The sequence below is a fragment of the Pseudomonas sp. ITEM 17296 genome (assembly GCF_028895205.1).
Lineage (GTDB): Bacteria > Pseudomonadota > Gammaproteobacteria > Pseudomonadales > Pseudomonadaceae > Aquipseudomonas > Aquipseudomonas kermanshahensis.
This window is the reverse complement of the sequence record NZ_WJRS01000017.1, coordinates 1-56,107: the sequence shown is the minus strand read 5'-3', so window position 1 is coordinate 56,107 and position 56,107 is coordinate 1. Positions and strand designations below refer to the sequence as shown.

Here is a 56,107-nt window from a genome sequence, read left to right as displayed (position 1 = left end):
CCGAGCGCAGGCCACCGGCTTCGGTGATGCCCAGGTGCAGGGGCTGGATGATCTGCTTGGCCAACAGGCGGTAGGCTTCGACGGCCATGAACACGTCGGAGGCCTTGACGCTGACTTTGAAGTCCTGGAAGTCCAGGCGGTCCAGGTGCTCGACATGGCGCAGCGCCGACTCGACCAGCGCGGCTGGGGTCGGTTCGCCGTACTTCTTCTGCAGGTCCTTTTCCAGGGAGCCTGCGTTGACGCCGATACGGATCGGGATACCGCGGTCGCGGGCCGCATCGACCACGGCACGCACACGGTCTTCACGGCCGATGTTGCCCGGGTTGATGCGCAGGCAGTCGACGCCCAGTTCGGCCACACGCAAGGCGATCTTGTAGTCGAAGTGAATGTCGGCAACCAGCGGCACGCTGACCCGTTGCTTGATGCGGCCGAAGGCCTCGGCGGCGTCCATGTCTGGCACCGAGACACGCACGATGTCGACACCGGCATCCACCAGGCGCTGGATCTGCCCGACGGTGGCATCGACATCGTTGGTGTCGGTGTTGGTCATGCTTTGTACCGCGATGGGCGCATCACCACCCACCGGCACATTGCCGACCCAGATTTTGCGGGATTCGCGACGTTTGATCGGAGATTCGCCGTGCATGACTTACTGTCCCAACTTCAGGCGAGCAGTCTCGCCACTTGTAAACGGAGCAACATCGACGGCCTGGCCGTTGTAGCTGACCTGCGCGCCACGGGCAAAGCCCAGGCGTACCGCGAACGGCGGCTTGCCGGTCAGCTCGAGGTTGTCGCCCTTGCGCTTGACGCCGCTGAACAGCACCTTGCCATTGCCGTCGTTGACTTGGGTCCAGCAATTGGCGCTGAACTGAATCGAGACACTGGCGCTACCGGCCGGCACTGCGACGGGCGCGGCGGGCACAGTGGCAGCGGGCGCGGTTGCAGCTGGCGCTGCCGGAGCAGGCGCAGGCGTTGGCGCAGTGGCTGCGGTGGCCGCTTGGGGCTGCTGAGCGGGGGCTGGTGTTACGGTTGCTGCAGGGGGCTGCGCAGCGCTGGCGGGTGCTTGCTCGGCAGCGGCGGCCGACTGTTCACCTGCGGGCTGCTCCAGCGGCAACGGGGCGCTCTCGGGTTGCTGGCCGGCGCTCACGGCCTGGTCTTCAGGCTCGTCCAGCGGGTGAATCTGCGTGGTGCCGTCGGCGCTCTCGACTTCGACGTGCTCCAGGGCGATCTTGGCCAGGTCCTTGCCACGCAGGCTGCCTTGGTCCTGCCACCAGACGAAGCCGCCACCGACTACCGCCACCAGCAGCAACAGGCTGACGCCGCGCAGGATGTTATGCGAGAGGCGTACAGGCTCTTCGATGCGGCCCAGCGAATGCACTTCGCTGCCTTTGGCGTGGGTGCCAGTGTAACGGTCGAAGGCCTCGACCAGCGTGGCTTGGTCCAGGTCCATCAGTTTGGCGTAGGCGCGGATATAACCACGGGCGAACGTGTGCCCGGGCAACTTGTCGAAGGCGCCGGTTTCAACGTGGTTCAACGAACTGACAGTGAGGTTGAGCTTGCGGGCCACCTCGGCTTGTGACCAGTCCCGCTTCTCACGGGCCTGACGCAAAAGCTCACCGGGGTTCTGGCCAGGCGCTACGGCTACTTCGGGATGCGCGGCGTTCATCGTTGCTCCGACAGGTATTGCTGATATTCCGGCGTACCGGGATAAAGTCGTTGTAATTGCTGGCCCAAATTGGCCAATGTGCCCTGCTCGTCGAACACCCGGGCAAGGCGGCTGCCCAGCAGGAGGCTACGGGCGTCGTGGTCGCTCAACTGGCTGAAACGATCGTAGTAGTCCAGGGACGGCACATAATGCCTGTTTTCGTAGGACAACTCAGCCATTTCCAGCAACGCCTTGGGTTGACGTGGGTTGAGTTGCAACGCTTTGAGCAGATAGGCGTGCGCCTGGTCTCGACGCTCGAGCTTCAGGGCGGTCAAGCCAAGGTTCTCGTACACGCGTGAGCGTTCAGGATACAGGGTATCGGCACTGGCCAGGCGAAACATCTGCTTGGCCTCGGCAAATCGCCCCTGAGCATAAAGGAAACTGCCGTAGTTGTTGCGAATTCGCGTATCGCCAGGGCGTGCCTGCAGGGCTTTTTGAAAGTGCTGCTCGGCCAGGGCCGGCTCACCTTCAGCCTGAAACACCAGCGCCAGCGCCGCATGCGCGCCGGCATCGCTGGCGTCCAGGGCAAGCGCCTTGCCCAGCGGGGCCTTGGCCTGTTCGGTCAAGCCTTGTTGCAAATAACCAAGCCCCAACTGCACATACGCCCTGCCCGCCTCTTGCCGCCCTTGGCGGCTGGCCAGCGGGTCACCCGCGCCGCCCGACACGCAGCCGGCCAGCAGCAAAAGCGCAAGGATCGACAGCGCGGCGCGCAGGGTCATGGCGAGTTCTCGGTCAGTGGCGCGCGGCGCTGTCTTGCAGCTCGGCGTCGGCAGAGAGCTGGCGCACGGCGATGTAGCGCTCACTGCGGCGGGTACGGTCGTTGACCTGGCCGACCAGCTGACCACAGGCGGCGTCGATGTCTTCACCACGGGTGGTACGGGTGGTGACGTTGAAACCACCGTGGTGGAGCAGGTCCTGGAAGCGGCGGATGGCGTTGTTGCTCGGCCGCTCGTAACCGGAATGCGGGAACGGGTTGAACGGGATCAGGTTGATCTTGCACGGCACGTCGCGCAGCAGTTCGATCATCTGCGCGGCATGTTCAGGCTGGTCGTTGACGTCCTTGAGCAGGGTGTACTCGACCGTCAACACGCGCTTGCCACCCAGGGTGGCCATGTAGCCCATGCACGACTCCAGCAGCACCTTCAGCGGGTACTTCTTGTTGATCGGCACCAGCTGGTTACGCAGCTCGTCGTTCGGCGCGTGCAGCGACAGGGCCAGCGACACGTCGATGTGCTTGGCCAGTTCGTCGATCATCGGCACCACGCCCGAGGTGGACAAGGTGACGCGACGTTTGGAAATGCCATAGCCCAGATCATCCATCATGATCTTCATGGCGGCGATGACATTGTCGAAGTTCAGCAAAGGCTCGCCCATGCCCATCATGACCACGTTGGTAATCGCGCGGTCGACTTTGGCCGGGACGGTCCCGAAAGATTTGTTGGCAAGCCACACCTGGCCAATCACTTCGGCGGCGGTGAGGTTGCTGTTGAAGCCTTGCTTGCCGGTGGAGCAGAAACTGCAGTCCAGGGCGCAGCCGGCTTGCGACGATACGCACAGTGTGCCGCGGTCGTCGGTAGGAATGTAGACGGTCTCGACGCAGCTGCCAGAGGCAACGCGGATCACCCATTTACGGGTGCCGTCGGCGGAAATGTCTTCACTGACCACTTCCGGTGGGCGAATTTCGGCAACAGCCTCGAGCTTTTCGCGCAAGGCCTTGCCGACGTTCGTCATGGCGGCGAAATCATCGACGCCAAAATGGTGAATCCATTTCATCACCTGGCCGGCACGGAAGCGCTTCTCCCCTATAGAGTCGAAGAATTGTTCCATTTCCGGCTGGGTCAGGCCCAACAGGTTGATTTTGCCAGTAGATGTCGTCATGGATTCACCCTCACCCGTAAGCTTTCGCTTAGCGAGTGGTTACCTCGGTAGCAGCGAAGAAGTAAGCGATTTCGCGAGCAGCAGCAGCTTCGGAGTCCGAACCGTGAACGGCGTTGGCGTCGATCGACTCGGCGAAGTCAGCACGGATGGTGCCGGCAGCAGCTTCTTTAGGGTTGGTAGCGCCCATCAGCTCACGGTTCAGAGCGATGGCGTTTTCGCCTTCCAGAACCTGAACAACAACCGGGCCGGAAGTCATGAAGGCAACCAGGTCGCCGAAGAAGCCGCGCTCGCTGTGCTCAGCGTAGAAGCCTTCGGCTTCGGCTTTGGACAGTTGCTTGATTTTCGAGGCAACGATTTTCAGGCCAGCTTCTTCGAAGCGAGTGGTGATCTTGCCGATGACGTTTTTGGCAACTGCGTCAGGCTTGATGATCGAGAAAGTACGTTGAACAGCCATGGAAAACTCCAGAAATATGAGTGTTGCGAAAAATTAAACCCGCGAATTATACGCGGGTTTCAGGGGATTGCCTAACCTGCAGCGACGCGCTTAGTCGGCTTCATCAATCCAGGCCGCCTGGATGGCCTCGAGCACTTTCTCACCGCCGCGTGACGGATCGTCGCTGAACTCTGGCAATGCCAGCACCCAGCGGTGCAGATCGACGAAATTCACATAACGAGGATCGACGTCCGGCTTGCTTTCTGCAAGCTGGATGGCGATCTCAAGTACATCAACCCATTTCAGACTCATGCAAAAATCCTCAGTGGGGCGCTTCGGCAGCGTGGTTGAGCGAATACTTGGGGATCTCGATGGTCAGGTCCTGGTCGGCGACGACCACCTGGCAGCCGAGGCGCGACTGGGCTTCCAGGCCCCAGGCCTTGTCCAGCATGTCCTCTTCCAGCTCGTCCGCTTCTTCCAGCGAGTCGAAACCTTTGCGAACAATACAGTGACAGGTGGTGCAGGCCTTGACCCCACCGCAAGCGCTTTCCATTTCGATGTGATGCTCGTGGGCCAGCTCCAGGATGTTGGTCCCAGGCTCGACCTCCACGGTCAGCCCTTCCGGGCAAAACTTCTCGTGCGGCAGGAATGTCACCAGCGGCATCGGTTACTCCTCGATCTCATTCAGGTTGCGCCCGGCCAGTGCGGCTTTGACCGTCGAATCAAGGCGACGGGCGGCAAATGCATCGGTCACCTGCGACAGACGCTTGGTCTGTTGCTCGATGGCGGGGCCATCGGTGCCGGTCAGCAAATCACGTAGTTCTTGCATCTGGAATTCGATGGCTTCGCGCTCTTCGCTGCTGAGCAGGCGCTCGCCATCGGCGTCCAGGGCGCCCTGTACCGCTTCGAGCAGGCGCTCACCGTCAACCTGGTGTTCACGCAGCTGACGGGCCTGCTTGTCGCTGCCTGCGTGCTCGAACGAATCCTTGAGCATGCGCGCGATCTCGCCGTCGGTCAGGCCGTAGGACGGCTTGACCTGAATGCTGGCTTCGACGCCCGAGCCCAGTTCGCGAGCAGCGACGCTGAGCAGGCCATCGGCATCGACCTGGAAGGTCACGCGGATTTTCGCCGCACCGGCGACCATCGCCGGGATGCCGCGCAGCTCGAAGCGCGCCAGCGAGCGGCAGTCGCTGATCAGCTCGCGCTCGCCTTGCAGGACGTGAATCATCATGGCCGACTGGCCATCTTTATAGGTGGTGAACTCTTGCGCACGCGCCACCGGAATGGTGGTGTTGCGCGGGATCACCTTCTCCATCAACCCGCCCATGGTCTCAAGGCCCAGGGACAGCGGGATGACGTCGAGTAGCAGCAACTCGCCACCTTCGCGGCGGTTGCCAGCCAGGGTGTCGGCCTGAATGGCAGCACCGATGGCCACCACCTGGTCAGGGTCGATCGAGGTCAACGGGGTACGGCCGAACAGTGTGCCAACAGCGTCACGCACACGTGGAACGCGGGTCGAACCACCGACCATGACCACTGCACCCACTTCTTCCAGCTCGACACCGCTGTCGCGCACGGCGCGGCGACAGGCTTTTAGGCTGCGAGCGATCAGCGGCTCGATCATGGTATCGAAGGCGGCCCGGCTGAGCTCACCCTGCCAGGCACCGTGGCTGACGCTGACCACGTCGGCGTCGGTCAGGGCTTCCTTGGCGGCGCAGGCGGCCTGCAGCAGCTGGCGCTGGGTACCCGGGTCGAGGTCGGAAGACAGCCCAGCCTGTTCAATGATCCAACCGGCAATCGCGTGGTCGAAATCATCGCCGCCCAGGGCGGTGTCGCCACCGGTGGCCAGGACTTCGAAGACGCCGGCCGTCAGGCGCAGGATGGAGATATCGAACGTGCCGCCACCCAGGTCATAGATGGCCACCACGCCTTCGGCGTTTTGGTCCAGGCCATAGGCCACGGCCGCTGCGGTCGGCTCGTTGAGCAGGCGCAACACATTGAGGCCGGCCAGGCGCGCGGCATCCTTGGTCGCTTGGCGCTGGGCGTCGTCGAAATAGGCTGGCACGGTAATCACCGCCCCCACCAAGTCGCCACCGAGGGTTTGCTCGGCGCGTTCGCGCAGCACCTTGAGGATGTCGGCCGACACTTCCACCGGGCTTTTCGGCCCTTGGACGGTATCGATGAACGGCATGTGCGACTCGCCGCCAATGAAGCGGTACGGCAGCTGCTCGCCCAACTGCTTGACGTCGGCCAGGCCGCGCCCCATCAGGCGCTTTACCGACAGCACGGTGTTCAAAGGGTCGCTGGAAGCGGCATCGCGCGCAGCCTGCCCGACTTCGCTGCGCCCTTCGAGGTAGCGCACCGCAGACGGCAAAATGACATTACCCTGCACATCAGGCAGGGGCTCGCTGCGACCGCTGCGAACGGCAGCGACCAGAGAATTGGTGGTACCCAGGTCGATACCCACCGCCAGGCGGCGCTGGTGCGGCTGAGGGCTTTGACCGGGTTCGGCGATCTGCAGTAGGGCCATGCTTATCTGAATACCTTAGGCGTCATCACGGGCAACGCCGGGTTAATCGTCGAGGCGCTCTTCCAGTTGGCGCACTTCTTGGGCGAGCTTGTCGAGGAACTGCATGCGGCGCATCAGGCGTTCGGCCTTCTCGCGCTCGGCAGGCACATCCCAGCAGGCGGCGAAATCCTCGTTCAGCGTGTCCTGCGCACCCTTGAGGCGCTTCTTGAACACGGCAACACCATCGAGGTCGGCTTCGTCCTGCAGCTCTTCAAGCTCTTCGCGCCACTGCATCTGCTGCAGCAGGAAGTCGGGGTCATGGACCGTGACTTCCTGGGGCACTTCGTGGCCACCGATTGCCAGCAAGTAGCGGGCTCGGCGCGGCGCACTGCGCAGCGTCTGGTAGGCGTCGTTGAGGGCCGCGGACTTCTCCAGGGCTACCCGCTGCTCGCGCTCGGAAGCGTCGGCAAAACGGTCAGGATGGACCTCGCGGGCCAGCTCGCGGTAGCGAGTGGCCAGCTTGTCGAGGTCCAGCCGGAAGCACGGCTGGAGATCAAACAGAGCGTAATGACAAGGAGTACCCACAGCCAGCCTCAGACGTTGAAGCTTTCGCCGCAGCCACACTCACCGCGCACGTTGGGGTTGTTGAACTTGAAGCCTTCGTTCAACCCTTCCTTGACGAAGTCGAGCTCGGTGCCATCGAGGTACACCAGGCTTTTCGGGTCGATGATGACCTTCACGCCGTGGTTCTCGAATACCTGGTCTTCGCCCGCCACTTCGTCGACGAACTCCAGCACATAGGCCAGGCCCGAGCAGCCGGTGGTGCGTACGGCCAGGCGAATGCCTTCACCCTTGCCGCGCCCTTCCAGGGAACGCCGCACGTGGTTGGCGGCGGCTTCTGTCATGCTGATAGCCATCAGAACTCCTTACCTCGCAACAGGCGACTTAGATCAAGCCTTTCTTCTGCTTGTAATCGCGAACGGCTGCCTTGATGGCATCCTCGGCGAGTACCGAGCAGTGGATCTTGACCGGCGGCAACGCCAATTCTTCAGCCAGCTGGGTGTTCTTGATGGTTTCGGCTTCGTCCAGGGTCTTGCCCTTCATCCACTCGGTGGCGAGGGAGCTGGAAGCGATAGCCGAACCGCAGCCGTAGGTCTTGAACTTGGCGTCTTCGATGACGCCCTGCTCGTTGACCTTGATCTGCAGGCGCATCACGTCACCGCAGGCCGGCGCGCCGACCATGCCGGTACCGACGTCCGGGTCTTCGGCATTCATCTTGCCGACGTTGCGCGGGTTTTCGTAGTGGTCGATGACCTTTTCACTGTATGCCATGGTGCAATTCCTTCCTCATCAGGGAGCCGCTCTTGCCGGCGACTGCTTAGTGGGCGGCCCACTCGATCTTGGAGATGTCAACGCCGTCTTTGTACATGTCCCACAGCGGCGACAGCTCACGCAGTTTGTTAACGGCCTCGCAGACTTTCTGCGCGGCGTAGTCGACTTCTTCTTCGGTGGTGAAGCGGCCGAAGGAGAAGCGGATCGAGCTGTGCGCCAGCTCGTCGTTACGGCCCAGAGCGCGCAGTACATACGACGGCTCGAGCGAAGCGGAGGTACAGGCCGAACCGGACGATACGGCGATGTCTTTCAGGGACATCAGCAGCGACTCGCCTTCGACGTAGTTGAAGCTCAGGTTCAGGTTGTGCGGTACGCGGGCAGTCTGGCTGCCGTTGACGTACAGCTCTTCAAGGTCCGAGACCTGCTTGAAGAAGCGGTCGCTCAGGGCCTTGATGCGAGCGTTCTCGCTGGCCATTTCCTGCTTGGCAATGGCGAAGGCTTCGCCCATGCCGACGATCTGGTGAGTCGGCAAGGTGCCCGAACGCATGCCGCGCTCATGGCCACCACCGTGGATGATCGCTTCCAGACGCACACGCGGCTTGCGGCTGACGTACAGCGCGCCGATACCTTTAGGGCCGTAGACCTTGTGCGCCGAGAACGACATCAGGTCGACTTTCAGTTTTTGCAGGTCGATTTCAACCTTGCCGGCCGACTGGGCGGCATCGACGTGGAACAGCACGCCGCGGGCGCGGGTCAGCTCACCGATGGCGGCGATGTCGTTGATCGAGCCAACTTCGTTGTTGACGTGCATCAGCGAGACCAGAATGGTGTCGTCGCGCAGCACGGCTTCGACCATGGCCGGGGTGACGATGCCGTCTTCGCCTGGCTCGAGGTAGGTGACTTCGAAACCTTCACGCTCGAGCTGGCGAGCGGTATCCAGGACCGCCTTGTGCTCGATCTTGGAGGTGATGATGTGCTTGCCCTTGGTCTGATAGAAGTGCGCGACACCTTTGAGTGCGAGGTTGTCGGACTCGGTGGCACCGCTGGTCCAGACGATTTCGCGCGGATCGGCGTTGATCAGCTCGGCGACCTGGCGACGACCGTTCTCGACCGCTTCTTCGGCTTTCCAGCCGAATACGTGGGAGCGCGAAGCCGGGTTACCGAAGTTCCCGTCAACCAGCAGGCAGTCAGCCATCTTCTGGGCGACACGGGGATCGACCGGGGTGGTCGCGGAGTAATCGAGGTAGATCGGCAACTTCATGGATATCTCCTATCAGGCGGTGGCGTCGCTCGTCGCTGTCATAACGGTCAGTCGACGGCGGACGTCTCAATCTTGTCCAACTGGGCGGATCGGCCTGCGACACGACGCAGGTCCTGGCGCTGGGCGACTTCCTGCACCTCACGGCGCTTGACGAGGTCGGCCAAGCTGATGCCGCTGAGGAATTCATGGATCTGCTGGCTGAGATCGCACCACAAGTGGTGGGTCAGGCAGGTGTCACCGGCATGGCAATCCCCAAGGCCTTGGCAACGGGTGGCATCGACCGATTCGTTGACCGCGTCGATGACCTGGGCCACCTGGATGGTTTCCATGCCTCGCGACAGCTGATAGCCACCGCCTGGACCGCGCACACTGGATACCAGGCTGCTGCGGCGCAGCTTGGCGAACAGCTGCTCCAGATAAGAGAGGGAAATGCCCTGGCGCTCGGAAATGTCGGCCAAAGACACCGGCCCATGCTGCGCGTGCAACGCCAGGTCAAGCATGGCTGTCACGGCGTATCGGCCTTTGGTAGTCAGTCGCATGGCTATTGGGTACCACGGGAGTTACAGGATGTGAGCGAGTATGCGATTCCCGAGCATTTAAGTCAACTATAAGACCTACTGCTTTAGTCGGGTTTTGCATCGGGAGGCGGCCGCGATTGTAGCAGACGAGGGGCGTGCGCACACGCCCCGTATGTCACTATGATTTCAGCGCGGCGCGATCAATGCGACTGAGTGTCGCGCTGGGCGACCTGGGCAACTTCGGTGAAGTCATCTTCCGGCAGCGCCGGCAACTCCTTGGCGCAGTAATCGCTACCCATCTTGGTCAGCGCACCGCACATGCCCTCCAGGCGCTCATCGACCGCCTGCAGGTGGTCGAGCATCTGGCCGATGGCACGCGCGACCGGGTCAGGCATGTCGCCACTGACGCCGTAGGCATCGAAGCCGATCTTCTCGGCCATGGCCTTGCGCCGGGCTTCGACTTCGGTCTCTTCGCTCTTGACGATAATACGCCCCGGGATACCGACGGCAGTCGCCCCCGCCGGCACAGCCTTGGTCACCACCGCATTGGAGCCGATCTTGGCCCCGGCGCCGACAGTGAACGGCCCCAGCACCTTGGCCCCCGCGCCTACCACCACGCCGTTTTCCAGGGTTGGGTGGCGCTTGCCTTTGTTCCAGCTGGTGCCGCCCAGGGTGACGCCTTGGTAAAGGGTGACATCGTCGCCAATCTCAGCGGTCTCGCCGATGACGATGCCCATGCCGTGGTCAATGAAGAAGCGGCGGCCGATGGTGGCACCGGGGTGGATCTCGATCCCGGTCATCCAGCGGCCGAAGTTCGACACCAGCCGGGCCAGCCATTTGAAATCACGTTTCCACAAGGCATTACCCAACCGGTGCAGCCAGATGGCGTGCATGCCCGGGTAGCAGGTCAGTACCTCGAAGGCATTGCGCGCGGCGGGGTCACGGTGGAATACGCTTTGAATATCTTCACGCAGACGTTCGAACATCTGTCAGCCCTTCCTTTTATGCGGTTCGCCCCGAGCCACTTTCTGGGTCTCGGTGAGGATGCCGCGCAAAATGCTCATTTCCGGACGCTCGACCGAGCTTCGCCCATACAACCGGCGCAGGCGCGCCATCAGGTGCTTGGGCTTCTCGGGGTCAAGGAAGCCGATGTCCACCAGGGTCTTTTCCAGGTGGTCATAGAACAGCTCCATTTCGTCCATGGTCGCCAGCTCGCTGGCGTCGACCTTCTCGACTTTGGCCGGTGCATCCTCGGCCGCCAGCCAAGCCATGCGCACCTCATAAGAGAGCACCTGGACAGCGGCGGCCAGATTCAGCGAGCTGAAGTCGGGGTTCGAGGGAATGTGCACGTGGAAGTGACATCGCTGCAGTTCTTCGTTGGTCAGGCCGGCGTGTTCACGCCCGAACACCAAGGCGATTTCCTCGCCGCCCAGCGCATGCTCCACGGCCTTGGCCCCGCATTCTCGAGGGCCGATCAACGGCCAAGGGATACTGCGCTCGCGGGCACTGGTGCCCATGACCAGGTTACAGCCGACCAACGCCTGCTCAAGGCTGTCGACGACCTGGGCATTGCTCAGCACATCGTCGGCACCGGAGGCACGTGCACTGGCTTCGGCCGCAGGGAACTCTTTCGGCTGCACCAGCACCAGGCGCGACAAGCCCATGTTTTTCATGGCACGTGCAGCGCCGCCGATGTTGCCGGGGTGGCTGGTATTGACCAGAACAACACGAATATTTTGCAGCACGGTGTTGTGCTCTCAGAGGCTGATATCAGGGCCTTCGATCTTACAGAACCGACGGACGTAACGCCATGAAAGCAAATGTGACACTTCTGCCGTCAAAGATTTCTGCTAGAATGATCGGCTTTCTTCTTTAACATCTCCAGGTGACCCGCCCATGCAGCCTATGCTGAATATCGCCCTGCGCGCCGCTCGCAGCGCCAGTGAACTGATTTTCCGCTCCATCGAACGCCTGGATAGCATCAAGGTCGATGAGAAAGAGGCCAAGGATTACGTTTCCGAAGTCGATCGCGCCGCCGAGCAGAAAATCGTCGACGCCCTGCGCAAAGCCTACCCGAACCACTCCATCCAGGGTGAAGAGACCGGCATGCACGCGGGCACCGGCGAAGAAGGCAAGGACTACCTGTGGATCATCGATCCGCTGGACGGCACCACCAACTTCCTGCGCGGCATCCCTCACTTCGCCGTCAGCATCGCCTGCAAATACCGTGGTCGCCTTGAGCACGCCGTGGTGCTCGACCCGGTTCGCCAGGAAGAATTCACCGCCAGCCGTGGCCGCGGCGCCCAGCTCAATGGCCGTCGCCTGCGCGTCAGCTCGCGCACCAGCCTGGAAGGCGCCCTGCTGGGTACCGGCTTCCCGTTCCGTGACAACCAAATGGCCGACCTGGACAACTACCTGGGCATGTTCCGCGCCCTGACTGGCCAGACCGCCGGCATCCGCCGCGCAGGTTCCGCCAGCCTGGACCTGGCCTACGTCGCCGCCGGCCGCTTCGATGCCTTCTGGGAGTCGGGCCTGGCCGAGTGGGACATGGCTGCAGGCGTACTGCTGATTCAAGAAGCAGGCGGCCTGGTAAGCGACTTCAACGGTGGCCACGACTTCCTCGACAAAGGCCACATCGTCGCCGGCAACATCAAGTGCTTTAAAGCGGTATTGACGGCTATTCAGCCGCACCTGCCAGAGAGCATGAAGCGCTAAGCGCTGGCTGTATTAGAAAAGCACCCCTCGGGGTGCTTTTTTTATGGGCGCTATAAGTGTGCTGTGCATGGCGAGGGACATACAACTTGATGGCAAGTCAGCGTGAATACACCCGGCGTCTATTCAATGGCAGTTGCTATTGATTGCCGCCTCCAAGGCCGCCGTGGTTTTATCATTCAATTCAATGCGCAGTGCCACCGCGCGTTCAACGCCAATTTGCAATGCCGGACCGAAACGACTGATATCCAGGCCCAGGCGAATCAACATCTTCTCCACACCCACCGTGGTCACGGTGACGAACTGTTTCACCTCACAACTGATGGCGTAGTTGACGATGGCGTGAATCGCTTGCGTGGTGCCTTGGGAGAAGCCGAACCGGTTGCCGTCTGGCAGCTCGATGGCGAAGCGGCTCAGCTCCCAGATCGCGTCGGAGCACGGCGCTGGGTGCCCATGCAGCAGCTCTGGGAAGGTGTGCGCCAGCATGTTAGGGCCGGTCGTCGGCAGTATGCGCCAGCAGCCACACACATAACCCGCCTCGTCCTCGCGGTTGATGATCATGTAATAGGGGTCGAGCGCATCATACCCGTCGATTTCCATGTCGTTGATCAGTGGGATGTCCCACATCTTTTTAACCTTGAAAATACGCGCCCGAAGTTTGTGCATCGCATTCAGCGCTTGTGGGTCGATGTTAGTGCGGCGATCAATGGAGATAAGCATAGGGGCAAATACCGGCAGGGGTTGGAGTTGCCGCCCACGGTATATTCACGCTGAATAAATAAAATCCTACCTAATTTGGGAGGTGGCCGAAGTTACTCGGGCTTGTTAATTTTTCGGCTTTTGCAGGATGGATTCCGGATGAAGCTACTCAATACCTCCGCCGTACGCGAGGTCGCCCATCAAGCCATCAGCCTGCGCCTGGGCCTCAAGCAGAGCCAGACCGAGTTCTGGTCGCGCTTTGGCATCAGCCAGGCCTGTGCCAGCCGCATCGAATGCACCAGCCAAGTGCCTGCGCCGGTGTACATTCTGCTGCGCCTGTACCTCAGCGGCCGCCTTGAGGAGAGCGACCTGGCCCAACGCCCACAGTGATACTCAGGGCGTGATCGACTTCTGCTGGATGGCCTTGAGCACCGCCATCTGGCGTGAGCTGACCTGGAACTTGCGGCGGATGTTCTTGAAGTGGAAGTCGATGGCCGAGGTCGTGCACGACAAGATCATCGAGATTTCCCAGGTAGTCTTGCCCGCCGCGCTCCACTGCAGCACCTCTTTCTCCCGGGTGGTCAGGTGCACAGGTTCGGAGCATTCAATGCGTGCCCTGAGCATCCCTTCCATCGCGTAATCGCGCAGCAGGGTTGCCATGGGCAAGGACTGGATCATTGCAGCAGTCGCCTGCTCGCCGCTCTCATCCGGCTTGAGGCACAGCATGCCCGCCTCGCCCCGCGGGCCATGCAGGGGCAGCGCCAGCCCTTGCTGCAACCCGTGCGCTGCGGCTTCTTCGAAGAACTCCGACTCTGAGGGCCCCCGATAGTTGTCGCGGTTCCACAGCAGTGGCCGGTTGGCGTTCAGGCAATGCTGAACGACCGGGTCGACTGCCGCGTAAGACTCGGCGTCGTAACGCGTACGCCAGGCATCGGGGTAATCACTGTAGATCAGCACCTGCTGACAAGCGTCCGTGGGGGCAGGTTTGAGGCCGATCAAAAAGTTCGAGTAACCCAGCTTGCGGGTCAGGATTTTCAGGTGAGCCAGCCAGTCCTCAAAGCGCTCCATTTCGCCGAGTTTCAGCAGCTCATCCATTACCAGTAGGGCCATTCCCTTCCTCGTAGGCACCGTTTGACGGTGGTCTCATGGCGAGACGACACGCGAGGGAATATCGACTCCCTCATTCAGGTGGGTCGATAAGATAGTTACGTGGCACTTTGAAATCAACGTGCGAATTGTGCCTGCCGACGAGTTACCCACCCGACGCAGGCGGTCGAAGACAGTAATAAAACTGCCAGGCGCACCACAACCTCCCTGTTCTGGGAGGTACCAGGCGCCGCGCGCAGCCTATTAACTAGCGTGGCACCAGCCTGCATCCGGCAGGCTGCACCGCTTTGCACATGGACGGCAAGGGAAGACACCTGAAGCTGTAGTTCGGCTGCCCCTCAAGGAGACCCCTGCATGTTCCAGCAACAGTTCTTCAGCATGGTTGCACGCCATCGCGACCACCCGGCGATCGTCGACAGCCATGGCAAGACCCGCAGCTACGGCGAACTGCTGCATGATATCGATCAATTGCGCGCCAGGCTGCACGCCGCAGGCCTGCGCGAAGGCGACGTGGTTGCCACCCAACTGGGCAACAGTAGCGGTTATGTCGCTCTGTTGTTCGCCATGGCCAGCCTGGGGCTGATTCATTGCCCTATAAGCGTGGCCAGCAGCATCCACCAGCGCGCCATGCGCCTGGGCCAGGTCGGTGCCGCCCTGCTGGTGACCGAAGCCGGCATCGTGCCGGCGGGCCTGGGCATCCCTGGCTTTACCCTGCACTCGCCGACACCCGTCAACCTCAAGACACCCGCCTGGCGTGACTGCGCCGGCTTGATGCGTATGCAGGAAACGTCCGGCAGCACCGGGGCTCCCAAACTTGCACTGTGGCGCCAGGACAGGCTGTACCGAGAAATCATGCACTGGGTCGATAGCGCCGGCCTCGATGCCAGCGCGCGTTACCTGAGCATCCACACCCTCGATGGCGGGCATGCGGTGGACCTGCATGTGTTCCCGGCCTTGCTGACCGGCGCCACGCTGTACCTGGGCGATGCCACCCAGGTCGAGAACACCCTGCAAACCCTGCACGAACAACGCATCAGCGTGATGAGCGCGTTGCCGTCACAGTACCTTGCGCTGGCCCAGGCCGCGCAAAGCCGCGGCATTCGCCTGCCAGCACTGAGCAAACCGTTCTGTGGTGGGGCCTACCTGGATGACCATGTGGTGCTGGAGTGCGAACGCCACTTAGGTGTGCACCTGAAGCGGATCTATGGTTCGACGGAATTTGGCATGGTCCTGGCCAACTTCGCGCCTGGGCTGCAAGTGGGTTGCGGCATGCGCCCGGTGGGTGATGTCGAGGTCACATTGAAAGCGTTGGACCCTGCGCAACCGGAGGTCGGCGAAATCATCGCGCGCTCCGCACACCGCGGCTCGGGGTACTTCCCACCTCCCCCCATTCCCTGCGAGGACCAAGCCTACGCAACCGGCGATATCGCCCGGCGCCTGGCCGACGGCAGCCTGATGCCCATGGGGCGTGCGACCGATGCCCTGCTGACGAAACAAGGCACCCAGTTCGCACCGGCCCTCGAAGCGCAGATTGCACAGGCCATGAAATTCGAACGGGTGGTGATACTGGTCGACGAGCACGATCGTCGACGCGCCCAGGTGGTGGTGCAAGCCAACATCGCTGACGCCCAGGAGCGGTTGAATGAGCTGAGCGGGGGGCTGGACCGATTGGGAATCAGTGCCAGCGTCACAGTGCTCGAGCGAACACCCTTAACCCCCACCGGCAAGCCGGACCGCGTCAGGCTTCGCAAGCTGCTAGCCGCTCACCCAGTGATGTAGAAGCAGCCTTGTGCTGCGAAGAAGGGGCCAACTGTAGGAGCAGCCTTGTGCTGCGAAGAGGCCGGTAAAGCACAGTAGATCTAGGTGTTTTCACCGGCCTCTTCGCAGCACAAGGCTGCTCCTACAAGGGACTTCAGATACAAGGGATTTCAGCAGATGGCGATCACTGCCCGGCCTGATTCTCGCTGAGGATCAGCTTGCCATTCTTGTCCACGGGAATGGTCGAACCAGGCTCGTGGTCCATCTTCACCTGCCCCACCTGATCACCAATGGTGTACTTCACGTTATACCCAACGACCTTGTCGCTGATGTCGTGGACTGTGTTGCAGCGGGTTTGCGTCGTGGTGTAGGTATCACGCTCTTGCATGCCTTCCTGCACCTTGTTACCGGCATAACCACCACCGACCGCACCGGCCACGGTGGCGATCTTCTTGCCGGTACCGCCGCCGATCTGGTTACCCAGCAGGCCGCCGGCCAGCGCACCCACCACCGTACCTGCGATCTGGTGCTGGTCCTTGACCGGCGCCTGACGCGTCACGGTGACGTCCTTGCAGACTTCACGCGGCGTCTTCACTTGCTGCTTGATTGGCTGCACGTCGGTGACCTGGGCGTACTCAGGCCCTTTGTTCACCAAGCTGTAGGTCGCCACAGCACCTCCGGCAGTTACACCGACAGCACCCAGCACCGCACCCACCAGCATTGATTTATTCACGTGAACCTCCTGATCATACCCGCGGGACTTGGCCCGCCTTCTCCTTGCCTTGGAGCAAAAAAAAAGGCGCGAGTTCAATACTCGCGCCTCTTGATTCGCCAAACGGCGTAGGAAAAGCCCTTACGGACGCTCGTCCACACCCTCAGCCTTGGCTGGCGGAATCAGGTCTTCGCTGTTCAGGTTCAGCCAGATCAGTACCACGTTGGCGATGTAGATCGACGAGTAGGTACCGGCCATGACGCCGATGAACAGTGCCAGCGAGAAGCCGAACAGGTTGTCACCACCGAAGAACAGCAGCGCAGCGATGGCCAGCAAGGTCGACACCGAGGTGGCGATGGTACGCAGCAGGGTCTGGGTGGTCGAGACGTTGATGTTCTCGATCAGCGACGCCTTGCGCATCACGCGGAAGTTCTCACGCACCCGGTCGAATACGACGATGGTGTCGTTGAGCGAGTAACCGATGATCGCCAGCACCGCCGCCAATACCGTCAGGTCGAAGGTGATCTGGAAGAACGACAGAATACCCAGCGTCACCACCACGTCGTGGATCAGCGAGATGATCGCGCCCACGGCGAACTTCCACTGGAAGCGGAAGGCCAGGTAGATAAGGATGCCGCCCAGGGCCAGGAGCATGCCCATGCCACCCTGGTCACGCAGCTCTTCACCCACCTGCGGGCCAACGAACTCGACGCGCTTGAGCGTAGCCGGGTTGTCGCCGCCGGCCTTCTGCAACGCCTCGGCAACCTTGCTGCCCAATTGCGGGTCATCGCCCGGCATACGCACCAACAGATCGGTGGTAGCGCCGAAGCTCTGCACCACAGCCTCGTGGAAACCGGACTCGACCAGCTCGGCACGTACCGCCTTGAGGTCGGCCGGGCGCTCGTAGGTCAGCTCGATCAGCGTACCGCCGGTGAAGTCCAAGCCGAAGTTCAGGCCCTTCTGCCACCAGCTGAACAACGCCAGGACGGTGAGGAGCACAGTGATGGCGAACGCGACATTGCGCACGCCCATGAAGTTGATGGTTTTCATCGCAGCTCCCTCAAACCCACAGCTTCTTGATGTCACGCCCGCCACAGGTCAGGTTGACCATAGCGCGGGTCACCATGACGGCGGTGAACATCGAGGTGAAAATCCCGAGGGACATGGTGACCGCAAAGCCCTTGACCGGGCCAGTACCCATGGCGAACAGGATGCCGCCGACCAGCAGGCTGGTCAGGTTGGCGTCGATGATCGCGGTATAGGCGCGGTTGAAACCTTCGTGAATGGCGCGCTGCACCGACATGCCAGCTTTGAGCTCCTCGCGGATACGCGAGAAGATCAGCACGTTGGCGTCTACCGCCATACCCATGGTCAACACGATACCGGCAATACCCGGCAGGGTCAGGGTTGCACCCAGCAGCGACATCAGCGCCAGCAGCAGCACCATGTTGCCCGCCAGGGCGACCGTGGCGATCACGCCGAAGCCGCGGTAGATGGCGATGATGAACAGCGAGACGAACAGCATGCCCCACAACGACGCATCGATACCCTTGGTGATGTTGTCCGCACCCAGGCTTGGGCCAATGGTACGTTCTTCAGCGAAGTACATCGGCGCGGCCAGACCACCGGCACGCAGCAGCAGCGCCAGCTCGGACGATTCGCCCTGGCCGTTCAGGCCGGTGATACGGAACTGGCTGCCCAGTGGCGACTGGATGGTCGCCAGGCTGATGATCTTTTTCTCTTCCTGGAAGCTCTGTACCGGCACTTCCTTCTCGACGCCGTCGACCGTCTGCTTGACGTAGCGAGTGACGGGCTTCTGCTCGATGAAGATCACCGCCATGCTGCGGCCGACGTTGCTGCGCGTGGCGCGGCTCATCAGCTCGCCGCCGTGGCCATCCAGGCGGATGTTCACTTGCGGGCGGCCATGCTCGTCGAAGCTGGCCTGGGCGTCGGTGACCTGGTCACCGGTGATGATCAGGCCACGCTCGACCGGGGCGGAACGGCCGCCCTCACGGAACTCGAAGACCTCGGTGGTCGCCTTGGACGCACCCGGCTCGGCACCGAAGCGGAACTCCAGGTTGGCCGTCTTGCCGAGGATACGCTTGGCTTCGGCAGTGTCCTGCACGCCTGGCAGCTCGACCACGATACGGTTGGCGCCTTGGCGCTGAACCAGCGGCTCGGCCACGCCCAGTTCGTTGACACGGTTGCGGACGGTGGTCAGGTTCTGCTTGATCGAGTATTCGCGGATCTCGGCGACTTTCGCCTGAGTCAGCGCCAGACGCAGCACAGCGAGGTCATTACGCTCGGTGGCGGTCAGGTCGAAATCACTGAAATTCTTGCGGATCAGGGCACGTGCCTGCTCGCGGGTTGCATCGTCAGAGAAGCCCAGCATGATGCCGCCATCCTGCTGAGGCAGGCTGCGGTAGCGGATGCGCTCTTTGCGCAGGAGGGTTTTGACCTCGCCTTCATAGACCTTCATGCGGGCGCTCATGGCCTTGTCCATGTCCACTTCCAACAGGAAGTGCACACCACCGGACAGGTCCAGGCCCAGTTTCATCGGGCTTGCACCCAGGTTGCGCAGCCATTGCGGAGTGGTCTGTGCCAGGTTCAGGGCCACGACGTAATCATCGCCCAGTGCCTTGCGCACTACATCCTTGGCTGGAAGCTGGTCTTCCTGGTTGGTCAGGCGAATCAGCGCACTGCCCTTCTCACCCAGGCTGCCGCCCTTGACGGTAATACCGGCATCGGTCAGCGCCTTGGTGACGCGATCGAGGTCGGCCTGGCTTACCTGCAGCGCCGAACTGGCACCACTGACTTGCACCGCCGGGTCATCCGGGTAGAGGTTGGGAGCGGAATAAATAAAACCGATCGCCAGTACCAGCAAGATCAGTGCGTATTTCCACAGAGGGTATTTGTTCAGCATCACGCCGCCCGTTCAAGACGCGGGGCGCGTTGCGCGCCCCGACTGGAAAAATAAAACCGGTAACTCAGATAGCCTTGAGCGTACCTTTTGGCAGGGTCGCGGCGATGGCGCCCTTCTGGAACTTCAGCTCGACGGTGTCGGACACTTCCAGCACCACGAAGTCATCGGTAACTTTGACGATTTTGCCGGCGATGCCGCCATTGGTGACAACTTCGTCACCTTTCTGCAAGTTGCCCAGCAGGTTCTTCTGCTCTTTGGCGCGCTTGGCCTGTGGACGCCAGATCATCAGGTAGAAGATGACCAGGAAGCCGACCAGGAAGATCCATTCAAAACCGGTACCGGCTGGGCCGGCGGCTGGTGCAGCTGCGTCCGCGTAAGCGGCGGGAATCAGAAAGCTCATGAGGCACTCCATTACTGAGTTTTAATATTTTAGTGCTGACAGTCAGCCCAAAGGCGGCACAGGCAGCCCGCGTTTGGCGTAGAAGGCGTCGACAAAGGCGGCCAATTTACCCTGTTGAATAGCCTCGCGTAAACCGGCCATCAAGCGCTGGTAATGGCGCAAGTTGTGGATGGTATTCAGCATGCTGCTCAACATTTCGCCGCATTTGTCCAAGTGGTGGAGATACGCGCGGGAGAAGTTGGTGCAGGTGTAGCAATCACAGGTCGGATCCAGCGGCGATTCATCGTGGCGATGGAACGCGTTGCGGATCTTGATCACCCCTGTATCGACGAACAGATGGCCGTTGCGCGCATTACGCGTCGGCATCACGCAGTCGAACATGTCGACGCCGCGGCGCACACCCTCAACGAGATCTTCCGGTTTGCCTACCCCCATAAGGTAACGAGGTTTGTCAGCGGGCATCTGATCTGGCAGGTAATCCAGCACCTTGATCATTTCGTGCTTGGGCTCACCCACCGACAGGCCGCCGATGGCCAGGCCGTCGAAACCGATGTTTTCCAGGCCTTCCAGCGAGCGCATGCGCAGGTCCTGGTACATGCCGCCCTGGACGATGCCGAACAGCGCCGCGGTGTTGTCGGCGTGGGCGTTTTTCGAACGTTGGGCCCAACGCAGCGACAGCTCCATGGAGGTGCGCGCCACATCGTGCTCGGCCGGGTATGGCGTGCACTCGTCGAAGATCATCACCACGTCCGAGCCCAGGTCACGCTGAACCTGCATGGACTCTTCAGGGCCCATGAACACCTTGGAGCCATCGACAGGCGAGGCGAAGGTCACGCCTTCCTCTTTGATCTTGCGCATCGCGCCCAGGCTGAATACCTGGAAGCCACCGGAGTCAGTGAGGATCGGGCCTTTCCATTGCATGAAGTCGTGCAGGCCGTTGTGCTTCTTGATCACCTCGGTACCCGGGCGCAGCCACAGGTGGAAGGTGTTGCCAAGGATCATCTCGGCGCCGATGGCCTCGATGTCGCGCGGCAGCATGCCTTTGACCGTGCCATAGGTGCCGACCGGCATGAACGCCGGGGTTTCCACGGTGCCACGGGGGAAGGTGATGCGACCACGACGGGCCTTGCCGTCGGTGGCCAGCAGTTCGAAGGACATTCGACAGGTGCGACTCATGCTTGATCCTCGGGCCCGCGTGGCGCCGGATTGCGGGTGATGAACATGGCATCACCGTAACTGAAGAAGCGGTACCCTTCTTGAACCGCCGCCGCATAGGCGGCCATGGTTTCGGGGTAGCCGGCGAAGGCCGAGACCAGCATCAGCAGCGTGGACTCCGGCAGGTGGAAATTGGTGACCAGGGCGTCGACCACATGGAACGGGCGGCCTGGGTAGATGAAAATATCGGTATCGCCGCTGAAGGCCTTGAGCACACCATCGCGCGCAGCGCTTTCCAGCGAGCGCACGCTGGTTGTGCCCACGGCAACCACGCGCCCGCCACGGGCACGGCAGGCTTGGACAGCATCCACCACATCCTGGCTCACTTCGAGCCACTCTTTATGCATGTGGTGGTCTTCGATCTTGTCGACCCGCACCGGCTGGAAGGTGCCCGCGCCGACGTGCAGGGTCACGAAGGCCCGCTCCACGCCCTTGGCGGCGATCTTTTCCAGCAGCGCTTCGTCGAAGTGCAGGCCGGCCGTGGGTGCGGCTACAGCACCGGCACGCTCGGCGTAGACGGTCTGGTAACGCTCACGGTCGGCGCCTTCGTCGGGGCGGTCGATGTAGGGTGGCAGCGGCATGTGCCCAACGCGCTCAAGCAGTGGCAACACCTCTTCGGTGAAGCGCAGCTCGAACAGCGTGTCGTGGCGCGCGACCATTTCGGCCTCGCCACCGCCATCGATGAGAATCTGCGCACCGACCTTGGGTGCCTTGCTGGAGCGTACGTGCGCCAGCACCCGGTGGCTGTCGAGCACACGTTCGACCAGCACTTCCAGCTTGCCGCCGGAGGCTTTCTGCCCGAACAACCGCGCCGGGATCACCCGGGTGTTGTTGAACACCATCAGGTCGCCGGGGCGCAGATAGTCGAGCAGGTCGGTGAATTGCTGATGTTTCAAGGCGCCGCTCGGCCCATCGAGGACCAGCAGACGGCTGCCATGGCGCTCGGCCAAAGGGTGGCGGGCGATCAGGGAATCGGGGAGTTCGAAGGAAAAATCGGCGACGCGCATGATGATGTTCGGTTCGGCAGGGCCGGGAAGTTTAGCCCAATGTGTGAAAATTGACCATGAAACCCGATTGACCGACCAGAAGCACCTCTCTATACTGCGCGCCACTGCCCTGATGGCGGAATTGGTAGACGCGGCGGATTCAAAATCCGTTTTCGAAAGGAGTGGGAGTTCGAGTCTCCCTCGGGGCACCAAAATCCGGAAAAAACCGACCTTATGGTCGGTTTTTTTTCGCCTGCAATTTATCGCCCAAGCATGCCCCGGCGACCAGGCCATCTCACTCGACAGAAAGTTACATAAACTGCAACTTTCTGTGCATTGATGAAAGCATGGTTCTACACTAACTTTCACTAACAGTGACTTTCTGTAGAGCCAACACCATGCACGACCAGCCCTTGCGACGCCTCTATAAAGGCCTGCAGCAGCTAGCTACCTCGCAGCGCTATCTATTTGCCCCAACCGATATGCGGGCCCTGCTTCCGGAGCTTTCCGACAGCGCTTACCGCAGTTTACTGAGCCGTGCAGCCAACGACAGCACCTTGATCCGGCTCTGCCGTGGCCTCTACCTCTACACGCCAGCCAAACCCAACCAAGGACTGGTCCTGTACCACGCCGCCGCACGCCTGCGAGCAAATCACCTCAACTACATCAGCCTGGAATCCGCCCTAAGCGACGCCGGTGTGATCTCCCAGGTCCCCTTGAACTGGCTTACCCTCATGTCGTCTGGACGAACCCAAACCATACGTTGCGGAACATTCGGCACGCTTGAGTTCATCCACACAAAACGCAAGGCAGCAGACCTCCAAGGCCAGATTGACTATGACGAACGCTGCCGCTTGTGGCGTGCCAAACCTGCCCTTGCACTCGAAGACATGAAACGCGCCAAGCGCAACCTGGACCTGATCGATTGGGAAATTGCCAATGACCTTGTTTGACCAGCTAGTCCAGCAAGCCCTTACCAACACACCCGACCTGGCCCCGTTACAAGTGGTGGTTGAAAAAGAACTGCTGCATCACGACATCATGCGGATACTGAGCGAATCACGTCTATTGCAGGACCTCTGCTTTATCGGTGGTACATGCTTACGCACTTGCTACGGTTCCAGGCGGCTGAGCGAGGACCTCGACTTTACGGGTGGTTCAGGTTTCAAACGGGAGGACTTTGCGGCACTAAAAGAGAACCTCATTACAAACCTTAACGACAAGTACGGGCTGCAGGTGGATGTCAGCGAACCCACTCGCGAAGCAGGTAATGTTGAGACATGGAAACTGCGCGTGCAGACCCGCCCCGAGGCTCGGAACCTGCCAGCGCAAAAAATCCATATCGATATCTGCGCCATACCGTCCTACCAACCTAAGCCAATGACTTTGTTGAACCCGTATGGGGTCGACATGGGGACCGAAGGGTTAATCGTCAATGCGCAAAGCCTTGAAGAAATCTTCGTCGACAAGTTGCTGGCGTTTGCACTACGGCGGGGGCGCCTCAAGAATCGAGACCTTTGGGATATCGCCTGGCTTAGGCAAAGGGCTGTGACGCCTGCCTATGAGCTTGCTGAGAGAAAGCTCGGTGATCATGCGACCACTGTCGACGTGTTTCTTCAACAAGGAGAAGAACGTGTGGCCAGCTTGGGGGAGGAGCAGACACAGCGCGATTTTCAGAATGAAATGCGTAGGTTCTTGCCGAGGCAGCTGGTGACGCAGACGGTCGATAATCAGGCGTTTTGGGAGTACGTCGCCATGACCGTCAGGGACCATTTCAGTGCGCTGAAAACGCATTTGGTTGGTCAAGATCGTCGCACAAGTGATTCAACATTCCTGATGTGAATCAACTCAGCGGGCAGCCCAATGAAGGCACTGTGATATCATTCGCTAGCCCTTGGATGGGCGCCGTTCTCCAGATTTCAACAAGGAATTTGCAAGTGAAAGATTTCGTCATCAGCGTCAACAACCTGGTCCTCTACATCTCCCTCGCCGTGATCTGGCTTTTTGCGCTGGTCGCCATGTTCACCAGCGGCTTCCTCGCTGGCCTGGGCATTTTCGTCGTTGGCAGCCTGAGCTGGTGCATCGTATCCGGCTTTTGGTTCGTGCAGTCGGCTACCTATGAAGAACTACGCAAGCTCAACGCCAGCAAGGATTGATTGCCGCGGATGGCGCTATGCCTCGGACTTGAACTCAGAGGCAACACACTCCACAGAAAGTTACTGTTTGTGTAATTTTCTGTGGAGTCAGCTAACTGCCGCCGAAGGACACAAAAGGCAAGGTTTTTGGGCAATACCCACTCAACGTGGCCGCCCCGCCTCGATCCAAGCTTGCACCTGCCTCATGCCCAGCTGGTAACGGGCGCAGTTATGCAACGCCACACTATCCAGTTCATCCAACGAGATCATGGCACTCCGGATGCAGCTCAAAGTAGCTCAATGCAGCTCAATTGAGCTCATCGCAGCTCACCTCAACTGAAAAAAGCACCAAAACCACGGCCTCCAACCCACCCACCAAATTGACGCCGCACGCCTGACTGTCAGCCCTGCAGCCATGCCGGGAATCTATTGGCCATTACCCTCCCTCCTACTTAAGATGTCACTCGTCGGATATATGCACAAAGTATTGCCAGCATGATGGCTCTTAGCCATATTTGCGCCCCCATTTATCCACGACTGTGTGACACATGAAAACAACCGTGCCCTGTCTGGCAGCAATGATGCTGCTGAGTGGGTGCAATGGAGTGCCAACGTCCTACGTCTCCGATCCTGTCTACAGCCAAGCGTTCGTGGTCACCTCAGGTGCGCCGCTGCCGCTGTTGCTGATGGCCAGCGCCATCCAGTGGAACGAAGACTACGCAGTGACCGCCAAACACACCCCCTTCCTGCGTAACGTGGTCCATGAGGGCCTCGGCGATGTGGTGTTCTTCAAGCACAAGGCCAGCAAGGTGCCGCATTGGCGGCAATACGTACCGGGTGAGTCGGTGACGGCGGTCGGCTTCAACAGCCTGATGATTCCTGTACTGGGCAAGGGTCATGCGTTGCCGTCGCTGGTGCGCCTTGAAGGTACGCCGGGCAGTGTCTTCTACTCGCTGCACGACGGCCCGATGGTCAAGGGCATGTCTGGCGGGCCAGTGTTCGCCGATGATGGCCAGGTGGTGGGTATCAACATTGCGTTCATCCCCAAGAACGAGATCGATGCGCGCACTCGCCCGGACCTCGCCGATAAAGAGCGCGTCAGCGTGTTCATGTCGTACAGCGAGATCGACAAGGAATGGCGGCGCTTCCAGTACTTGCTGGCACGCAAGGCCAAGCCTCATGCGCCTGCGGCGATCAAGGGGATTGTGGCGGTGGCGGCCAAGCCGTGAGCAGTCGGCGGTGATCTCCCACTGAGGCAGTGCTAGCCTGTGAGCGGGGCTTGGCCGCAAACGGCCAGCCAACGCACTGCAAAAGGACCTGCCATGCACCTCAGCCACCGCCCTGTTCAACCCAGCGACATCCCCGCCATCTGCTGCTTCCCCCAGGGCCCGGACGAACTGTTCTACATGTTCCCCAAAGCCACCTACCCCCTAACCCCCGTGCAATTGACCGACGCCATCGCCCAGCCCAACGGCTCTACGGTGGTGCAAGGCGGCGGCATGGTGCTGGGCTTTGCCAACTTCTACAAAGCCGAGCACGGCGGCGTGTGCGCCCTGGGCAACGTGGTGGTGGCACCAGCTGCCCGCGGCCATGGGGTGGCGAGCTACCTGGTAACCGCCATGATCGAGCTGGCCCGCGAACAGTTTGCGGCGCGAGAGATTTGGGTGTCGTGCTTCAATCACAACACGGCGGGGTTGCTGCTTTATCCACAGCTCGGTTTTGTACCGTTCGGCATCGAAGAACGCCAGGCGCCGGATGGGAAGCGAGTGGCGTTGGTGCAGATGAGGCAGGTACTGGCCTAGCCTGCGAAATCTAATGCGACGACGTATGGGGCTGAACAAAAAGCTCCACGCCTAGGGCACGTATGACTTTAAGCACTGTATCAAAGCGGGGCTTAGCGCCTGGGCTAAGTGCTTTATAGAGACTTTCTCGACCTAACCCACTCTGTGCAGCGATTTGTGTCATTCCTCGTGCCCGAGCGATATGACCGATGGCCCGGATAATCTCATCTGTATCGCCATCGGATAGCACCTGGCTGAGGTATTCGCTGATTGCTGCATCACTGTCAAGCAAGTCGGCGATATCAAAAGGGATCAATTTTTCGCTCATTTCATCTCCTCCACCAGCTTTCTCGCTTTGAGGATATCGGCGGTCTGGGAAGATTTGTCTCCGCCCACCATATGGAAGCGGTCTACTTTGCCGTTTCACCTTTGCGAAGAGAATTCAGGAGCGTCCGATACCTCAGTCAGTTTTTTCTTTCAAACACATCCAAAAAAATGTCTTGCAACATCAGCTGCCGAACCATACCCATCCCTCGACGTCCGATCCTGCATCCCCCGCGTTTCGAGGTACCCCGTGTGAAAGAGATCATCGCCCGCAAGTACCGCTTGGTGGTGAAGACCATCGGTTACATCGGCTGGTCGCTGTTTTGGCTGCTGATCTGGGATGTGCTGGTCACCATCGATTTCATGCTGTTCTTCAACAGCAAGTTCACCCTGCCGTTGATTCCGTTGACCTTGCTGGGTTCGGCGCTGGTGGTGCTGGTGAGCTTTCGCAACAGCAGCGCCTACAACCGCTGGTGGGAGGCGCGCACGTTGTGGGGTGCGCTGGTCAACAGTTCGCGCAGTTTTGCCCGGCAGACGCTGACGCTGATCGATGACCCGGATGACGGGCTGAACCCGATCAAGGCCACCTTGCTGCGCCGGCATATCGCCTATGTGAACTGCCTGGCTGCGCATCTCAAGGGCGACCGCTGCCCGGATGAACTGATAGCGTTCATCCCGCAGGCGGAGTTCGAGCGGCGCAACCGCTCGAACAACTTCGCCAACGACATCCTCAGTGGCTCGGCAGCCCTGCTGGCGCGGGAATACCAAGCCGGGCGCCTGGACAGCATTCGCCTGGCGCGGCTGGAGTCGACCTTGGTGGACCTGTCCAATGCCCAGGGCGGCATGGAGCGGATCGCCAATACGCCGCTGCCCTACCCTTATGTGTATTTTCCGCGGCTGTTCATCACGCTGTTCTGCCTGATCGTGCCGGTGGGGCTGGTCGAGTCGCTGGAGTGGTTCACACCGCTGGCGTCGACGGTGGTGGGGTTCATGTTGCTGGCCATCGAGCGGATCGGCACCGACCTGCAAAGCCCCTTCCGCTTCAGCGAGCACCAAATCCAGATGGACACCATCTGCGAGACGATCGAGCGCAACCTGGAGTCGATGCAACGGGAAGCGCAGCATGGCGAGCTGACCACTTGATGCTTGCGCGGGCTGCCCTGCAGCCCCAGTCAGGCGCGCACATAGCGCTGGCGCAGCACATCACTCAAGGCATCCACCAGCAACACCAGCACCAGCATGGCGATGATCACCGTGCTGGCTTGCGCCTCCTGGAACAGGCTCAAGGTGGTGTAGAGCATCTGCCCCAACCCACCGGCCCCAACAAACCCCAACACGCTGGCCATGCGGATGTTGTTCTCCCAGCGGTACAGGCTGTAAGCCAGCAACTGCGGCCACAGGTTAGGCAAGGTACCAAAGCAGAATGCCGCCACCTGGCTGCCACCCTGCAAGCGAATGGCTGCTGCAGGCTCTGCCGGGGCGTTTTCCAGTGCCTCGGCAAACAAGCGGCCGAGCACGCCGGCGGTGTGTAACGCCAACGCCAGGGTCCCAGCATTCGGGCCAAGCCCTGCGGCCAGCACGGTGAGCGCCGCCCAGACTAATTCCGGGATGGCCCGCAAGGCATTGAGCAGTACACGCGCCGCAGCCTGTAGCGGCCAGCCGAAGCGGCCCGCCGCCGGTAACGCCAGCAGCATCCCCAGCACCACCGCCAGCAAAGTCCCCAGGCCCGACATCGCCAAGGTCTCCAAGGCGCCATGCCAGACCGCGCGCAAATGCTCGACGGTCACGTCCGGGTGCAGGAATCGCCCCGCGTACTCGCCCATCTGCCCTAGCCCGCCATCACCGACCAGCGCGTGCAGGTCCAGCTCCAGGTAGGCGAACGAGGCCACCACCGCCGCGATGATCACGCCGAGCACCAGCAGGTTGATCGCCCGGTTCATGCCAGCCTTCCTCGCAGAAAGCGGCTGAGCAGGTCAGCCAGCGATACCAGCAACAGAAACGTCAGCAGCATGCTCGCCACCTCCGCGCCGGCAAACATGCGCATCGACAGGTCGATCTGCTGCCCCAACCCGCCAGCGCCGACAAACCCCATCACCACCGAAGCACGCACCGCGCATTCCCAGCGGTACACCGTGTACGACACCACTTCCGACACCGCATTGGGCAGGATGCCGTAGAAAAAGGCCATCAGCCGACCACTGCCGGCCTGCAATAGGGCATGGGCCGGGCGTTGGTCGACCGACTCGAAGATTTCGGCGTAGACCTTGCCAAGCATGCCGCTGTAGGTAATGGCGATGGCCAGCACCCCCGCCGTTGGCCCAAGCCCCACGGCACGCACGAACAGCAAGGCCCAGACGATTTCTGGCACGCTGCGCAGAAAGATCAGCAGCCCGCGTACCGGCAGCCGCAGCACCCGCGACCACCACCCAGCCCGCCCGCCTCGGGAGGCCGCGCGCAACGACAAGGCACGGCTGGCCAGCAGGCTGGCAGGTACCGCCAGCACCAGCGCCAGGGTCATGCCGGCCGTGGCCACGGCGAGGGTCTGCAAGGTGGCTTCGTACAGCAACTGCAAAAAGGCGGCATCGTGCGCCGGCGGCCAGAATGCCTGGGTGAAGCTGGCGATCTGCTGACGGTTCTCGGCCTGCCACAGCACGCCGGGGTTCAGCTCGCTCAACTGCAGGCCCGGCCATAACACCGCCACAGCAAGCAGGGTCAGCAGCAACCGTGGCAGGGCAGCCGGGTCGCGGGCATGGGCCTTCAGCATCGCGGGATCTGTACCGTCAGCACTGCTGCAGGGCCCTGCAAGGGAGGCGAAGCCAAGTGTTCGTTGGCATAGAGTGCATCGAGCATTTGCGGGCTGACCGCCTCGGCCGGGCTGTCGAACACCACCTGCCCTTCACGAATGCCAATCACCCGTGGAAAATGCGCCAGCGCCAGCTCGACCGCATGCAGGCTGGCCACCAACGTTACACCGTTGGCCTGGGCGTGGCGGTTGAGCAATGCCAGGCTGTGGTCGGCCAGCACCGGGTCCATCGCCGAAACGGGCTCATCGGTCAGCAGCAAGTCCGGGCGTTGATACAGCACCCGTGCAATGCCCACCCGTTGCAGTTGGCCGCCAGACAGTTGCCCGCATTGGACGAACAGTTTGTCAGCCAGCCCCAGCTCGGCCAATGCCTGGCGCACGCCTGGCACATCGGTCGGGTACAGCAGGTTGAACAAGCCACGCACGATACCCCACTGCCCCAATCGCCCCGCCAGCACTGCGGTCACAACCCGCTGGCGCGGCGGCAAGGGCGGTGCCTGATGCACCAGGCCAACCCGTGCCCGCAAGCGCTGACGCGCCCTGCCAGACAACTGCCAAGGCTGTTCACCGAACAGCGCCAGGCGCCCGGCACTGGGCTGGATAGCAGTGGCCATCAGGTGCAGCAGGCTGGACTTGCCTGCGCCAGAGGGGCCGATGATCGCGACCCGCTCGCCCTGCTCCACGCGCAGGTTGATCGCGTCGAGCGCGCGGACCTGGCCATGGCGCAGGCTGGCATCGTGCAGATGAATTGCCACCGGAGCGGACGTCACTTGAGCAGGCCGGCCTCACGCGCGGCTTGTTCGGTGCCCTGGTAGTTCTCAGGTTTGGTCTCGATAAAGCGGCTGGCAGCCTGCAGGTCGAGGATCGCCTTGTGCTCGGGGTTGGCCGGGTCCAGGTCGAGGAACGCCTGTTTGATCTTCGCCTTGAGTGCCGGCGCCATGTTGCCGCGCACGGTCCAGTTGTAGTCGTAGTAAGTCGGGGTAGTGGCGAACACCTTCACCTTGCTGGTATCGACCTTGCCGGCGTCCACCAGCTTTTGCCAGACGCTGGCATTGAGCACCCCGCCATCGACCTTGCCGGCCTGCACCCAGGCTGCGGTGGCGTCGTGGGCGCCGGAGTAGGCCACACGGCTGAAGTAGTCCTCAGGCTTGATGTTGTTCTCTTTGAGCATGAAGTAACGCGGCATCAGGCTGCCCGAGGTGGACGAAATGGAGCCGAAGGCGAACGACTTGCCCTTGAGGTCGGCCAGGCTCTTCACATTGGGGTTGGCGGTGATGAACTTGGACGTGAATTGCGCGTCCTGCTCACGCTGCACCAGCGGCGTGGCGTTCGGGTCTTTCAAGTGCACCTGAACAAAGGTGAACCCCCCCAGCCACGCCAGGTCGAGGCGGTCGGAGGCCAGCGACTCGACCACCGCCGGGTAGTCGGCGACCGGCACGAACTTCACCTCCATGCCCAGCTGCTTGGCCAGGTACTCCCCCAACGGCTTGAATTTACGCTGGAGCTCCGTGGGCGCTTCGTCGGGGATGGCACTGACCCGAAGGGTTTCAGCAGCCTGGGCGACAACGGCACAGCAGGACAGCACGAGGCCGGCGGCGAGCGCCAGAGGGCGTTTGAGCATGGGCAATCTCCGGGTCATTGGCAGCTAAAGGGTCGGCAGCCGTGCCGACCGTCAAAAGTATAAGGGCCCATGGCGCAATGGCCAGCTTTGCTACAATCGCGCAACAATTTGATCTGCTGAGGTATGTATGAGCGAGCCAATCCGCCTGACCCAGTACAGCCATGGTGCCGGTTGTGGCTGCAAGATCTCCCCCAAGGTACTGGACGTAATCCTTGCCGAAAGCGGCGTCCAGGCCCTGGACCCGAACCTCTGGGTCGGCAATGCTTCGCGCGACGACGCTGCCGTGTACGCCCTGGACGAAGAGCGCGGCGTGGTCTCGACCACCGACTTCTTCATGCCGATCGTCGATGACCCGTATGACTTCGGCCGCATCGCCGCCACCAACGCCATCAGTGACATCTACGCCATGGGCGGCGACCCGTTGATGGCCATCGCCATCCTCGGCTGGCCGGTCAACGTGCTGCCGCCGGAAGTCGCCCGCGAAGTGATCCGCGGCGGGCGTGCGGTCTGCGCCGAAGCTGGCATCCCGCTGGCCGGCGGCCACTCCATCGACGCCCCGGAGCCGATCTTCGGCCTGGCCGTCACTGGCGTGGTCAGCAAGCGCCATCTCAAGCGCAACGACACCGCCACCGCCGGTTGCCGCTTGTACCTGACCAAACCGCTGGGCATCGGCATCCTCACCACCGCCGAGAAAAAGGCCAAGCTGCGCGCGCAGGACCAAGGCTTGGCGCGCGACTGGATGTGCACCCTCAACACCCCCGGCAGCCGCTTCGGCAAGCTCGAAGGTGTGAGGGCGATGACCGACGTCACCGGCTTCGGCCTGTTGGGCCACCTGGTGGAGCTGGCCGACGGCAGCGGCCTCACCGCGCACCTGGACTACGCCGCAGTACCGCGCCTGCCAAGTGTCGATCACTACCTGGCCGAGGGCTGCATCCCGGGCGGCACCTTGCGCAATTACGAAAGCTACGGCCACAAGATCGGCGCCCTGAGCGATGAGCAGAAGCACCTGCTGTGCGATCCGCAGACCAGCGGTGGCCTGCTGGTGGCGGTCAGCCCTGAGGGTGAAGCGCAGTTTCTGGCCGTGGCGGCCGAACTGGGCCTGCAACTGTCGCCCATCGGCACGCTGGGTGAGCGACAGAGCAACGCGGTCGAGGTGATCTGATGCGTCCCGACTGCACGGATTTTCGCCCGCTATTTTTGAACGACGTGCCGATGATGGACATGCGCGCGCCCATCGAATTCGCCAAAGGCGCCTTCCCGGGCGTCGTCAACCTGCCGCTGATGAACGACCAGGAGCGGCAGAAGGTCGGCACCTGCTACAAACAGCAAGGCCAGGCCGCCGCCATCACGCTTGGCCACCAACTGGTCAGCGGCGCGATCAAGCGCGACCGCCTGCACGCCTGGGCCAGCTTCGCCAAGGCGCATCCCGAGGGCTACCTGTACTGTTTCCGCGGTGGCCTGCGTTCGTTGATCGTTCAACAGTGGCTGCGCGAGGAAGCGGGCATCGACTACCCGCGGGTCAAGGGCGGCTACAAAGCGATGCGCACCTTCCTGCTGGACACCACTGAGCAGGCCGTGGCGCACTGCGATTTCGTTTTGATTGGCGGCCTCACCGGCACCGGCAAGACAGAGGTACTGCACCAGTTGAGCAATGGGCTGGACCTTGAAGGCCATGCCAACCACCGTGGCTCCAGCTTCGGCAAGCGTGCCACCGCGCAGCCCGCGCAAATCGGCTTCGAAAACAAGCTGGCCATCGATGTGCTGAAAAAGCGCGCACGTGGCATCGAGCAGTTCGTGCTCGAAGATGAAGGCCGTATCGTCGGCAGCTGCACCGTGCCGCTGGCCTTGTACCAAGGCATGCAGCAGTACCCGCTGGTATGGCTGGAGGACAGTTTCGAGCAGCGTGTTGAACGTATCCTGCGCGATTACGTGGTCAACCTGAGCGCAGAGTTCGTCGATGTGCATGGCGACGAAGAGGGCCGCCGACTGTTTGCCGAACGCATGCTGTCGAGCATGGCCAATATCCACAAGCGACTGGGTGGTGAACGCTGCCAACGCTTGTCCGCCATCTTGCAACAAGCCCTGGATGAGCAACAGCGCAGCGGCGCGGTGGAGCTGCACCGGGGCTGGATCGAAGGGTTGCTGAAGGAATATTACGACCCGATGTATGCCTATCAGCGCGATGCCAAGGCTGAGCGTATCGAGTTTGCGGGGGATGCCGTGGAGGTGCGCGAATACCTCAAGGCCCGCGCGCGGCGCGAACCGCGCAAATAAAACCAGGGCCGGAACAGGCAACCTCACTGCCCCGGGCTGAGTACTCGCTCAAGCTCGGCCGCCCGGTCCCGGGTCATGTCCATCACGCACACGCCGCCTTCCAGTTGCGCCAGGGTCCCGCCACTGGCCTGTACGTGGAACGTGCAGTTGTCATCACGGTAGGCGATCCACTTGCGCTGTACCTCGCGCAGGCGTTTCTGCTGCCCTGCCTCCAGTTTACCAATCAACTGTTTGTACACCTGGTTCAAGCGCTGGTCCTGCAACTGGGTCTCGGCCTGGATGCAACTGCTCATGGCCACTGTGCTGGACGCCTTGTCCATGCATTGGCCGTAGCTCGGCGAATTTTCTTCGGCCATGGCCAGCGGCAGCACACACGCTAGCGCCAGGCCCGTCAGGTGATACCTGTTCATGACTATTCCCCCTGTGGATATCAAAATGTCTGTGGCTGTTCCGGCGGCATCAGCACCTTGTTCGGCTCGAAACGCAACGACGGCATCTGCGTCGCGGCATACAACGCGACACCCAACGCCGCTATCAAGGCCACATCGAGCCAGCGCCATCCGGGCATGTCATCGGCGCTGCGGGCCTTCCAGCAATGCCAGGCCTGACCCGTGCAAAACACCACCATCGCAATGAGCCATAGATAAAAGCCTGCACCAAAACCGGTGCGGTCATGAAACGCGTAGCTTTGGCTGTCTGGCAGGCGGTCGATTCCGAAACTGCTGGCCGCCAGATACAACGCCGCCACACCGCACGCCAAGGCCAACCGACGGAAACGTCGATGGGCAAGAATCGCCACGGCCAGCAGCGGATTGGCAAACCATTGATACAACCCGAAGGGCATGCCCCATGGCCCGTACAGCAACATCTGCAGGGCGGGCATGTGGCGGTCGCCACTCATCAGCACGCCATCGAAAAACAGCGCGAGCAGGTACAGGAACAGGCTGATGCTCAGGTAGAAAACGGGCAAAGGGGCACACCTGGGGAAAACGGGACAGGCTGCGACCATAACCCAGGCCCTGCCCCGCTTCCAGGCGTTTAGTAAGAGCCGCGCAGGGTCACCACCGGTAGCGTGATGTACAGCAGACGATGAAAGTCGAGGTTCGCCATAACACTATGCAACCGGTGGTTCCAGCAGCAGGCCATAGATGCCCGAGTCGGACAGCTCACCGGCCACGCACCAGCGTGCCCGCAGGGTGCCTTCGAGCACGAAGCCCTGGCGTTCGAGCGTGCGTGCCGAGCCTTGGTTACGTGGGTCGATCTCGCCCTCCAGGCGGCGCATGTGCAGGGTGTGAGCGAGGTAGTCGATGAAGCAGGTCAATGCCTCATCCATGTACCCCCTGCCCTGTACGGCGCTGGCCAGGCAATAGCCGATCTCGCCACGGCGGGATACGTCATCGATGTTGAACAGTTGGACCATGCCGATGAGTTCGCCGTTGTCACGGCGGTACATGCCGAGCTTGAGCTGGTCGCCATTGGCATAGGCTTCACGGTCGGCAGCCAGGGCGCTTTCGGCCTCGGCGAGGTCTTGCCAGGGTGCATGGTGCCAATAACGCATGACCTCGGGGTCGGCCATGATCGCCAGCCATTGCGCGGCATCGCCATGGCGCATCGGGCGCAATTGCAGGCGGGGGCTGTCGAGGCAGAGGTCACTGGGGAAACTGCGGGGTGGGGTCACGCCGGATCTCCTGTCCATTGCTGGGGAGATGACAGTTTAACGTCAAGCGAGGCGGCTGGGGGATGCGTTGGGTTTTATCGTGTGTTTGAGCGTGGCCGGTTGTCTGGCGGGGGTTTCGCGCCGGGGCGGAAATCGAGCGCCGCCCGCGCGGCGCTTCGCAGCACAAGGCTGCTCCTACATTTTTTCAGGCCAGTGAGGCATGTCCCATATGTACAGGACCGCCTTGTTAGTTCGACCCGACATTGAGCGCGCGCAAATGGCTCAGGAATAATTGGCCCGCAACAGGTGTAGGAGCAGCCTTGTGCTGCGAAGCGCCGCCCGCGCGGCGCTCGATCTGCGCGACCACTCAACCGCCCCGGTTCAACCCCATTTCCATGTCGTTGATCAGCGCCTTGGCCATGGCACTGAGAATCCGTGCAGCGCTGCCTGCAACCTTGTTGCCCTCCATCTCGGCCTCTTCGCTGAGGTGGCGTATGCACCCTAGCAACACAGACAATTCGTCGAACGCGTGATCAAGGGGGATGCCCGGTTCGATGCGGAACAATTCGAGAAACGTCTCCACGCCAGCGGTGGTATGGCTTTTCAGGTGATTGCTCATTCCACTGCCTCCTGCGCCTTTATGTGGGCGAACAGCGCATGAAGCAATTCGGTCAGGGCGGACATGTTTTCGAGGAGGGCGCTACGTTGCAGGCTGTCTTCGGCTTTGAGGTAAAGCTCGATGGTTTGGGAAAGGCTGCCCATGAGCTTGGCTGCCTGGGACCTTGCCTCTGCATGGGAGAGGTCGGCGATTATCGAGATATAAGGGATTGGGAAAGTGGGTGGGTCAGGTACAAGTTTTTTCATAGTGAACTCCAATGACATTTCAAGGAGCAACCACCTTGGTCCTTCTCACAGATTTGGGTGGCAGCCGTGCGCGAGGTGAGAAGCCCGTGTTGGAGTCACCACGGTCAGACCGAAGCCTGCACGCGCACAGCTGCCATAAAAAAGGCCGACTACCAACAACGAGTTCTCACACCCGCTCGCCATATGGGCGAACCATGAAGTTATCGCTGAAGTACTTCCCCGCCTATCAGGCGGCATCCGACAGGCATCGTAGGATAATTCGACAAGCCCGCCTTTCTGAAGCATTTGGTTTCAAGTTCAGAATCTTCTTACAGCTGATGGCCCTTTCGCGGGGCAAGCCCGCTCCCACAGGATCGGTGACTTGCTTCGCCCACAGGTCTTGCAACGGTCCTGTGGGAGCGGGCTTGCCCCCGCGAAAGGGCCGGCACAGGCGACCCAAAAAGATCAGGCCACCTCAGCCCCATCATCATCCGGCCAATGCGGCTCGTTGGCCCCAGGCGGAGTCAACGGCGGCAAGCCATAGGCCGCGCGTGCATCGTCACAGCTCGGGTTGTGCACCCCACCCTCCCACGACGCTTCGAACTCTCGGCAAGGGCTCGAGCGGTTGGCGTAGATGGTGCACGCCACCTCTTTACCGATCTCGCCGGCAAGGCTGACGCAGCGGCAAGGCTTGGCATCGGTGCCGATCATCGCGACCCGTGTAGGGTTGATCTGCACCACCAGGTCGTCAGGCACAACGCCCCCGGCAGACTGGCATTCGCCCCAGAAGAAGGACACACGGAAGTACCCGCAGCAGGCGCCGCAGTCAAGGCAAGGGTTATATTCGGACATGAGGCCACGGAGGGAAGGTTGTTGTTATCGGGGCTGGGCCCGCGGCGCCATTTTCATTCCAACCGGGGCCGGCTGGATAGAGGGGGAATGCAAAAAAAATTGCCGCTGATCCGGCTAACCCCACGCCCCCGAATAACGGGCGAACAGCACAGCGGCTGCCCGCCTGCCCGGCCTAACGCAAAGCCTTGTAAGTGTTGGCATCCCAGTGCTGCAGGCCAAGGCCTTCGCGAGGGTCATAACGGTCGCTGCGCACCTGGCTGAAGCGCGTGCGGGTTTCGCCGCAGTGCACCAGCCGGTCGTCTTTTTGGCCTTCTGTGATGACGGTATACGACTGGCTGCGCATGGCCTGGTAGTGCTCATCGGCGGCCGCCATGGCCAAGTGATGCTGCATCAGTTGGTTGTCATCCAGCGCCAGGCACTTGTCCAGTTCGACACCCCAACGGGTCAGGCAGACTTCGGCGAAATGCCGCACGATCAACCCGGGTTCGACCAGCACCTTGCCGTCGCTCGCCCCGTCAGCAGATGCATTACCCACCAAAGTGGCATGCCGGCCCGGCATTGGGTAGACGCACATGCGCGTGTTGCTTTCGACCGCCGGGATCACACAGGCAAAGCCATTGGAGCGTTCATCCCGGGAATAGAAACCCACATACTCATGGACGTTCCTGGCCAGTTTGACCCGCCTGCTCTGCACGTTGCCAGTGCCCGGCACCGGGTCAATGGCAAAAATATTGACCGGGATATCCCGCAGCAGCGGATCCTCAGCCATCGCATTGGCCAGCATATGGCAACTGATACCGCCGCGGCTCCAGCCCACCAGGTTGACCTGGGTGGGCAAGCACGGTTCGCGGAATATCTTGATGATCTGTTCCTGCAGCGCCTGCGGGGTCGGATGGCGATCGCCGTAGTCATAAGTGCGCCAGAACCAGGAAGCCGTGGCGGACGCATCCGGGATCGGCACGCCTGCGTCTTTCAGACTTGTGTACGCTTCCTCAGTGAGCTTGGTGCGCTGCCAACTGCTCTCACCCTTGATCACGTTCAGCACATGGCTCACGTTTTCTTCCCAACCACGGCCAAACAACTGACCACTCCAGTTAAAGTAGCCACCTGGCTCAACGAATAATTCGTCATCCTGAAGGTTGCCGCTACCCGGCCCGTCAACCGCAATCCAGTGGGCGAATTCGCGCCCCTGATCGTTGCTGGCCAATGTCGAGACCAGCTCGCCGTTCCAGAAATTGGGGTTGGCAGCATCGAAGCGATGGGAACCGGTGCCGCAGAAATACGCTGTAAATACACTCATTTGAATACCCGAACAGGAAAATGAGTGCTGAAGGTAGTGGTGTGAATATTCGGCAGGCAGTCGGAAGGCCGCCCTACGGTACAACGGGGGCCGCCACGCGGCCCCTCGCCGTTTACTTGCGGGTCAAACCATCCGCCCTGAACATCTGGCGGATGCCGCGAATCGCCTGGCGAATACGGTCCTGGTTCTCAATCAGGGCAAAGCGCACGTGATCATCACCGTAGTCACCAAAGCCGATGCCCGGCGACACACACACCTTGGCCTCGGCCAACAGCTTCTTGGAAAACTCCAGCGACCCGAGGTGCGCGTACTCTGGCGGAATCTTCGCCCACACGTACATCGAAGCCTTTGGGTTCTCGACCATCCAGCCCAGCTCGTGCAACCCCTTCACCAACAGGTTGCGGCGCTGGCGGTACTGCTCGGCGATATCGCGCACGCACTGTTGGTCGCCTTCCAGCGCGGCAATGGCGGCCACCTGCAAAGGCGTGAAGGTGCCGTAGTCGTGGTAGCTCTTGATGCGCGCCAGGGCGTTGACCAGCTCGGGGTTGCCGACCATGAAGCCGATACGCCAGCCCGCCATGTTGTAGCTCTTGGACAGCGTGAAGAACTCCACCGCGATGTCCTTGGCCCCCGGCACCTGCATGATCGACGGGGCTTTCCAGCCGTCGTAGACGATGTCGGCGTACGCCAGGTCATGCACCACCAGCACGTCATACTGCTTGGCCAGGGCCACCACGCGCTCGAAGAAGTCCAGCTCCACGCACTGCGCGGTCGGGTTGGACGGGAAGCCGAGAATCATCATCTTCGGTTTGGGGATCGATTCGCGTATCGCCCGCTCAAGCTCATTGAAGAAGTCCACACCCGGCACCAGCGGCACCGAACGCACCTGGGCGCCAGCGATCACCGCACCGTAGATATGGATCGGGTAGCTGGGGTTGGGCACCAGCACCGTGTCGCCCTGGTCGAGGGTGGCGAGCATCAGGTGAGCCAGGCCTTCCTTGGAACCGATGGTGACGATGGCTTCGCTTTCCGGGTCGATGTCGACCTCGTAGCGTTCCTTGTACCAGTTGGAAATGGCCCGGCGCAGGCGTGGGATGCCGCGGGAGGTGGAGTAGCCGTGCGTGTCTTCACGCTGGGCGACCTGCACCAGCTTCTCGACGATGTGCGGCGGGGTCGCGCCATCGGGGTTGCCCATGCTCAGGTCGATGATGTCTTCGCCACGACGGCGGGCAGCCATCTTGAGCTCGGCGGTGATGTTGAAGACGTAAGGGGGGAGACGATCGATGCGCGCAAAGCGGCGCGGCGAACCTGGGTTGGCCATGGCTTCCTCTGAGTACGTAAGCGCCCGGAACCGTCCGAGCGACGTTGGCCGATGTGGCGGCCTGGATCAGAAGATAGTGCCGAAACAGGATATCTGTAAAGGACAATTTCCTGTTTTATTAGAATTTTTCAGATGTATTTTTTGAAAATTAGAATTTTATGTTTCCAGGGCCGGCCTCTTCGCGGGTAAACCCGCTCCCACAGGGACCACACAGGATTCGAAGCCTGTGCAATACCCTGTGGGAGCGGGTTTACCCGCGAAAGGGCCGGTACAGGAAAAACACCCATAAAAAACCCCGGCACATGGCCGGGGTTTTCGTGTAACAGGCAGCGGTATCAGCGTGCGTAGGTCATCAGCACGTCCGCAGCGGTCTGGCTGTCCACCGACATCATCACGCTCAGGGCAGTGACAGTGAGGATAGAGAAGCCAAACACCTTGCGGGCCCATTTGCTGTCGTCCTCGGCCTTGTAGCCACCCCAGGCCATGTACAGCCAGTACAGGCCCATGGCAGCTGCCACGGCCAGGTAGCTGAGGCCGGCGTAACCGCCGAGGGTGAGCATCAGGGTGGCGAGCACGAAGGCCAGCACGTACAGCACGATCTGCTTCTTGGCAGCAAGAATACCGCGTGCCACCGGCAGAACCGGAATGTTGGCAGCGCTGTAGTCCTTGAAGCGGAAGATGGCGATCGCGAAGCTGTGCGGCATCTGCCACAGGCTGAACATCACCAGCAGGGTCACTGCAGCCAGGTCGAAGCTGTTGCTGACGGCGCAGTAGCCGATCACCGGAGGCATGGCACCCGAAAGGCTGCCGACCAAGGTGCCGTGCACCGACTTACGCTTCAGCCAGAGGCTGTAGAAACCGACGTAGACGACGAAGCCGATCAGCGCACAGAACGCCGACAGTGGGTTGGCCTGGACATACAGCAGGCTGAAACCCGCCACCCCAAGCAGGGTGGCGTAAATCAGCGCGAGGGGCAGCGACATGCCGCCCTGGACCATGACGCGGTTCTTGGTACGTTCCATCTTGATGTCGATGTCGCGGTCGATGCAGTTGTTGAACACGCAACCGGACGCCACCACCAGGGAAGTACCTACCACCACCGCCAGGAACAGGGCGAAGTCTACATGGCCCTTCGCGGCAAGGAAGAATCCGCCTGCCACGGAAAGCACGTTACCGAAAATGATCCCCGGTTTGGTGATTTGGATAAAGTGCTTAACGGACATGCAGTCTTACCTCACTTGGCCATCATTTCGATGTGGATGTTGAACATGATCCACAGCGACAGGCCGACCAGCAGTGCAATTACCATGGTGGTAAACAGGAACGTCGACACGTTGGAACGCTGCTCTTTCGAGCGGTCCATGTGCAGGAAGTACACGAGGTGCACTACAACCTGAATGACAGCCATGGCGACCACGATCAGAACGGTCAGGTTCTTCGGCAGGCTTGGGTACATCACCAGGCCGAACGGGATAGCGGTCAGGATGATCGACAGTACAAAGCCGATCATGTAGGACTTCACGCTGCCGTGATTACCTTCGTGATGAGTGTCGTGTGCGTTAGCCATTACAGAACCCCCAGCAGGTAGACGACGGTGAATACGCAGATCCAGACCACGTCCAGGAAGTGCCAGAACAGGCTCAGGCAGCTCATGCGGGTCTTGGCAGTCGGGGTAATGCCCTTGGTGCTGATCTGATACATCAGGATTGCCATCCAGATCAGACCTGCAGTCACGTGCAGACCGTGGGTACCGACCAGCGCGAAGAACGCCGACAGGAAGCCACTGCGCTGCGGGCCGAAGCCCTCAGCGATCAGGTGATGGAACTCGTAGATTTCCATCGCGATGAAGCCGGCACCGAACAGGAAGGTCACAGCCAACCAGCCCAGTACACCTGCTTTCTTGCCATCGAACAACTTCAGCATGGCGAAGCCGAAGGTGATCGAGGACAGCAGCAGGAAGGCAGTTTCAACAGCTACGAAGTCGAGCTGGAAAATGTCATGACCCGACGGGCCGCCGGCAAAACTGCCGGACAGCACCGCGTAGGTAGCGAAGAGCGACGCAAACAGGATGCAGTCGGTCATCAGGTACAGCCAGAAACCGAGTACGGTCATCTGGCCCGAGTCGTGGTGGTGATCGTCGTGCCCATGGTCGTGACCATGAGCAGCGCCGTGGATTACTTGACTGGACATTGATTACACCCGCTCAAACGATTCGACACGTGCGCCGGCAGGCAGAGCACCTGCTTTGGCCAGCGCTTTCATACGCTCGCCTTCGATGCGCGCCACTTCTTCGGCCGGAACCATGTAGCCCTGGTCGTCACGCGCAGCGTGGCGAACGAAGACAGCGATGGTTGCAACCAGGCTCGCGCCTACCAGCCACCAGATGTGCCAGATGAAGGCAAAGCCGAAGACGGTCAGGAACAGGCCCATGAACAAACCGGTAGCGGTGTTGCTCGGCATGTGGATGGCGTCGAACTTGGTTGCCGGCTTGTAAGCAGCGCCGATTTCCTTGGTTTCGTGCCATGCATCCAGGCCAACCTGCTCAGGCATGTGGGCGAAGTTGTAGAACGGAGGTGGCGACGAAGTCGACCATTCCAGAGTACGACCGCCCCATGGGTCGCCGGTCACGTCCAGGTTCTGGTTGCGGTCGCGGACCGAAACGTAGAGCTGGATCAGCTGGCAAGCGATACCGAACAGGATCAGCACGGCGCCGACTACGGCAACGTACAGGTAGGGTTCCCACAGTGGGTTGTCGGAGTGGTTCAGACGACGGGTCATGCCCATGAAGCCCAGGGCGTACAGCGGCATGAACGCAACGTAGAAGCCCGAGATCCAGAACCAGAAGGCAGCTTTGCCCCACTTCTCGTTCAGGGTGAAACCAAAGGCTTTCGGGAACCAGAAGGCGAAACCGGCGATGTAGCCGAATACCGCGCCACCGATGATCACGTTGTGGAAGTGAGCAATTACGAACAGGCTGTTGTGCAGAACGAAGTCAGCACCTGGAACGGCCAGCAGTACGCCAGTCATGCCACCGATGGAGAAGGTGATCATGAAGCCCAGGGTCCACAGCATCGGTGCGGTGAAACGCACACGGCCCTGGTACATGGTGAACAGCCAGTTGAACAGTTTCACACCGGTCGGAATGGAGATCAGCATCGTCGCCAGGCCGAAGAAGGTGTTGACGCTCGCGCCGGCACCCATGGTGAAGAAGTGGTGCAGCCATACGGCAAAGCCCAGGATGGCGATTGCGCCCGATGCGTAGATCATCGAGTGGTGGCCAAACAGACGCTTGCCAGAGAACGTCGAAGTCACTTCCGAGAACACGCCGAAGGCCGGCAGGATCAGGATGTAAACCTCAGGGTGACCCCACGCCCAGAACAGGTTGACGTACATCATCGGGTTCCCACCAAGCTCGTTGGTGAAAATGTGGAAGTCCAGATAACGGTCAACAGTCAGCAGTGCGAGTGCAGCAGTCAGGATCGGGAACGAAGCGACGATCAGCACGTTGGCCCAGGTGCAGGTCCAGGTGAAGATCGGCATGTCCATCAGTTTCATGCCAGGTGCGCGCATCTTCATCACGGTGACGAGGAAGTTCACACCGGTAAGCGTCGTACCTAGGCCCGATAGCTGTAGCGCCCAGATGTAGTAGTCGACACCCACGCCAGGGCTGTACTGAATACCCGCAAGCGGCGGATAGGCAACCCAACCGGTCTTGGCGAATTCGCCGACGCCCAGGGAGATGTTGACCAGCAGCACGCCTGCCAGCAGCAGGTAGAAGCTCAGGGAGTTCAGGAACGGGAAGGCAACGTCACGTGCACCGATCTGCAGAGGCAGGGCCAGGTTCATCAGGCCGGTGAAGAACGGCATCGCCATGAAGATGATCATGATCACACCGTGAGCGGTGAAGATCTGGTCATAGTGTTCAGGCGGCAGGTAGCCTTCGGATCCGCCAGTGGCCGCAGCCAGCTGGGTACGCATCATGATGGCGTCGGCAAAGCCGCGCAGCAGCATGATCATCGCGACGATGATGTACATCACCCCGATTTTCTTGTGGTCGACAGTCGTCAACCACTCGCTCCACAAGTAGGTCCACTTGCGGAAATAGGTGATAAGACCGACGACAGCGATACCGCCGAGCGCGATCATGGCAAGCGTCACCATGACTATCGGCTCGTGATAGGGTATCGCCTCCAGGCTTAGTTTACCGAACATCTCTTACTCCTCTGCACCGGCAGCTGGTTGCATACTCGATTCCACACCCTTGGTAGTGGCCAGATCTTTGCTGCCTGCTTCTTCGTGGACCGGCTTGCCGCGGTTCATGCCTTCGTACTTGTCGACGATGGACTGGAACAGCTCTGCCGGGGCCTCGCTGTACAGCGCGACTGGGTTGTATTCGCTAGGTTTGGCCAGAGCTTCGTACTCGGCTTTGCCCAGTTTCAGCGGCGACTGCTTCACTTCGGCGACCCACTTGTCGAAGTCTTCCTGGGAAGTTGCAGTAGCCTTGAATTTCATGCCGGTGAAGCCAGCGCCGCTGTAGTTGGCGCTGATACCGTCGAATTCGCCGTTTTCGTTGGCGATCAGGTGCAGCTTGGTGGTCATGCCGGCCATGGCGTAGATCTGGCCGCCCAGGCCCGGGATGAAGAACGAGTTCATCACGGCGTCGGAGGTGACGCGGAAGTTGACCGGGGTGTTAGCCGGGAAGTTGATCTTGTTGACCGTCGCGATGCCCTGCTCCGGGTAGATGAACAGCCACTTCCAGTCCAGTGCGACCACGTCGATCTGGATCGGCTTGACGTCGGAATCCAGCGGACGATACGGGTCCAGCTTGTGGGTGGACTTGTAGGTGACATAACCCAGGGCGATGATGATGATGATCGGGATGATCCACACCGCGGCCTCGATCTTGGTCGAGTGCGACCAGTCGGGGGTGTAGGTGGCCGCCTTGTTGGAAGCACGGTACTTCCAGGCGAACGCCACGGTCATGATGATGACCGGGATCACCACCAGCAGCATCAGGCCGGTAGCGATGAGGATGAGGTTCTTTTGCTCAATGCCGACCTGACCTTTCGGGTCGAGCAGGGTCCAGTTGCACCCACTGAGTAAAAGCATGCCTAAAAAGGGCAATATGCCAAACAGTCTGGGGTAACGCTTTTTACTCATCTCACGACCTCTAGATCAGCTTGCTTCAATGCAATTTGTGTTTTGGTAGCCAACACTTCGTCCTGCCAAGTGCGGCATTTCGCGCCCGTACTCGCTCCTGCCTGGGGTCCGACTGCAGGACCTTGGCTCAAGCGTGTTAGCGGTGCTTATGGTTTCGTAGGCAACAGGCCTGTACTTCAGACCAAGTCCATTTGGTGCGGGAAAACGCGGAGGGGTGTCCGCTCGGTATCGCCGCTGGGCGAAACTTGACGAAGTCAGCAAAAGGGAGCGCTGGGGCTTCCTTCAATCCTGCGACTCGCAAGCAGTGCCGAACGGAAATTGGGGGCGATTGTAGATAGGTCGCCAACCCTTGACTATGACTTATTGAGCAACAGTCTTTTACAGAATACGTAACAATGCGACCCGAAGAATCAACTTCGCGACAGTTTGTCGCACCCCGCCGGGTAGCCCTCAAAGCCGCATTCTACAAGGCTTTGTGATTGATCTGGATCAAGCGGGGAGCAACTTTCTGCGCATCTCACGCCGTGCAAAAGACCTCATGCAATTCGGGACTTTTGTCTAAGCCTGACGTCGGTTGCGGTAGATGCCCAGCGGAACCAGAATGGCCGTCAGGACAAATGCGACCAGCGCCCACTGCGCCAGCGACAGACCGAGGATCGGTGGGTACGGCGTGCTGCAGAAGCCGTCGACCTGGAATGCCAGCGGCCACAGCTTGGCCAGGGGCAGGTCGTCGACGATCGGCTGCAGGGTATCGATGCCGCAACTGACCATGGGGTTGGCGAGTATATACACATGGTTGCCGGCCGCAACGATTCCCCCGATGGCGCTGAGTACCACCAGGCCTTCGAAGGCCGTCAGGCTGCGCCGCCCGGGCATCGCGGCGGCGATGAAGGCGAACACGGCGATAAACAGCAAGGCATAGCGCTGCAGGATGCACAGCGGGCAAGGTGCCTCGCCCAATACCACCTGCATATAAAGGGCGCCACCGATCAGCGACAGGCAGATCAGCCCCAGCAGCACCAGAAAGCGCCGTTCCCGATTCAGGCGCGATGTTTGTTCGTTCATTGCCGGTTCCTTGGATGGAGAGTGGCCGCGTGGTCCGCCTGCCTGTGCGCGATTCTACACGCTGGGCAGGGCCTTTAGCGTGCCGAGGGGGCAACGTGATAGCACTGCGCAGGGCTATCCGAGATGGCTGAGACCGGCCATTGTGACGTCGGTTCAACGTCACACGGCAAAAAAGCGGCTACCCGGGTGCAGCGCAGGGGCAAGCCCCTCGACACCTGGCAGTGAAGGATACCGTGATTAAAGGAGGATTAAAGATGAAAGCTTGGCGGGCTGTTTCATCTCTCCTTTATATAAGCAGGTAGGCGCAGCCTGGTGATGCGAAGAGGCCGGTATATAAGCAGGTAGGAGCAGCCTTGTGCTGCGAAGAGGCCGGTGATGGCTCAGAGCATCTTCTGAGATCACCGGCCTCTTCGCAGCACAAGGCTGCTCCTACAACAGCTAGGACTGCTGGGTGTTTACTCCAGCGCTGCCGCTGGCCCGAAGAACTCGTAGCGGCTCTGCTGCTCCGGCACTCCCAGGCCCTTCAGCTGGCGCTTGACCGCCGCCATGAAGGCTTTAGGCCCCAGGAAGTAGGCATCGACGTCACGTTCACGTGGCAGCCACTCGGCCAGCAGGTCTTCGCTCAGCAGGCCCACGGCATCGGCCGCAGCGCCGCCTTGCGGCTCGGCATAGCAGTAGAAGCGCTTGAGCTGTGGATGACGCTCGGCCAGGCCGTCGACCCACTCACGGAAGGCATGCACGGCGCCGTTACGCGCACAGTGGATGAAATGCACTTCACGCGGGGTCTGCAGTGCCGCCTGCAACATCGCCAGGGTCGGGGTGATCCCCACACCACCACTGATCAGCACCAGCGGCTTGTCGCTGGCGGCCAGGGTAAAGTCGCCTGCAGGTGGGAACAGCTGCAGGGTCTTGCCCACTACCAGTTCATCGTGCAGGTAGTTGGACACCTTGCCACCAGCTTCGCGCTTGACGCTGATGCGGTATTCATTGCCGTCGCACAGGGCCGACAGCGAGTAGTTGCGACGCTGCTCGGCGCCGTCGATGAACAACTGCAGGCCGATGTACTGCCCTGGCTCGGCCTTGAGCACTGGCTTGCCGTCCACCGGGGCGAAGTAGAACGAGACGATCTCGCTGCTTTCCTGCTCGCGGCGTACCAGGCGGAACTCGCGGGTACCACGCCATCCGCCGGCGGCTTGCTCCTTCTCTTTATAGAGGCTTTCTTCAGCGCCGATGAGGATGTCGGCCAGCTGGCCATACGCGGCGCCCCAGGCCGCGATCACTTCTGGGGTGGCGATGTCCTTGCCGAGCACTTCTTCAATGGCGCGCAGCAGGCAGCTGCCCACGATCGGGTAGTGCTCCGGCAGAATCTGCAAGGCCACGTGCTTGTTGATGATCTGGCCGACCAGGCCGCCGAGTTGTTCGAGCTGGTCGATATGGCGGGCATACATCAGGACGCCGTTGGCCAACGCACGTGGCTGGTCGCCGCTGGCCTGGTGGGCCTGGTTGAACAGCGGACGCACTTGCGGGTACTCGTTGAGCATCATCTTGTAGAAGTGAGTGGTCAGCGCTTCGCCGCCGCTTTCCAGCAGGGGGACAGTGGCTTTGACGATTGCACGTTGTTCGGCAGTGAGCATTGCAACGACTCCTGAGCCTATGGCTTCGAATGATTGCCTTGGGTATTTCACCATTCGTGCCAACTTTTATACCCAGCAAAATCAGGGCGTTGACGCGTGGCATGTCAAAACGACTCGCTCGGGCGTATAGTCATAATGACCAAAAGGAGTCCCTATGACTGCAAAGCCACTGCTCACCGCCCTCCTCCCCCTGGTCAGCGACTTGTCCCGCGACCTGAGCGACCAGGAACGCTACCGCCGCTTGCTTCAGGCCATGCGCGGGCTGTTGCCGTGCGACGCCGCCGCACTGCTACGCCTGGACGGTGAGTGGCTGGTACCGCTGGCAGTGGACGGCCTGAGTGCCGATACCTTGGGCCGACGCTTTCGGGTCAGCGAGCACCCGCGCTTCCAGATCCTCCTCAGCCGCCCACAACCCACCCGCTTTGCCAGCGACTCGGACCTGCCTGACCCCTACGACGGCCTGGTCAACGCCCCGGATGCCACGCTTGAAGTGCATGACTGCATGGGCTGCCCGTTGATGGTCGATGAGCGCCCTTGGGGCCTGCTGACCCTGGACGCGCTGACCCCCGGGCAGTTCCAGAGCCTTGAGCTGGATGCGCTGCAGGCCTTCGCCAGCCTGGCTGCCGCCACGGTGACCGTGGCCGAGCGCATCGAGCACCTGGCCCTGCGCGCAGAGGACGAACACCATCGCGCCGAGATCTACCGCCAGGCCAGTGCCCAGGACAAGGAGCTGATTGGCCAGAGTGCGGCACACAAGCGCCTGGTGGAAGAGATACGCCTGGTCGGCGGCAGCGAGTTGACCGTGCTGATCACCGGCGAGACCGGCGTTGGCAAAGAGCTGGTCGCCCAAGCGCTGCACCAGGCCAGCAACCGTGCCGACAAACCGCTGGTCAGCCTCAACTGCGCGGCCTTGCCCGATACCCTGGTGGAAAGCGAGCTGTTTGGCCACGTGCGCGGCGCCTTTACCGGCGCCCACGGCGAACGCCTCGGCAAGTTCGAGTTGGCCAATGGTGGCACGCTGTTTCTTGATGAGGTCGGCGAGTTGCCATTGACCGTGCAGGCCAAGCTGCTGCGTGTGCTGCAAAGTGGCCAGCTGCAACGCCTGGGGTCGGACCGCGAACACCGGGTCGACGTCCGCCTGATCGCAGCCACGAACCGCGACCTGGCTGCAGAAGTGCGCAACGGCAACTTCCGCGCCGACTTCTACCATCGCCTGAGCGTGTACCCGTTGCACGTTCCGCCGCTGCGTGAACGTGGGCGCGATGTGCTGCTATTGGCGGGGTACTTCCTCGAACAGAACCGTTCGCGCCTGGGCCTGAACAGCCTGCGCCTGAGCAGCGACGCCCAAGCTGCACTGCTCGCCTATGACTGGCCGGGCAACGTGCGCGAGCTCGAACACCTGATCGGCCGCTCGGCGCTCAAGGCGCTCGGCCAGCACCCGGAACGGCCGCGCATCCTCACCCTTGAGGCCATCGACCTGGACCTGCGCGCTGCTGCCCCATCGGGCCCGCTGCCCTCCCCCTCGCCGCTGCTGGAGGCGCCCCTGCCCGATGGCGGGTTGCGTGAAGCCGTCGACCTTTATCAACGCCAAGTGATCGAAAACTGCCTGCAAAGGCACGCGGAAAACTGGGCCGCCGCCGCGCGCGAACTCGGCCTGGACCGCGCCAACCTCAGTCGGCTGGCGCGTCGGCTGGGGCTTCGCTGAGGCTTACCTACAAAAGGATTAACCCAGAAAGCCATCTGGTTGCTTCTCGCTGGGCTGCTATATCTCCCTAACCACCGGTATCACGGCCGTCATGGTCGAGGCTGAGCGCAACACGTTGCATTGACGTTGCGCCGGCCCTGGTTCGCTGAAGCCGAGCCAGTGTAGCCGCACACCAGCAGGGAGCATCCATGGACAACATCGTCGTCGCCGATAAGCAATCCGCAGTCGCCACCCAGAGTGCCTGGGGCAATGTCAGTCTCAACGGGCCAGGCGTCGTGCAGATGCCGGTTTCCCCCGATAAAGTGGCAACCGTCACCCAGCGCGGACAAGACCTGATCGTCACCCTGAAGTCGGGCGAGAAGGTCACTATCGGCAACTTCTTCGCCGTGGATCAGGCCGGCGTCGGCAGCGACATCGTCTTCGTCGGTGAGGACGGCACCCTGTGGCATGCGAACTACGATGCGGTGGCTTTTACGGGCTTTACTTTCGACGAAGTGGCCTCGCTGGATGAACTGGTCGCGGGTATCGGAGTGGCGGGCAGCGCGATGCCGACCTGGGCCATTGCAGGGCTCAGCCTGCTGGGTATTGGCGGCGCGGCGGCGGCGGCCGACAACAGCAGCGGTGGCAGCAGTGGTGGCTCGGACCCAGGCGACACCACGGCGCCGGCCACACCGATCGACCTGCTGGTGTCCCCTGATGGCCTGCGCCTGACGGGCCGCGGCGAAGCCGGCAGCACGGTGAATATTCGCGACGGCGCGGGCAACCTGATCGGCAGCGGCACGGTCGGTGCCGATGGCAGCTTCAACGTTGCGTTGAATCCCCCGCAGATCAACAGCGAAAACCTTGAAGTCACCCTGACCGATGGTGCGGGCAACGTCTCGGCCCCCGGCAGCGTCACCGCCCCGGATGCAACGGCACCGCTGGCACCGACCGATCTTGCCATCAACGAACAGGGCACCACCCTCACCGGCCGCGCCGAACCCGGCTCGACGGTGGCGGTGCGAGGTGCGGGTGGCGTATTGCTGGGCAGCGCGGTGGCGGGTGCTGACGGGCAGTTCAGCATCAATTTGCAGCCACCGCAGACCGATGGCCAGGCATTGGAAGTGACCGCACAGGACGCAGCCGGCAATACATCGCCGGCTGCTGGCATTACGGCCCCGGATGTTGAAACGCCTCCGGATACCACGGCGCCGGATGCACCTGTGGATCTGGTAGTCGGCCTTGCTGGCCACCAGCTGACAGGCCGTGGCGAAGCGGGTACCACCGTGCAGGTGCGGGATGCCGCTGGCAATGTTTTGGCGACTGGCACTGTGGGTGCAGATGGCACCTTTGTGCTGACGCTGGACCCGGCTGTGATTGATGGCAGCACCCTGCAGGTGACCCTGACCGATGCGGCGGGTAACGTTTCGCAGCCTGGCTCGGTCACCTCGCAAGACTTGCTGCCGCCTGCGCAACCGACTGACCTCGCCTTGGCTGAAGGCGTGACCCTTACCGGTCGCGGTGAGCCAGGTGCCACCGTGCAAGTGCGCGATGCTGCGGGCAACGTGATTGGAACAGGGCTGGTGGGCGCAGATGGCAGCTTCAGCCTGACCCTTTCACCCGCTCAAGCGAACGGCGAAGCGCTGGACATCCGTCTGGTGGATGCCGCTGGCAACAGCTCTGCACCATTGCAATTCGATGCGCCGGATATCACTCCGCCTGATGCAGTTAGCAACATCGTGGTCGGCGCTGGTGGGCTGGTATTGAGCGGTCGCGGCGAAGCCGGGGCCACTGTGGAAGTGCGCGATGCCAACGGCAATGTGATTGGCACAGGCACTGTATTGGCCAATGGCACCTTCCTGATCGATCTCGACCCGGCTGCGCAACCCGGCGAACACCTGAGTCTTGTGCAGACCGACGCAAGTGGCAACACTTCCGTTGCCCTTGAATACGATGTACCTCAGACCACCGCTCCCGCCAGCCCGAGCGATCTGGCCATCGACGCCGATGGCACCACCCTCACCGGTAGTGCACCAGCGGGCAGCCGCGTAGAAGTGCACGATGCCAATGGCACGCTGGTCGGCAGCGCCATTGCCGGTGCCGATGGCACCTTCACCATTGAACTCAATCCACCACAAGCCAACGGCGAGTTGTTGGATGTCGTCGCCATCAATGACACCGGCCTGTCTTCTCTGCCCGCACAAATCACCGCGCCGGACATCACTGCACCAGCCGCGCCGAGTGAACTGGCGGTCAGCGCCAACGGCACCGTTGTCACCGGCCGTGCCGAACCGGGTAGCACTGTTCGTATTCTCGCCGCCGATGGCACTGAACTGGGCAGTGCCTTGGTCGGCCCGACCGGCGTATTCAGTATCAACCTAGATCCGCCCCAGATTGATGGCGAAGTACTGCAAGCCACCGCAACTGACGCTGCCGGTAATACTTCGGTTGCCAGCTCCGTCACCGCACCGGATATCGACGGCGGCGATACCACGCCACCGGACGCCCCTGTTGATTTGGTGATCGGTCTCGCGGGCCACCAGCTGACTGGCCGTGGCGAAGCGGGCACTACCGTTCAGGTGCGTGATGCCGCCGGCAATGTGTTGGCGACTGGCACTGTGGGTGCAGATGGCACCTTCCTGCTGACGCTGGACCCTGCCGTGATTGATGGCAGCACCCTGCAGGTGACCCTGACCGATGCGGCGGGCAATGTTTCGCAGCCAGGTTCGGTCACCTCCCAAGACCTGCTGCCACCTGCGCAGCCAACTGACCTGGCCCTGGCTGATGGCGTGACCCTCACCGGTCGCGGCGAGCCTGGCGCCACCGTTCAAGTTCGCGATGCTGCCGGCAACGTGATTGGCACCGGGCTGGTGGGCGCAGATGGCAGCTTCAGCCTGACCCTTTCACCCGCTCAAGCGAACGGCGAAGCACTGGACATCCGTCTGGTGGATGCCGCTGGCAACAGCTCTGCACCATTGCAATTCGACGCACCGGACATTACTCCGCCTGATGCCGTCAGCAACATCGTAGTCGGCGCTGGAGGTCTGGTATTGAGCGGCCGCGGCGAAGCCGGGGCCACTGTGGAAGTGCGTGATGCCAACGGCAATGTGATTGGCACAGGCACTGTATTGGCCAATGGCACGTTCTTGATCGACCTCGACCCAGCTGCCCAACCCGGCGAGCACCTGAGCTTGGTGCAGACCGACGCAAGCGGCAACGCTTCCGTTGCCCTTGAATACGACGTACCAACGACCACCGCCCCCGCCAGCCCAAGCGACCTGGCCATCGATGCCGATGGCACCACCCTGACCGGTTCCGCACCGGCCGGTAGCCGCGTAGAAGTACACGATGCCAACGGCACGCTGGTCGGCAGCGCCATTGCCGGTGCCGATGGCACCTTCACCATTGAACTCAATCCACCACAAGCCAACGGCGAGTTGTTGGATGTCGTCGCCATCGATGACACGGGTCTGTCATCCCTGCCTGTACAAATCACGGCACCAGACATCACTGCACCAGCCGCACCGAGTGAACTGGCCGTCAGCGCCAACGGCACCGTCGTTACCGGCCGCGCCGAACCAGGCAGCACCGTTCGTATTCTCGCCGCCGACGGCACTGAACTTGGCAGCGCTCTGGTCGGCCCGACTGGCGTGTTCAGCATTAATCTCGATCCGCCTCAGGTTGATGGAGAGGTTCTACAAGCCACGGCTACCGATAGCGCTGGCAATACCTCCACCGCCAGCTCCGTTACCGCACCGGATACCGACGGCGGCGATACCACACCGCCTGACGCGCCTGTTGATTTGGTGATCGGCCTCGCTGGCCACCAATTGACTGGCCGTGGCGAAGCGGGCACTACGGTTCAGGTGCGTGATGCCGACGGCAATGTCCTGGCCACTGGCACCGTAGGCGCGGACGGTAGTTTTGTAATCGCCCTTGATCCTGCCGTGATCGACGGCAGCACCCTGCAGGTGACCCTGACCGATGCGGCGGGCAACGTTTCGCAGCCTGGCTCGGTCACCTCGCAAGACTTGCTGCCGCCTGCGCAACCGACTGACCTCGCCTTGGCTGAAGGCGTGACCCTCACCGGTCGCGGCGAGCCTGGCGCCACCGTTCAAGTTCGCGATGCTGCCGGCAACGTGATTGGCACCGGGCTGGTGGGCGCAGATGGCAGCTTCAGCCTGACCCTTTCACCCGCTCAGGCCAATGGCGAAGCTTTGGACGTTCGCCTGGTGGATGCCGCTGGCAACAGCTCGACCCCACTGCAATTCGATGCACCGGACATTACTCCGCCTGATGCCGTCAGCAACATCGTGGTCGGCACTGGTGGCCTGGTATTGAGTGGTCGCGGCGAAGCCGGGGCCACTGTGGAAGTACGCGATGCCAATGGCAATGTCATTGGTACCGGCACCGTCTTGGCCAACGGCACGTTCCTCATCGACCTTGATCCAGCTGCCCAACCAGGCGAACACCTGAGCCTGGTGCAGACTGACCCAAGCGGCAACACTTCCGTTGCCCTTGAATACGACGTACCAACGACCACCGCCCCCGCCAGCCCAAGCGACCTGGCCATCGATGCCGATGGCACCACCCTGACCGGTACCGCGCCAGCGGGCAGCCGCGTAGAGGTCCATGATGCCAACGGCACGCTGGTCGGCAGCGCCATTGCCGGTGCCGACGGCACCTTCACCATTGAGCTCAATCCACCACAAGCCAACGGCGAGCTGCTCGATGTCGTCGCCATCGATGACACCGGCCTGTCGTCCCTACCCGCACAGATCACCGCACCGGACATCACTGCACCAGCCGCACCGAGTGAGCTGGCCGTCAGCGCCAACGGCACCGTTGTCACCGGCCGTGCCGAACCGGGTAGCACTGTTCGTATTCTCGCCGCCGATGGCACCGAACTGGGCAGTGCCTTGGTCGGGCCGACTGGCGTATTCAGCATCACCCTTGATCCGCCCCAGATTGATGGCGAAGTACTGCAGGCCACCGCAACTGACGCTGCCGGTAATACTTCGGTTGCCAGCTCCGTCACCGCACCGGATATCGACGGCGGCGATACCACACCACCGGACGCCCCTGTTGATTTGGTGATCGGTCTCGCGGGCCACCAGCTGACTGGCCGTGGCGAAGCGGGCACTACCGTTCAGGTGCGTGATGCCGCTGGCAATGTGCTGGCCACTGGCACTGTGGGTGCAGATGGCACCTTCCTGCTGACGCTGGACCCTGCCGTGATTGATGGCAGCACCCTGCAGGTGACCCTGACCGATGCGGCGGGTAACGTTTCGCAGCCTGGCTCGGTCACCTCGCAAGACCTGCTGCCACCAGCACAACCGACTGATTTGGCCCTGGTTGAAGGCGTGACCCTTACTGGTCGCGGTGAACCAGGCGCCACGGTTCAAGTGCGCGACGCCGCAGGCTCTGTGATAGGTACCGGACTGGTCAACGCAGATGGCACTTTCAGCCTGACGCTCAGCCCTGCCCAAGCGAATGGCGAAGCACTGGACATCCGTCTGGTGGATGCCGCAGGCAACAGCTCGACCCCACTGCAATTCGATGCACCGGACATCACTCCGCCTGATGCTGTCAGCAACATCGTGGTCGGCGCTGGTGGCTTGGTCCTAAGCGGTCGCGGCGAAGCCGGTGCCACCGTGGAAGTGCGCGATGCCAACGGCAATGTGATCGGTACCGGCACCGTCCTGGCCAATGGCACCTTCCTGATGGATCTCGACCCGGCTGCGCAACCAGGCGAACACCTGAGCCTGGTGCAGACGGACCCAAGCGGCAACACTTCCGTTGCCCTCGAATACGACGTACCACAAACCACCGCCCCGGCCAGCCCAAGTGACCTCGCGATTGATGCCGATGGCACCACCCTGACCGGTTCCGCGCCAGCGGGCAGCCGTGTGGAGGTGCACGATGCCAATGGCACACTGATTGGCAGCGCCATTGCCGGCGCAGATGGCACCTTCACCATTGAACTCACACCACCGCAAGCCAACGGTGAATTGCTCGATGTCGTCGCCATCGATGACACGGGCATGTCGTCTCTGCCTGCACAAATCACCGCACCGGACATCACTGCACCAGCCGCACCGAGTGAACTGGCCGTCAGCGCCAACGGCACCGTCGTTACCGGCCGCGCCGAACCGGGTAGCACCGTCCGTATTCTCGCCGCCGATGGCTCCGAGCTGGGCAGCGCCTTGGTCGGGCCAACCGGCGTGTTCAGCATCAACCTCGACCCGCCCCAGATTGATAGCGAAGTTCTGCAGGCCACCGCAACCGATGCCGCTGGCAACACTTCGCTTGCCAGCTCCGTCACCGCGCCGGATATCGACGGCGTGGACACCACGCCACCCAACGCTCCGACCAACCTGGTGATCGGCCTCGCTGGCCACCAACTGACTGGCCGTGGCGAAGCGGGTACTACCGTGCAGGTGCGGGATGCCGCCGGCAATGTGCTGGCGACTGGCACCGTGAGTGCAGATGGCACCTTTGTGCTGACGCTGGACCCGGCTGTGATCGACGGCAGCACACTGCAAGTAATTCTGACCGATGCTGCGGGTAACGTTTCGCAGCCTGGCTCGGTCACCTCGCAAGACCTGCTGCCACCTGCGCAGCCAACTGACCTGGCCCTGGCTGAAGGCGTGACCTTCTCCGGTCGCGGCGAACCAGGCGCCACTGTGCAAGTGAGGGATGCTGCGGGCACCGTAATCGGCACCGGAGTGGTGGGTGCAGATGGCTTATTCAGCGTAACCCTCTCCCCGGCTCAAGCGAATGGCGAGGCACTGGATATTCGTCTGGTGGACGCCGCTGGTAACAGCTCGACCCCGCTGCAATTCGACGCGCCGGACATTACTCCGCCTGATGCCGTCAGCAATATCGTGGTCGGCGCTGGTGGCCTGGCCCTCAGCGGGCGCGGCGAAGCCGGGGCCACCGTGGAAGTCCGCGATGCCAACGGCAATGTGATTGGTACCGGCACTGTCTTGGCCAACGGCACCTTCCTGATTGACCTTGACCCGGCTGCCCAACCAGGCGAGCAACTGAGCCTGGTGCAGACCGACGCAAGCGGCAACGCTTCCGTTGCCCTCGAATACGACGTACCTCAGACCACCGCCCCTGCAAGTCCGAGCGACTTGGCCATTGATGCCGATGGCACCACCCTGACCGGTACCGCGCCAGCGGGCAGCCGCGTAGAGGTCCATGATGCCAACGGCACGCTGATCGGCAACGCCATTGCCGGTGCCGACGGCACCTTCACCCTTGAACTCACGCCACCGCAAGCCAACGGTGAATTGCTCGATGTCGTCGCCATCGATGACACCGGCCTGTCTTCTCTGCCCGCACAGATCACCGCGCCGGACATCACCGCGCCTGCCGCGCCGAGTGAGCTGGCCGTCAGCGCCAACGGCACTGTAGTAACTGGCCGTGCCGAACCGGGTAGCACCGTCCGTATTCTCGCCGCCGATGGCACTGAACTGGGCAGCGCCCTAGTCGGACCA

General features: G+C 61.5%; 56 protein-coding genes and 1 tRNA gene (1 of these 57 cut by a window edge). 14 read left to right on the top strand and 43 right to left on the bottom strand.

Going from position 1 to position 56,107, the window contains the following annotated elements:
• From ispG to trmJ, 15 genes are all read right to left on the bottom strand, one after another.
• Positions 1 to 646 carry the 5' portion of a flavodoxin-dependent (E)-4-hydroxy-3-methylbut-2-enyl-diphosphate synthase gene (gene ispG / locus GIB19_RS18515; RefSeq protein WP_027595550.1) on the bottom strand. The gene continues 464 nt to the left of window position 1, outside the view, so 646 of the gene's 1,110 nt are visible here — the first part of the coding sequence; the start codon lies at positions 644 to 646; its stop codon lies off the left edge, out of view.
• A 3-nt stretch (positions 647 to 649) separates the two neighbouring features.
• Entirely contained in the window at positions 650 to 1,666 is a 1,017-nt protein-coding gene (locus tag GIB19_RS18510; RefSeq protein ID WP_274887516.1) for a RodZ domain-containing protein, read from the bottom strand.
• Positions 1,663 to 2,424, bottom strand: a complete 762-nt coding sequence (pilW, locus tag GIB19_RS18505; RefSeq protein ID WP_186675549.1) for a type IV pilus biogenesis/stability protein PilW — start codon at positions 2,422 to 2,424, stop codon at positions 1,663 to 1,665. The genes GIB19_RS18510 and pilW overlap by 4 nt, the downstream gene beginning before the upstream one ends.
• A gap of 13 nt (positions 2,425 to 2,437) precedes the next feature.
• Positions 2,438 to 3,583, bottom strand: a complete 1,146-nt coding sequence (gene rlmN, locus GIB19_RS18500) for a 23S rRNA (adenine(2503)-C(2))-methyltransferase RlmN (protein ID WP_027595547.1) — start codon at positions 3,581 to 3,583, stop codon at positions 2,438 to 2,440.
• A gap of 28 nt (positions 3,584 to 3,611) precedes the next feature.
• Positions 3,612 to 4,037, bottom strand: a complete 426-nt coding sequence (gene ndk / locus GIB19_RS18495; protein ID WP_012316140.1) for a nucleoside-diphosphate kinase — start codon at positions 4,035 to 4,037, stop codon at positions 3,612 to 3,614.
• A 90-nt stretch (positions 4,038 to 4,127) separates the two neighbouring features.
• Entirely contained in the window at positions 4,128 to 4,328 is a 201-nt protein-coding gene (gene iscX / locus GIB19_RS18490; protein WP_024762959.1) for a Fe-S cluster assembly protein IscX, read from the bottom strand.
• Between the two features lie 10 nt (positions 4,329 to 4,338).
• Positions 4,339 to 4,680 carry an ISC system 2Fe-2S type ferredoxin gene (gene fdx / locus GIB19_RS18485; protein WP_027595546.1) on the bottom strand — a complete coding sequence of 114 codons (342 nt, stop codon included), beginning with the start codon at positions 4,678 to 4,680 and terminating at the stop codon, positions 4,339 to 4,341.
• 3 nt (positions 4,681 to 4,683) lie between these two features.
• Positions 4,684 to 6,546, bottom strand: coding sequence for a Fe-S protein assembly chaperone HscA (gene hscA, locus GIB19_RS18480; RefSeq protein ID WP_099428371.1), 1,863 nt, complete (start codon positions 6,544 to 6,546; stop codon positions 4,684 to 4,686).
• A gap of 42 nt (positions 6,547 to 6,588) precedes the next feature.
• Positions 6,589 to 7,110, bottom strand: coding sequence for a co-chaperone HscB (gene hscB / locus GIB19_RS18475; RefSeq protein WP_027595544.1), 522 nt, complete (start codon positions 7,108 to 7,110; stop codon positions 6,589 to 6,591).
• 8 nt (positions 7,111 to 7,118) lie between these two features.
• Positions 7,119 to 7,442: an iron-sulfur cluster assembly protein IscA gene (gene iscA, locus GIB19_RS18470; protein ID WP_027595543.1), complete on the bottom strand. Its 324-nt coding sequence runs from the start codon at positions 7,440 to 7,442 to the stop codon at positions 7,119 to 7,121.
• Between the two features lie 28 nt (positions 7,443 to 7,470).
• Positions 7,471 to 7,857, bottom strand: a complete 387-nt coding sequence (gene iscU / locus GIB19_RS18465) for a Fe-S cluster assembly scaffold IscU (RefSeq protein WP_003248539.1) — start codon at positions 7,855 to 7,857, stop codon at positions 7,471 to 7,473.
• A 46-nt stretch (positions 7,858 to 7,903) separates the two neighbouring features.
• On the bottom strand, positions 7,904 to 9,118 hold the full coding sequence (locus GIB19_RS18460) for an IscS subfamily cysteine desulfurase (protein ID WP_027595542.1): 1,215 nt from the start codon (positions 9,116 to 9,118) through the stop codon (positions 7,904 to 7,906).
• Positions 9,119 to 9,165: 47 nt separating this feature from the next.
• Complete coding sequence (gene iscR, locus GIB19_RS18455; RefSeq protein WP_027595541.1) at positions 9,166 to 9,657, bottom strand: Fe-S cluster assembly transcriptional regulator IscR; 492 nt, start codon at positions 9,655 to 9,657, stop codon at positions 9,166 to 9,168.
• Positions 9,658 to 9,836: 179 nt separating this feature from the next.
• Complete coding sequence (gene cysE / locus GIB19_RS18450) at positions 9,837 to 10,622, bottom strand: serine O-acetyltransferase (protein ID WP_027595540.1); 786 nt, start codon at positions 10,620 to 10,622, stop codon at positions 9,837 to 9,839.
• A 3-nt stretch (positions 10,623 to 10,625) separates the two neighbouring features.
• Positions 10,626 to 11,381 (bottom strand): tRNA (cytosine(32)/uridine(32)-2'-O)-methyltransferase TrmJ, encoded by a 756-nt coding sequence (trmJ, locus tag GIB19_RS18445; protein ID WP_027595539.1) that lies wholly within the window; start codon positions 11,379 to 11,381, stop codon positions 10,626 to 10,628.
• 151 nt (positions 11,382 to 11,532) lie between these two features.
• On the opposite strand from trmJ, the gene suhB reads away from it, so the two are divergent.
• Positions 11,533 to 12,351, top strand: coding sequence for a type III secretion system regulator SuhB (suhB, locus tag GIB19_RS18440; RefSeq protein WP_027595538.1), 819 nt, complete (start codon positions 11,533 to 11,535; stop codon positions 12,349 to 12,351).
• A gap of 123 nt (positions 12,352 to 12,474) precedes the next feature.
• Here the strand turns inward: suhB and GIB19_RS18435 are convergent, their stop codons facing one another.
• Complete coding sequence (locus tag GIB19_RS18435) at positions 12,475 to 13,068, bottom strand: acyl-homoserine-lactone synthase (RefSeq protein ID WP_027595537.1); 594 nt, start codon at positions 13,066 to 13,068, stop codon at positions 12,475 to 12,477.
• Positions 13,069 to 13,206: 138 nt separating this feature from the next.
• On the opposite strand from GIB19_RS18435, the gene GIB19_RS18430 reads away from it, so the two are divergent.
• Positions 13,207 to 13,437 carry a hypothetical protein gene (locus GIB19_RS18430; RefSeq protein WP_027595536.1) on the top strand — a complete coding sequence of 77 codons (231 nt, stop codon included), beginning with the start codon at positions 13,207 to 13,209 and terminating at the stop codon, positions 13,435 to 13,437.
• Between the two features lie 3 nt (positions 13,438 to 13,440).
• On the opposite strand, the gene GIB19_RS18425 is transcribed toward GIB19_RS18430, so the two are convergent.
• Positions 13,441 to 14,157 (bottom strand): LuxR family transcriptional regulator, encoded by a 717-nt coding sequence (locus GIB19_RS18425; RefSeq protein ID WP_265969318.1) that lies wholly within the window; start codon positions 14,155 to 14,157, stop codon positions 13,441 to 13,443.
• Positions 14,158 to 14,508: 351 nt separating this feature from the next.
• Here GIB19_RS18425 and GIB19_RS18420 point away from each other — a divergent pair, with 351 nt between their 5' ends.
• Positions 14,509 to 15,933, top strand: a complete 1,425-nt coding sequence (locus tag GIB19_RS18420) for a class I adenylate-forming enzyme family protein (protein ID WP_099428368.1) — start codon at positions 14,509 to 14,511, stop codon at positions 15,931 to 15,933.
• 163 nt (positions 15,934 to 16,096) lie between these two features.
• Here the strand turns inward: GIB19_RS18420 and GIB19_RS18415 are convergent, their stop codons facing one another.
• The 6 genes from GIB19_RS18415 to queA form a co-directional block, all read right to left on the bottom strand.
• A complete protein-coding gene (locus GIB19_RS18415) occupies positions 16,097 to 16,645 on the bottom strand; it encodes a glycine zipper 2TM domain-containing protein (protein WP_027595533.1) in 549 nt (182 codons plus the stop codon).
• A gap of 120 nt (positions 16,646 to 16,765) precedes the next feature.
• Positions 16,766 to 17,674: a protein translocase subunit SecF gene (secF, locus tag GIB19_RS18410; RefSeq protein WP_027595532.1), complete on the bottom strand. Its 909-nt coding sequence runs from the start codon at positions 17,672 to 17,674 to the stop codon at positions 16,766 to 16,768.
• Between the two features lie 10 nt (positions 17,675 to 17,684).
• Positions 17,685 to 19,547, bottom strand: a complete 1,863-nt coding sequence (secD, locus tag GIB19_RS18405) for a protein translocase subunit SecD (protein ID WP_027595531.1) — start codon at positions 19,545 to 19,547, stop codon at positions 17,685 to 17,687.
• A gap of 64 nt (positions 19,548 to 19,611) precedes the next feature.
• The gene (gene yajC, locus GIB19_RS18400; RefSeq protein ID WP_027595530.1) at positions 19,612 to 19,947 is read right to left on the bottom strand and encodes a preprotein translocase subunit YajC; all 336 of its coding nucleotides are present in this window, start codon (positions 19,945 to 19,947) and stop codon (positions 19,612 to 19,614) included.
• 42 nt (positions 19,948 to 19,989) lie between these two features.
• The gene (gene tgt / locus GIB19_RS18395) at positions 19,990 to 21,105 is read right to left on the bottom strand and encodes a tRNA guanosine(34) transglycosylase Tgt (protein ID WP_077068621.1); all 1,116 of its coding nucleotides are present in this window, start codon (positions 21,103 to 21,105) and stop codon (positions 19,990 to 19,992) included.
• 14 nt (positions 21,106 to 21,119) lie between these two features.
• Complete coding sequence (queA, locus tag GIB19_RS18390; RefSeq protein WP_274887472.1) at positions 21,120 to 22,169, bottom strand: tRNA preQ1(34) S-adenosylmethionine ribosyltransferase-isomerase QueA; 1,050 nt, start codon at positions 22,167 to 22,169, stop codon at positions 21,120 to 21,122.
• Between the two features lie 106 nt (positions 22,170 to 22,275).
• Here queA and GIB19_RS18385 point away from each other — a divergent pair.
• The 6 genes from GIB19_RS18385 (at position 22,276) to GIB19_RS18360 (ending at position 26,085) form a co-directional block, all read left to right on the top strand.
• A tRNA-Leu gene (locus GIB19_RS18385) sits at positions 22,276 to 22,360 on the top strand.
• Positions 22,361 to 22,546: 186 nt separating this feature from the next.
• A complete protein-coding gene (gene abiEi / locus GIB19_RS18380) occupies positions 22,547 to 23,101 on the top strand; it encodes a type IV toxin-antitoxin system AbiEi family antitoxin (protein ID WP_274887471.1) in 555 nt (184 codons plus the stop codon).
• Positions 23,088 to 23,990: a nucleotidyl transferase AbiEii/AbiGii toxin family protein gene (locus tag GIB19_RS18375; protein WP_274887470.1), complete on the top strand. Its 903-nt coding sequence runs from the start codon at positions 23,088 to 23,090 to the stop codon at positions 23,988 to 23,990. The genes abiEi and GIB19_RS18375 overlap by 14 nt, the downstream gene beginning before the upstream one ends.
• Before the next feature lie 95 nt (positions 23,991 to 24,085).
• Positions 24,086 to 24,304, top strand: coding sequence for a hypothetical protein (locus tag GIB19_RS18370; RefSeq protein WP_085272636.1), 219 nt, complete (start codon positions 24,086 to 24,088; stop codon positions 24,302 to 24,304).
• A 560-nt stretch (positions 24,305 to 24,864) separates the two neighbouring features.
• Positions 24,865 to 25,512, top strand: coding sequence for a trypsin-like peptidase domain-containing protein (locus tag GIB19_RS18365; protein WP_274887569.1), 648 nt, complete (start codon positions 24,865 to 24,867; stop codon positions 25,510 to 25,512).
• 93 nt (positions 25,513 to 25,605) lie between these two features.
• Complete coding sequence (locus tag GIB19_RS18360) at positions 25,606 to 26,085, top strand: GNAT family N-acetyltransferase (protein WP_274887468.1); 480 nt, start codon at positions 25,606 to 25,608, stop codon at positions 26,083 to 26,085.
• 10 nt (positions 26,086 to 26,095) lie between these two features.
• On the opposite strand, the gene GIB19_RS18355 is transcribed toward GIB19_RS18360, so the two are convergent.
• Positions 26,096 to 26,392, bottom strand: a complete 297-nt coding sequence (locus GIB19_RS18355; protein WP_027595525.1) for an addiction module antidote protein — start codon at positions 26,390 to 26,392, stop codon at positions 26,096 to 26,098.
• Positions 26,393 to 26,640: 248 nt separating this feature from the next.
• On the opposite strand from GIB19_RS18355, the gene GIB19_RS18350 reads away from it, so the two are divergent.
• Positions 26,641 to 27,531, top strand: a complete 891-nt coding sequence (locus GIB19_RS18350; RefSeq protein ID WP_027595523.1) for a bestrophin family protein — start codon at positions 26,641 to 26,643, stop codon at positions 27,529 to 27,531.
• Between the two features lie 29 nt (positions 27,532 to 27,560).
• Here GIB19_RS18350 and phnE read toward each other — a convergent pair whose 3' ends face one another.
• From phnE to GIB19_RS18330, 4 genes are read right to left on the bottom strand one after another with little or no spacing between them, the layout of a single operon-like run.
• Entirely contained in the window at positions 27,561 to 28,328 is a 768-nt protein-coding gene (gene phnE / locus GIB19_RS18345) for a phosphonate ABC transporter, permease protein PhnE (protein WP_099428362.1), read from the bottom strand.
• The gene (locus tag GIB19_RS18340) at positions 28,325 to 29,152 is read right to left on the bottom strand and encodes a PhnE/PtxC family ABC transporter permease (protein ID WP_099428361.1); all 828 of its coding nucleotides are present in this window, start codon (positions 29,150 to 29,152) and stop codon (positions 28,325 to 28,327) included. The genes phnE and GIB19_RS18340 overlap by 4 nt, the downstream gene beginning before the upstream one ends.
• Entirely contained in the window at positions 29,146 to 29,946 is an 801-nt protein-coding gene (locus GIB19_RS18335) for a phosphonate ABC transporter ATP-binding protein (protein ID WP_446731392.1), read from the bottom strand. The genes GIB19_RS18340 and GIB19_RS18335 overlap by 7 nt, the downstream gene beginning before the upstream one ends.
• Positions 29,947 to 29,957: 11 nt before the next feature.
• Positions 29,958 to 30,812 (bottom strand): putative selenate ABC transporter substrate-binding protein, encoded by an 855-nt coding sequence (locus GIB19_RS18330; RefSeq protein ID WP_027595519.1) that lies wholly within the window; start codon positions 30,810 to 30,812, stop codon positions 29,958 to 29,960.
• Between the two features lie 127 nt (positions 30,813 to 30,939).
• On the opposite strand from GIB19_RS18330, the gene selD reads away from it, so the two are divergent.
• Entirely contained in the window at positions 30,940 to 31,974 is a 1,035-nt protein-coding gene (selD, locus tag GIB19_RS18325) for a selenide, water dikinase SelD (RefSeq protein WP_274887466.1), read from the top strand.
• Positions 31,974 to 33,086 carry a tRNA 2-selenouridine(34) synthase MnmH gene (gene mnmH, locus GIB19_RS18320; protein ID WP_099428357.1) on the top strand — a complete coding sequence of 371 codons (1,113 nt, stop codon included), beginning with the start codon at positions 31,974 to 31,976 and terminating at the stop codon, positions 33,084 to 33,086. The genes selD and mnmH overlap by 1 nt, the downstream gene beginning before the upstream one ends.
• 23 nt (positions 33,087 to 33,109) lie before the next feature.
• Here the strand turns inward: mnmH and GIB19_RS18315 are convergent, their stop codons facing one another.
• From GIB19_RS18315 to hmpA, 15 genes are all read right to left on the bottom strand, one after another.
• Positions 33,110 to 33,496, bottom strand: coding sequence for a lysozyme inhibitor LprI family protein (locus GIB19_RS18315; RefSeq protein ID WP_274887465.1), 387 nt, complete (start codon positions 33,494 to 33,496; stop codon positions 33,110 to 33,112).
• Between the two features lie 20 nt (positions 33,497 to 33,516).
• Positions 33,517 to 34,056, bottom strand: coding sequence for a hypothetical protein (locus GIB19_RS18310; protein WP_274887464.1), 540 nt, complete (start codon positions 34,054 to 34,056; stop codon positions 33,517 to 33,519).
• Between the two features lie 144 nt (positions 34,057 to 34,200).
• Positions 34,201 to 34,764 carry a GNAT family N-acetyltransferase gene (locus GIB19_RS18305; RefSeq protein ID WP_027595514.1) on the bottom strand — a complete coding sequence of 188 codons (564 nt, stop codon included), beginning with the start codon at positions 34,762 to 34,764 and terminating at the stop codon, positions 34,201 to 34,203.
• A gap of 346 nt (positions 34,765 to 35,110) precedes the next feature.
• On the bottom strand, positions 35,111 to 35,362 hold the full coding sequence (locus GIB19_RS18300) for a DUF3077 domain-containing protein (RefSeq protein ID WP_027595513.1): 252 nt from the start codon (positions 35,360 to 35,362) through the stop codon (positions 35,111 to 35,113).
• The gene (locus GIB19_RS18295) at positions 35,359 to 35,607 is read right to left on the bottom strand and encodes a hypothetical protein (protein ID WP_172960340.1); all 249 of its coding nucleotides are present in this window, start codon (positions 35,605 to 35,607) and stop codon (positions 35,359 to 35,361) included. The genes GIB19_RS18300 and GIB19_RS18295 overlap by 4 nt, the downstream gene beginning before the upstream one ends.
• Before the next feature lie 444 nt (positions 35,608 to 36,051).
• Positions 36,052 to 36,438, bottom strand: a complete 387-nt coding sequence (locus GIB19_RS18290; RefSeq protein WP_085272629.1) for a YkgJ family cysteine cluster protein — start codon at positions 36,436 to 36,438, stop codon at positions 36,052 to 36,054.
• Between the two features lie 172 nt (positions 36,439 to 36,610).
• Positions 36,611 to 37,738 (bottom strand): hypothetical protein, encoded by a 1,128-nt coding sequence (locus GIB19_RS18285; RefSeq protein WP_274887461.1) that lies wholly within the window; start codon positions 37,736 to 37,738, stop codon positions 36,611 to 36,613.
• Positions 37,739 to 37,850: 112 nt separating this feature from the next.
• The gene (gene alaC / locus GIB19_RS18280; RefSeq protein WP_027595509.1) at positions 37,851 to 39,059 is read right to left on the bottom strand and encodes an alanine transaminase; all 1,209 of its coding nucleotides are present in this window, start codon (positions 39,057 to 39,059) and stop codon (positions 37,851 to 37,853) included.
• Between the two features lie 335 nt (positions 39,060 to 39,394).
• Complete coding sequence (gene cyoE, locus GIB19_RS18275; protein WP_027595508.1) at positions 39,395 to 40,282, bottom strand: heme o synthase; 888 nt, start codon at positions 40,280 to 40,282, stop codon at positions 39,395 to 39,397.
• An 11-nt stretch (positions 40,283 to 40,293) separates the two neighbouring features.
• Positions 40,294 to 40,626 carry a cytochrome o ubiquinol oxidase subunit IV gene (gene cyoD / locus GIB19_RS18270; protein WP_027595507.1) on the bottom strand — a complete coding sequence of 111 codons (333 nt, stop codon included), beginning with the start codon at positions 40,624 to 40,626 and terminating at the stop codon, positions 40,294 to 40,296.
• Positions 40,626 to 41,249 (bottom strand): cytochrome o ubiquinol oxidase subunit III, encoded by a 624-nt coding sequence (gene cyoC / locus GIB19_RS18265; RefSeq protein ID WP_027595506.1) that lies wholly within the window; start codon positions 41,247 to 41,249, stop codon positions 40,626 to 40,628. The genes cyoD and cyoC overlap by 1 nt, the downstream gene beginning before the upstream one ends.
• Before the next feature lie 3 nt (positions 41,250 to 41,252).
• A complete protein-coding gene (cyoB, locus tag GIB19_RS18260) occupies positions 41,253 to 43,271 on the bottom strand; it encodes a cytochrome o ubiquinol oxidase subunit I (RefSeq protein ID WP_027595505.1) in 2,019 nt (672 codons plus the stop codon).
• A 3-nt stretch (positions 43,272 to 43,274) separates the two neighbouring features.
• On the bottom strand, positions 43,275 to 44,219 hold the full coding sequence (cyoA, locus tag GIB19_RS18255) for a ubiquinol oxidase subunit II (protein ID WP_027595504.1): 945 nt from the start codon (positions 44,217 to 44,219) through the stop codon (positions 43,275 to 43,277).
• Positions 44,220 to 44,777: 558 nt separating this feature from the next.
• Positions 44,778 to 45,284 carry a disulfide bond formation protein B gene (locus GIB19_RS18250; protein WP_099428354.1) on the bottom strand — a complete coding sequence of 169 codons (507 nt, stop codon included), beginning with the start codon at positions 45,282 to 45,284 and terminating at the stop codon, positions 44,778 to 44,780.
• Between the two features lie 455 nt (positions 45,285 to 45,739).
• The gene (hmpA, locus tag GIB19_RS18245; protein ID WP_274887459.1) at positions 45,740 to 46,918 is read right to left on the bottom strand and encodes an NO-inducible flavohemoprotein; all 1,179 of its coding nucleotides are present in this window, start codon (positions 46,916 to 46,918) and stop codon (positions 45,740 to 45,742) included.
• Positions 46,919 to 47,072: 154 nt separating this feature from the next.
• On the opposite strand from hmpA, the gene norR reads away from it, so the two are divergent.
• Both norR and GIB19_RS18235 read left to right on the top strand, forming a co-directional pair.
• Entirely contained in the window at positions 47,073 to 48,623 is a 1,551-nt protein-coding gene (norR, locus tag GIB19_RS18240) for a nitric oxide reductase transcriptional regulator NorR (protein WP_027595501.1), read from the top strand.
• A 188-nt stretch (positions 48,624 to 48,811) separates the two neighbouring features.
• The coding region (locus GIB19_RS18235; protein ID WP_274887458.1) for an Ig-like domain-containing protein at positions 48,812 to 56,107 on the top strand (7,296 nt) is incomplete at its 3' end.

What these genes read in the sequence shown, in the direction of transcription:
- GIB19_RS18300 (WP_027595513.1), bottom strand. Translation starts at nt 35,362, where the DNA reads ATGAGCAATCACCTGAAAAGCCATACCACCGCTGGCGTGGAGACGTTT.
- GIB19_RS18420 (WP_099428368.1), top strand. Translation starts at nt 14,509, where the DNA reads ATGTTCCAGCAACAGTTCTTCAGCATGGTTGCACGCCATCGCGACCAC.
- GIB19_RS18250 (WP_099428354.1), bottom strand. Translation starts at nt 45,284, where the DNA reads ATGAACGAACAAACATCGCGCCTGAATCGGGAACGGCGCTTTCTGGTG.
- cyoB (WP_027595505.1), bottom strand. Translation starts at nt 43,271, where the DNA reads ATGTTCGGTAAACTAAGCCTGGAGGCGATACCCTATCACGAGCCGATA.
- GIB19_RS18340 (WP_099428361.1), bottom strand. Translation starts at nt 29,152, where the DNA reads ATGCTGAAGGCCCATGCCCGCGACCCGGCTGCCCTGCCACGGTTGCTG.
- GIB19_RS18360 (WP_274887468.1), top strand. Translation starts at nt 25,606, where the DNA reads ATGCACCTCAGCCACCGCCCTGTTCAACCCAGCGACATCCCCGCCATC.
- GIB19_RS18330 (WP_027595519.1), bottom strand. Translation starts at nt 30,812, where the DNA reads ATGCTCAAACGCCCTCTGGCGCTCGCCGCCGGCCTCGTGCTGTCCTGC.
- pilW (WP_186675549.1), bottom strand. Translation starts at nt 2,424, where the DNA reads ATGACCCTGCGCGCCGCGCTGTCGATCCTTGCGCTTTTGCTGCTGGCC.
- iscU (WP_003248539.1), bottom strand. Translation starts at nt 7,857, where the DNA reads ATGGCATACAGTGAAAAGGTCATCGACCACTACGAAAACCCGCGCAAC.
- secF (WP_027595532.1), bottom strand. Translation starts at nt 17,674, where the DNA reads ATGAAAACCATCAACTTCATGGGCGTGCGCAATGTCGCGTTCGCCATC.
- norR (WP_027595501.1), top strand. Translation starts at nt 47,073, where the DNA reads ATGACTGCAAAGCCACTGCTCACCGCCCTCCTCCCCCTGGTCAGCGAC.
- cyoD (WP_027595507.1), bottom strand. Translation starts at nt 40,626, where the DNA reads ATGGCTAACGCACACGACACTCATCACGAAGGTAATCACGGCAGCGTG.
- abiEi (WP_274887471.1), top strand. Translation starts at nt 22,547, where the DNA reads ATGCACGACCAGCCCTTGCGACGCCTCTATAAAGGCCTGCAGCAGCTA.
- ndk (WP_012316140.1), bottom strand. Translation starts at nt 4,037, where the DNA reads ATGGCTGTTCAACGTACTTTCTCGATCATCAAGCCTGACGCAGTTGCC.
- cysE (WP_027595540.1), bottom strand. Translation starts at nt 10,622, where the DNA reads ATGTTCGAACGTCTGCGTGAAGATATTCAAAGCGTATTCCACCGTGAC.
- phnE (WP_099428362.1), bottom strand. Translation starts at nt 28,328, where the DNA reads ATGAACCGGGCGATCAACCTGCTGGTGCTCGGCGTGATCATCGCGGCG.
- mnmH (WP_099428357.1), top strand. Translation starts at nt 31,974, where the DNA reads ATGCGTCCCGACTGCACGGATTTTCGCCCGCTATTTTTGAACGACGTG.
- suhB (WP_027595538.1), top strand. Translation starts at nt 11,533, where the DNA reads ATGCAGCCTATGCTGAATATCGCCCTGCGCGCCGCTCGCAGCGCCAGT.
- cyoA (WP_027595504.1), bottom strand. Translation starts at nt 44,219, where the DNA reads ATGAGTAAAAAGCGTTACCCCAGACTGTTTGGCATATTGCCCTTTTTA.
- iscR (WP_027595541.1), bottom strand. Translation starts at nt 9,657, where the DNA reads ATGCGACTGACTACCAAAGGCCGATACGCCGTGACAGCCATGCTTGAC.
- queA (WP_274887472.1), bottom strand. Translation starts at nt 22,169, where the DNA reads ATGCGCGTCGCCGATTTTTCCTTCGAACTCCCCGATTCCCTGATCGCC.
- GIB19_RS18285 (WP_274887461.1), bottom strand. Translation starts at nt 37,738, where the DNA reads ATGAGTGTATTTACAGCGTATTTCTGCGGCACCGGTTCCCATCGCTTC.
- GIB19_RS18425 (WP_265969318.1), bottom strand. Translation starts at nt 14,157, where the DNA reads ATGGCCCTACTGGTAATGGATGAGCTGCTGAAACTCGGCGAAATGGAG.
- GIB19_RS18365 (WP_274887569.1), top strand. Translation starts at nt 24,865, where the DNA reads ATGCTGCTGAGTGGGTGCAATGGAGTGCCAACGTCCTACGTCTCCGAT.
- iscA (WP_027595543.1), bottom strand. Translation starts at nt 7,442, where the DNA reads ATGGCTATCAGCATGACAGAAGCCGCCGCCAACCACGTGCGGCGTTCC.
- hmpA (WP_274887459.1), bottom strand. Translation starts at nt 46,918, where the DNA reads ATGCTCACTGCCGAACAACGTGCAATCGTCAAAGCCACTGTCCCCCTG.
- alaC (WP_027595509.1), bottom strand. Translation starts at nt 39,059, where the DNA reads ATGGCCAACCCAGGTTCGCCGCGCCGCTTTGCGCGCATCGATCGTCTC.
- selD (WP_274887466.1), top strand. Translation starts at nt 30,940, where the DNA reads ATGAGCGAGCCAATCCGCCTGACCCAGTACAGCCATGGTGCCGGTTGT.
- fdx (WP_027595546.1), bottom strand. Translation starts at nt 4,680, where the DNA reads ATGCCGCTGGTGACATTCCTGCCGCACGAGAAGTTTTGCCCGGAAGGG.
- GIB19_RS18435 (WP_027595537.1), bottom strand. Translation starts at nt 13,068, where the DNA reads ATGCTTATCTCCATTGATCGCCGCACTAACATCGACCCACAAGCGCTG.
- iscX (WP_024762959.1), bottom strand. Translation starts at nt 4,328, where the DNA reads ATGAGTCTGAAATGGGTTGATGTACTTGAGATCGCCATCCAGCTTGCA.
- cyoE (WP_027595508.1), bottom strand. Translation starts at nt 40,282, where the DNA reads ATGTCCGTTAAGCACTTTATCCAAATCACCAAACCGGGGATCATTTTC.
- GIB19_RS18315 (WP_274887465.1), bottom strand. Translation starts at nt 33,496, where the DNA reads ATGAACAGGTATCACCTGACGGGCCTGGCGCTAGCGTGTGTGCTGCCG.
- secD (WP_027595531.1), bottom strand. Translation starts at nt 19,547, where the DNA reads ATGCTGAACAAATACCCTCTGTGGAAATACGCACTGATCTTGCTGGTA.
- GIB19_RS18355 (WP_027595525.1), bottom strand. Translation starts at nt 26,392, where the DNA reads ATGAGCGAAAAATTGATCCCTTTTGATATCGCCGACTTGCTTGACAGT.
- cyoC (WP_027595506.1), bottom strand. Translation starts at nt 41,249, where the DNA reads ATGTCCAGTCAAGTAATCCACGGCGCTGCTCATGGTCACGACCATGGG.
- GIB19_RS18510 (WP_274887516.1), bottom strand. Translation starts at nt 1,666, where the DNA reads ATGAACGCCGCGCATCCCGAAGTAGCCGTAGCGCCTGGCCAGAACCCC.
- yajC (WP_027595530.1), bottom strand. Translation starts at nt 19,947, where the DNA reads ATGAGCTTTCTGATTCCCGCCGCTTACGCGGACGCAGCTGCACCAGCC.
- tgt (WP_077068621.1), bottom strand. Translation starts at nt 21,105, where the DNA reads ATGTCCTTCGAACTGCTGGCCACCGACGGCAAGGCCCGTCGTGGTCGC.
- GIB19_RS18295 (WP_172960340.1), bottom strand. Translation starts at nt 35,607, where the DNA reads ATGAAAAAACTTGTACCTGACCCACCCACTTTCCCAATCCCTTATATC.
- hscA (WP_099428371.1), bottom strand. Translation starts at nt 6,546, where the DNA reads ATGGCCCTACTGCAGATCGCCGAACCCGGTCAAAGCCCTCAGCCGCAC.
- rlmN (WP_027595547.1), bottom strand. Translation starts at nt 3,583, where the DNA reads ATGACGACATCTACTGGCAAAATCAACCTGTTGGGCCTGACCCAGCCG.
- GIB19_RS18460 (WP_027595542.1), bottom strand. Translation starts at nt 9,118, where the DNA reads ATGAAGTTGCCGATCTACCTCGATTACTCCGCGACCACCCCGGTCGAT.
- GIB19_RS18430 (WP_027595536.1), top strand. Translation starts at nt 13,207, where the DNA reads ATGAAGCTACTCAATACCTCCGCCGTACGCGAGGTCGCCCATCAAGCC.
- GIB19_RS18290 (WP_085272629.1), bottom strand. Translation starts at nt 36,438, where the DNA reads ATGTCCGAATATAACCCTTGCCTTGACTGCGGCGCCTGCTGCGGGTAC.
- GIB19_RS18375 (WP_274887470.1), top strand. Translation starts at nt 23,088, where the DNA reads ATGACCTTGTTTGACCAGCTAGTCCAGCAAGCCCTTACCAACACACCC.